This window comes from Enterobacter sp. WPR_3_1 (genome assembly GCF_003635055.1).
Classification (GTDB): domain Bacteria; phylum Pseudomonadota; class Gammaproteobacteria; order Enterobacterales; family Enterobacteriaceae; genus Enterobacter; species Enterobacter ludwigii.
Genome location: NZ_RBXU01000002.1, coordinates 1 through 57,671, shown reverse-complemented (window position 1 = coordinate 57,671; position 57,671 = coordinate 1). Strand labels below are relative to the sequence as shown.

The 57,671-nt window shown below is 55.9% G+C and carries 52 protein-coding genes and 1 riboswitch (1 of these 53 running past the window's edge); of the genes, 25 read left to right on the top strand and 27 right to left on the bottom strand.

The features are described from left to right. The 3 genes from rhaD to rhaB form a co-directional block, all read right to left on the bottom strand. Positions 1–25, bottom strand: partial view of a rhamnulose-1-phosphate aldolase gene (rhaD, locus tag BJ887_RS00750; RefSeq protein WP_059306261.1) — the beginning only. The gene continues 806 nt to the left of window position 1, outside the view; the window shows 25 of its 831 coding nt (coding positions 1–25); it begins with the start codon at positions 23–25; its stop codon lies beyond the left edge, outside the window. 109 nt (positions 26–134) lie between these two features. Then, complete coding sequence (rhaA, locus tag BJ887_RS00745; protein ID WP_121339054.1) at positions 135–1,394, bottom strand: L-rhamnose isomerase; 1,260 nt, start codon at positions 1,392–1,394, stop codon at positions 135–137. Next, the gene (rhaB, locus tag BJ887_RS00740) at positions 1,391–2,860 is read right to left on the bottom strand and encodes a rhamnulokinase (protein WP_121339052.1); all 1,470 of its coding nucleotides are present in this window, start codon (positions 2,858–2,860) and stop codon (positions 1,391–1,393) included. Before rhaB ends, rhaA begins: the two co-directional genes overlap by 4 nt. Before the next feature lie 301 nt (positions 2,861–3,161). Between rhaB and rhaS the strand changes: the two genes are divergently transcribed. Together rhaS and rhaR are read left to right on the top strand one after the other, a co-directional pair. Then, a complete protein-coding gene (gene rhaS / locus BJ887_RS00730) occupies positions 3,162–3,998 on the top strand; it encodes an HTH-type transcriptional activator RhaS (RefSeq protein ID WP_032680070.1) in 837 nt (278 codons plus the stop codon). A gap of 73 nt (positions 3,999–4,071) precedes the next feature. Then, positions 4,072–4,920, top strand: a complete 849-nt coding sequence (gene rhaR / locus BJ887_RS00725; RefSeq protein WP_014172216.1) for an HTH-type transcriptional activator RhaR — start codon at positions 4,072–4,074, stop codon at positions 4,918–4,920. Here the strand turns inward: rhaR and rhaT are convergent, their stop codons facing one another. Continuing rightward, the gene (gene rhaT, locus BJ887_RS00720) at positions 4,921–5,955 is read right to left on the bottom strand and encodes an L-rhamnose/proton symporter RhaT (protein WP_020883962.1); all 1,035 of its coding nucleotides are present in this window, start codon (positions 5,953–5,955) and stop codon (positions 4,921–4,923) included. It lies immediately after the preceding gene. Between the two features lie 289 nt (positions 5,956–6,244). On the opposite strand from rhaT, the gene sodA reads away from it, so the two are divergent. Further along, positions 6,245–6,865, top strand: coding sequence for a superoxide dismutase [Mn] (sodA, locus tag BJ887_RS00715; RefSeq protein WP_014833772.1), 621 nt, complete (start codon positions 6,245–6,247; stop codon positions 6,863–6,865). A 70-nt stretch (positions 6,866–6,935) separates the two neighbouring features. Next, on the top strand, positions 6,936–7,610 hold the full coding sequence (gene yiiM / locus BJ887_RS00710; RefSeq protein WP_025202749.1) for a 6-hydroxyaminopurine reductase: 675 nt from the start codon (positions 6,936–6,938) through the stop codon (positions 7,608–7,610). A 54-nt stretch (positions 7,611–7,664) separates the two neighbouring features. On the opposite strand, the gene cpxA is transcribed toward yiiM, so the two are convergent. Further along, positions 7,665–9,038 (bottom strand): envelope stress sensor histidine kinase CpxA, encoded by a 1,374-nt coding sequence (gene cpxA / locus BJ887_RS00705; protein ID WP_010436910.1) that lies wholly within the window; start codon positions 9,036–9,038, stop codon positions 7,665–7,667. Then, on the bottom strand, positions 9,035–9,733 hold the full coding sequence (cpxR, locus tag BJ887_RS00700) for an envelope stress response regulator transcription factor CpxR (RefSeq protein ID WP_014172213.1): 699 nt from the start codon (positions 9,731–9,733) through the stop codon (positions 9,035–9,037). The genes cpxA and cpxR overlap by 4 nt, the downstream gene beginning before the upstream one ends. 150 nt (positions 9,734–9,883) lie before the next feature. Between cpxR and cpxP the strand changes: the two genes are divergently transcribed. From cpxP to BJ887_RS00670, 6 genes are all read left to right on the top strand, one after another. Continuing rightward, on the top strand, positions 9,884–10,390 hold the full coding sequence (gene cpxP, locus BJ887_RS00695; protein WP_020883960.1) for a cell-envelope stress modulator CpxP: 507 nt from the start codon (positions 9,884–9,886) through the stop codon (positions 10,388–10,390). Positions 10,391–10,543: 153 nt separating this feature from the next. Continuing rightward, complete coding sequence (gene fieF, locus BJ887_RS00690; RefSeq protein ID WP_121339050.1) at positions 10,544–11,437, top strand: CDF family cation-efflux transporter FieF; 894 nt, start codon at positions 10,544–10,546, stop codon at positions 11,435–11,437. Between the two features lie 173 nt (positions 11,438–11,610). Continuing rightward, positions 11,611–12,573 (top strand): 6-phosphofructokinase, encoded by a 963-nt coding sequence (gene pfkA / locus BJ887_RS00685; protein WP_014172210.1) that lies wholly within the window; start codon positions 11,611–11,613, stop codon positions 12,571–12,573. Positions 12,574–12,782: 209 nt separating this feature from the next. Next, positions 12,783–13,772 (top strand): sulfate ABC transporter substrate-binding protein, encoded by a 990-nt coding sequence (locus tag BJ887_RS00680; RefSeq protein ID WP_032679243.1) that lies wholly within the window; start codon positions 12,783–12,785, stop codon positions 13,770–13,772. Between the two features lie 109 nt (positions 13,773–13,881). Next, positions 13,882–14,625, top strand: coding sequence for a CDP-diacylglycerol diphosphatase (locus BJ887_RS00675; protein ID WP_121339048.1), 744 nt, complete (start codon positions 13,882–13,884; stop codon positions 14,623–14,625). Positions 14,626–14,698: 73 nt separating this feature from the next. Next, positions 14,699–16,003, top strand: coding sequence for an SLC13 family permease (locus tag BJ887_RS00670; RefSeq protein WP_121339046.1), 1,305 nt, complete (start codon positions 14,699–14,701; stop codon positions 16,001–16,003). A 33-nt stretch (positions 16,004–16,036) separates the two neighbouring features. Here the strand turns inward: BJ887_RS00670 and tpiA are convergent, their stop codons facing one another. Then, a complete protein-coding gene (gene tpiA, locus BJ887_RS00665) occupies positions 16,037–16,804 on the bottom strand; it encodes a triose-phosphate isomerase (protein ID WP_121339044.1) in 768 nt (255 codons plus the stop codon). Between the two features lie 111 nt (positions 16,805–16,915). Then, a complete protein-coding gene (locus BJ887_RS00660; RefSeq protein ID WP_121339042.1) occupies positions 16,916–17,512 on the bottom strand; it encodes a DUF1454 family protein in 597 nt (198 codons plus the stop codon). A gap of 112 nt (positions 17,513–17,624) precedes the next feature. On the opposite strand from BJ887_RS00660, the gene BJ887_RS00655 reads away from it, so the two are divergent. Beyond that, complete coding sequence (locus BJ887_RS00655) at positions 17,625–18,044, top strand: DUF805 domain-containing protein (RefSeq protein ID WP_025202755.1); 420 nt, start codon at positions 17,625–17,627, stop codon at positions 18,042–18,044. Here BJ887_RS00655 and fpr read toward each other — a convergent pair whose 3' ends face one another. The 4 genes from fpr to BJ887_RS00635 form a co-directional block, all read right to left on the bottom strand. Then, a complete protein-coding gene (gene fpr / locus BJ887_RS00650; protein ID WP_014172203.1) occupies positions 18,045–18,791 on the bottom strand; it encodes a ferredoxin--NADP(+) reductase in 747 nt (248 codons plus the stop codon). A gap of 96 nt (positions 18,792–18,887) precedes the next feature. Continuing rightward, positions 18,888–19,898, bottom strand: a complete 1,011-nt coding sequence (gene glpX / locus BJ887_RS00645; RefSeq protein ID WP_040018287.1) for a class II fructose-bisphosphatase — start codon at positions 19,896–19,898, stop codon at positions 18,888–18,890. Between the two features lie 102 nt (positions 19,899–20,000). Continuing rightward, on the bottom strand, positions 20,001–21,509 hold the full coding sequence (gene glpK, locus BJ887_RS00640; protein WP_014172201.1) for a glycerol kinase GlpK: 1,509 nt from the start codon (positions 21,507–21,509) through the stop codon (positions 20,001–20,003). Between the two features lie 21 nt (positions 21,510–21,530). Further along, positions 21,531–22,376, bottom strand: coding sequence for an MIP/aquaporin family protein (locus BJ887_RS00635; RefSeq protein ID WP_014885705.1), 846 nt, complete (start codon positions 22,374–22,376; stop codon positions 21,531–21,533). Positions 22,377–22,774: 398 nt separating this feature from the next. Between BJ887_RS00635 and zapB the strand changes: the two genes are divergently transcribed. After that, positions 22,775–23,014 (top strand): septal ring assembly protein ZapB, encoded by a 240-nt coding sequence (gene zapB, locus BJ887_RS00630; protein ID WP_008501806.1) that lies wholly within the window; start codon positions 22,775–22,777, stop codon positions 23,012–23,014. Positions 23,015–23,074: 60 nt separating this feature from the next. Here zapB and rraA read toward each other — a convergent pair whose 3' ends face one another. The 7 genes from rraA to priA all read right to left on the bottom strand — a co-directional run bounded on the left by rraA (position 23,075) and on the right by priA (position 31,052). Continuing rightward, positions 23,075–23,560, bottom strand: coding sequence for a ribonuclease E activity regulator RraA (gene rraA / locus BJ887_RS00625; protein WP_014172197.1), 486 nt, complete (start codon positions 23,558–23,560; stop codon positions 23,075–23,077). 92 nt (positions 23,561–23,652) lie between these two features. Next, on the bottom strand, positions 23,653–24,573 hold the full coding sequence (gene menA / locus BJ887_RS00620; RefSeq protein WP_014172196.1) for a 1,4-dihydroxy-2-naphthoate polyprenyltransferase: 921 nt from the start codon (positions 24,571–24,573) through the stop codon (positions 23,653–23,655). A gap of 68 nt (positions 24,574–24,641) precedes the next feature. Beyond that, a complete protein-coding gene (gene hslU, locus BJ887_RS00615; RefSeq protein WP_014172195.1) occupies positions 24,642–25,973 on the bottom strand; it encodes an HslU--HslV peptidase ATPase subunit in 1,332 nt (443 codons plus the stop codon). Positions 25,974–25,982: 9 nt separating this feature from the next. Further along, positions 25,983–26,513, bottom strand: a complete 531-nt coding sequence (gene hslV, locus BJ887_RS00610; protein WP_014172194.1) for an ATP-dependent protease subunit HslV — start codon at positions 26,511–26,513, stop codon at positions 25,983–25,985. 94 nt (positions 26,514–26,607) lie between these two features. Beyond that, positions 26,608–27,618, bottom strand: a complete 1,011-nt coding sequence (ftsN, locus tag BJ887_RS00605) for a cell division protein FtsN (RefSeq protein ID WP_047356277.1) — start codon at positions 27,616–27,618, stop codon at positions 26,608–26,610. 93 nt (positions 27,619–27,711) lie between these two features. Continuing rightward, complete coding sequence (gene cytR, locus BJ887_RS00600) at positions 27,712–28,737, bottom strand: DNA-binding transcriptional regulator CytR (protein ID WP_020883949.1); 1,026 nt, start codon at positions 28,735–28,737, stop codon at positions 27,712–27,714. Positions 28,738–28,856: 119 nt separating this feature from the next. After that, positions 28,857–31,052 (bottom strand): primosomal protein N', encoded by a 2,196-nt coding sequence (priA, locus tag BJ887_RS00595; protein WP_047356278.1) that lies wholly within the window; start codon positions 31,050–31,052, stop codon positions 28,857–28,859. Between the two features lie 200 nt (positions 31,053–31,252). Between priA and rpmE the strand changes: the two genes are divergently transcribed. Then, positions 31,253–31,465 carry a 50S ribosomal protein L31 gene (rpmE, locus tag BJ887_RS00590; RefSeq protein WP_003862040.1) on the top strand — a complete coding sequence of 71 codons (213 nt, stop codon included), beginning with the start codon at positions 31,253–31,255 and terminating at the stop codon, positions 31,463–31,465. Between the two features lie 48 nt (positions 31,466–31,513). Here the strand turns inward: rpmE and metJ are convergent, their stop codons facing one another. Continuing rightward, positions 31,514–31,831 (bottom strand): met regulon transcriptional regulator MetJ, encoded by a 318-nt coding sequence (metJ, locus tag BJ887_RS00585; protein WP_007369220.1) that lies wholly within the window; start codon positions 31,829–31,831, stop codon positions 31,514–31,516. Between the two features lie 276 nt (positions 31,832–32,107). Here metJ and metB point away from each other — a divergent pair, with 276 nt between their 5' ends. From metB to katG, 4 genes are all read left to right on the top strand, one after another. Beyond that, the gene (metB, locus tag BJ887_RS00580; RefSeq protein ID WP_014172189.1) at positions 32,108–33,268 is read left to right on the top strand and encodes a cystathionine gamma-synthase; all 1,161 of its coding nucleotides are present in this window, start codon (positions 32,108–32,110) and stop codon (positions 33,266–33,268) included. Positions 33,269–33,270: 2 nt separating this feature from the next. After that, a complete protein-coding gene (locus tag BJ887_RS00575) occupies positions 33,271–35,703 on the top strand; it encodes a bifunctional aspartate kinase/homoserine dehydrogenase II (RefSeq protein ID WP_032680076.1) in 2,433 nt (810 codons plus the stop codon). A 226-nt stretch (positions 35,704–35,929) separates the two neighbouring features. Continuing rightward, entirely contained in the window at positions 35,930–36,820 is an 891-nt protein-coding gene (gene metF / locus BJ887_RS00570) for a methylenetetrahydrofolate reductase (RefSeq protein WP_014172187.1), read from the top strand. A gap of 209 nt (positions 36,821–37,029) precedes the next feature. Further along, on the top strand, positions 37,030–39,210 hold the full coding sequence (gene katG / locus BJ887_RS00565) for a catalase/peroxidase HPI (protein WP_025202761.1): 2,181 nt from the start codon (positions 37,030–37,032) through the stop codon (positions 39,208–39,210). A 49-nt stretch (positions 39,211–39,259) separates the two neighbouring features. On the opposite strand, the gene BJ887_RS00560 is transcribed toward katG, so the two are convergent. The 5 genes from BJ887_RS00560 to argE all read right to left on the bottom strand — a co-directional run bounded on the left by BJ887_RS00560 (position 39,260) and on the right by argE (position 46,068). Beyond that, positions 39,260–40,363 (bottom strand): glycerol dehydrogenase, encoded by a 1,104-nt coding sequence (locus BJ887_RS00560; RefSeq protein WP_121339041.1) that lies wholly within the window; start codon positions 40,361–40,363, stop codon positions 39,260–39,262. Positions 40,364–40,375: 12 nt separating this feature from the next. Then, positions 40,376–41,038, bottom strand: coding sequence for a fructose-6-phosphate aldolase (gene fsa, locus BJ887_RS00555; RefSeq protein WP_121339039.1), 663 nt, complete (start codon positions 41,036–41,038; stop codon positions 40,376–40,378). Positions 41,039–41,166: 128 nt separating this feature from the next. Next, on the bottom strand, positions 41,167–41,931 hold the full coding sequence (locus BJ887_RS00550; protein WP_040018280.1) for an AraC family transcriptional regulator: 765 nt from the start codon (positions 41,929–41,931) through the stop codon (positions 41,167–41,169). 63 nt (positions 41,932–41,994) lie between these two features. After that, the gene (gene ppc, locus BJ887_RS00545) at positions 41,995–44,646 is read right to left on the bottom strand and encodes a phosphoenolpyruvate carboxylase (RefSeq protein WP_047954821.1); all 2,652 of its coding nucleotides are present in this window, start codon (positions 44,644–44,646) and stop codon (positions 41,995–41,997) included. Between the two features lie 270 nt (positions 44,647–44,916). Then, on the bottom strand, positions 44,917–46,068 hold the full coding sequence (gene argE, locus BJ887_RS00540; RefSeq protein WP_020883942.1) for an acetylornithine deacetylase: 1,152 nt from the start codon (positions 46,066–46,068) through the stop codon (positions 44,917–44,919). An 88-nt stretch (positions 46,069–46,156) separates the two neighbouring features. On the opposite strand from argE, the gene argC reads away from it, so the two are divergent. The 4 genes from argC to oxyR all read left to right on the top strand — a co-directional run bounded on the left by argC (position 46,157) and on the right by oxyR (position 50,644). Continuing rightward, a complete protein-coding gene (argC, locus tag BJ887_RS00535) occupies positions 46,157–47,161 on the top strand; it encodes an N-acetyl-gamma-glutamyl-phosphate reductase (protein WP_121339037.1) in 1,005 nt (334 codons plus the stop codon). Positions 47,162–47,167: 6 nt separating this feature from the next. Further along, the gene (gene argB, locus BJ887_RS00530; protein ID WP_086462987.1) at positions 47,168–47,944 is read left to right on the top strand and encodes an acetylglutamate kinase; all 777 of its coding nucleotides are present in this window, start codon (positions 47,168–47,170) and stop codon (positions 47,942–47,944) included. Between the two features lie 78 nt (positions 47,945–48,022). Continuing rightward, the gene (gene argH / locus BJ887_RS00525) at positions 48,023–49,396 is read left to right on the top strand and encodes an argininosuccinate lyase (protein WP_014172177.1); all 1,374 of its coding nucleotides are present in this window, start codon (positions 48,023–48,025) and stop codon (positions 49,394–49,396) included. 330 nt (positions 49,397–49,726) lie between these two features. Further along, positions 49,727–50,644: a DNA-binding transcriptional regulator OxyR gene (gene oxyR, locus BJ887_RS00520; RefSeq protein WP_014172176.1), complete on the top strand. Its 918-nt coding sequence runs from the start codon at positions 49,727–49,729 to the stop codon at positions 50,642–50,644. On the opposite strand, the gene sthA is transcribed toward oxyR, so the two are convergent. Beyond that, positions 50,627–52,027, bottom strand: coding sequence for a Si-specific NAD(P)(+) transhydrogenase (gene sthA / locus BJ887_RS00515; RefSeq protein WP_014172175.1), 1,401 nt, complete (start codon positions 52,025–52,027; stop codon positions 50,627–50,629). The genes oxyR and sthA overlap by 18 nt on opposite strands. A gap of 196 nt (positions 52,028–52,223) precedes the next feature. On the opposite strand from sthA, the gene fabR reads away from it, so the two are divergent. Next, positions 52,224–52,862 (top strand): HTH-type transcriptional repressor FabR, encoded by a 639-nt coding sequence (gene fabR / locus BJ887_RS00510; RefSeq protein ID WP_008501784.1) that lies wholly within the window; start codon positions 52,224–52,226, stop codon positions 52,860–52,862. Positions 52,863–52,871: 9 nt separating this feature from the next. After that, positions 52,872–53,231 carry a YijD family membrane protein gene (locus BJ887_RS00505; RefSeq protein ID WP_025202767.1) on the top strand — a complete coding sequence of 120 codons (360 nt, stop codon included), beginning with the start codon at positions 52,872–52,874 and terminating at the stop codon, positions 53,229–53,231. A gap of 41 nt (positions 53,232–53,272) precedes the next feature. On the opposite strand, the gene trmA is transcribed toward BJ887_RS00505, so the two are convergent. After that, positions 53,273–54,373, bottom strand: a complete 1,101-nt coding sequence (gene trmA, locus BJ887_RS00500; protein WP_020883938.1) for a tRNA (uridine(54)-C5)-methyltransferase TrmA — start codon at positions 54,371–54,373, stop codon at positions 53,273–53,275. A 104-nt stretch (positions 54,374–54,477) separates the two neighbouring features. Beyond that, positions 54,478–54,654, top strand: a riboswitch (cobalamin riboswitch). Positions 54,655–54,719: 65 nt separating this feature from the next. Between trmA and btuB the strand changes: the two genes are divergently transcribed. After that, complete coding sequence (gene btuB, locus BJ887_RS00495; protein ID WP_044857170.1) at positions 54,720–56,567, top strand: TonB-dependent vitamin B12 receptor BtuB; 1,848 nt, start codon at positions 54,720–54,722, stop codon at positions 56,565–56,567. Beyond that, the gene (gene murI / locus BJ887_RS00490) at positions 56,512–57,363 is read left to right on the top strand and encodes a glutamate racemase (protein ID WP_121339035.1); all 852 of its coding nucleotides are present in this window, start codon (positions 56,512–56,514) and stop codon (positions 57,361–57,363) included. Before btuB ends, murI begins: the two co-directional genes overlap by 56 nt. Positions 57,364–57,671 lie beyond the last annotated feature (308 nt).

Below are 57,671 nucleotides of genomic sequence, written 5' to 3'. Positions count from 1 at the left end.
ACCAGGCGTTAGTGATGGTCTGCATAGTGTTTCATTTCCCGTGATCGCGGTGAGCGTTTCCCTCACCCCGGCCCTCTCCCACAGGGAGAGGGGGTAAAAGTGGCCTCTTCCACAGGAAGAGGGTGAGGGCATATTTATCCGCGCTGACTCAGCACGTCTTTCTCATACATCCGCACGTTATCCAGCCACTGACTGCCCGCTGGGGTGTCGTTACGCTGGCAGTACATCTCCCACACCGCCTGCCATGGCAGGGTTTTCTGCTCTTCCAGCAGCACCAGGCGCGCGGTGTAATCGCCGTTCTCTTCCAGCTGTTTCAGGGCGCTGGTGGGCTCCAGCAGCGCACGCAGCAGGGCTTTTTTCATGTTGCGGGTGCCAATCACCCAGGCCGCGATGCGGTTGATGGAGGCGTCAAAGAAGTCGAGGCCAATGTGCACGCGGTCAAACAGATCGTGGCGAATGATTTCGCTGGCGATGGCCTGGGTTTCGTCATCCAGCAGCACCACGTGATCGCTGTCCCAGCGTACGGGACGGCTCACGTGCAGCAGCAGGCGGGGTACGTAGAGCATGGCGGCGGAGATTTTGTCGGAGATCACCTCCGTCGGGTGGAAATGGCCGGCATCCAGGCACAGCGCGGTCTGGCGGCTGGTGGCGTACCCCATGTAAAACTCGTTCGACCCCACGGTGTAGCTTTCCGCACCAATACCGAACAGCTTGCTCTCTACGGCGTCGATGTGGTGCGCCGGGTTCAGTTTTTCGCTGATGGCTTCATCCAGCGCCGCCAGCAGGCGCTGACGCGGGGCCAGACGGTCAACGGTGATGTCTTTCATGCCGTCCGGGATCCAGATGTTCATCACCGACGGCGTGCCGAGCTGCTCGCCAAAGTACGCGGAGACGCGGCGGCTGGCTTTTACGTGTTCAATCCAGAACTGGCGGATGTCGTCGTTCGCGTGGGCAAGGGTAAAACCGTCGGCGCTCAGCGGGTGTGAGAAGCAGGATGGGTTGAAATCCAGGCCCAGCTGGTTGGCTTTCGCCCACGCCACCCAGTTTTTAAAGTGCGCAGGTTTGATCTCGTTACGCGCGACCGGCGTGTCAGATTCCAGATAGATAGCATGCAGGTTCAGCCGCTTAGGCCCCGGGATCAGGCTCAGCGCCAGCTCCAGGTCGGCGCGCAGCTCGGTGGCGTTACGCGCTTTGCCCGGATAGTTGCCGGTGGCCTGAATGCCCCCCGTCAGCGAGCCGCCCGGGTTCTCGAAACCGGCAACGTCGTCGCCCTGCCAGCAGTGCATGGAGACCGGCAGACGATCGAGCTGGCGCAGCGCCTCATCGACATCCACGCCGACGGCGGCGTAACGCTGTTTAGCCAGGTCCCAGGCTTGTTCAAGTTGAGTGGTCATGCGCAAAGCTCCTTAGTCAGTCGGTTTTGCTGAAACTGCGCCCGATAGCGGGCAATTTCATGGCAGGGATTGGGGATGAACGTGGTCAGCGTGGCGTTCGCCGAGACCACCGTGCGGAAATCGTCCACGCTGGCAAGTTCGTCCAGGGTCATGAGCTGAATGCCAATATTGCCGAGCGTCGACGCTTCAATCGGGCCCGCCACCACGGTGATCCCGCAGGCATCGGCGCAGAGCTGGTTCAGAAGCTGGTTCTGGCAGCCGCCGCCGACAATATGCAGCTGAGTGAACGGCCGGCCACGAAGGTCGGCCAGCTCGCTCAGGATCTCGGCATACAGCAGGGCGAGGCTGTCGAAAATACAGCGTGCCAGTTCTGCCGGTTTCGTTGGCACGGGCTGTCCGGCGTCGACGCAGGCGGCCTGGATTTCGGCGCTCATGTTCGCCGGGTTGATAAAGCGGTCATCATTGGGATTGATCAGGAAACTGCAGGCTTTCAGTCGTTCGGTATCGGCAATAAGCGCGGGCAGGTCGGTAATGTTTTGCTCTTTAAGCACGCGCTGGAGCAGCCACAGACCCATGATGTTCTTCAGCACGCGGTAGCGCCCCTCGGCACCGCCTTCGTTGGTGATGTTCGCGGCCAGCGCGGCATCGCTGGTGTAGGGAGTTTTGCTCTCAAAGCCCATCAGCGACCAGGTCCCGGAAGAGAGGTAGGCGGCGTCGTTACCGGCAAGCGGAGACGCAATGACGGCGCTGGCGGTATCGTGACTCGCAACCGCCACCACCGGGATCGCATTACCCTGCGGGCACATCCATTGCCCGATCACATTGCCAGGATGCGTCGGCGTACCGAACCAGGAGGGGGAAGCCCCGGTCCAGGCCAGCAGGTGTTCATCCCAGTTATCGGAGTTGATGTTCACCAGTTGCGTGGTGGTGGCGTTGGTGTATTCCCAGTTCATGTTGCCGGTCAGGCGGTAGCTGAAGTAGTCCGGGATCAGCAGTGCATGCGCCACGCGGGGAACCAGCGCCGGCTGCTGTTCGACCAGCGCGCGCAGTTGATAGAGCGTATTGAATGGCAGAAACTGAATGCCGCTGCGGCCATAAATATTCTCCTTGCCAAGCCCGGCAATCGCACGCGCCATCAGGCCGTCGGTGCGGCTGTCGCGATAGGCTATCGGCAAACCGACGCGTTCACCGTTGCTGTCCAGCAGTACGTAATCGACGCCCCAGGTATCGATGCCGATACTGTCGATACGGATCCCCGCATCGCAGACCTTCTGCAGTCCGGTGCGGATCGCTGCCTCAAGGCTGTCGATATCCCACACCTCACAGCCGTCCTGCTTTTGCAGGCAGTTAACAAAGCGGTGCATCTCGCGAAGCGAAAGCGTCTGCCGCTTGCCGTCATAAGTGGCCAGCATTACACGGCCGCTGGATGCGCCTAGATCGACAGCCACGCAATGGCGAAAAGTCATGGTTGTATCCTTCTTAAAGTCATTAGCGGTGAGTGTAAAAAAAGGAACCCATCACCACCTTCTCGCCAGTGACAGCGGTTTTCCGGGGCTGGCAAGAAAGCAAAGATGAACGTGAGGGAGTTCACAGTTTCCAGGCGTGACGGGGTTTGCAGGCAGTGTGACGCTTACCGCATTTCCTGATCTTTCAGCCTGTTTCTTGAAAAACGGACAGTTTTTGCGAGGTTTACGGTCGAAAATTTAAGGTGAGGGGACGGGGCCTTAATTACTATTTTGAGAACATTTCTCATTGGTGGGGGCCGTTATGACCGTACTGCACAGCGCGGATTTTTTTCCTTCGGGTGGGTCGTCTGTCGCGATTGAACCGCGACTCCCTCAGGTGGCGTTCCCTGAGCATCATCATGATTTTCACGAAATTGTGATTGTTGAACACGGAACGGGGATCCATGTGTTTAACGGCCAGCCGTATACCATCAGTGGTGGGACGGTCTGCTTTGTGCGCGATCATGACCGGCACTTATATGAACATACCGACAACCTGTGCCTGACTAACGTGCTCTACCGTTCGCCCGATGCGTTCCAGTTCCTGTCCGGGCTGAACCATCTCCTGCCGCAGGAGAAGGACGGCATCTATCCTTCGCACTGGCGGGTGAATCAGTCCACGCTGCAGCAGGTGCGTCAGCTGGTGAGCCAGATGGAACAGCGCGACGAGGGACAGGAGACCCACGTCATCGCCACGCGTGAGCTGCTGTTTATGCAGCTGCTGGTGCTGCTGCGTCGCAGTAGCATGGTGGCCGGGCTGGGGAATAACGATGCGCGTTTGACTCAACTGATGGCCTGGCTGGAGGACCATTTCGCCGAGGATGTCTGCTGGGAAACGCTGGCGGATGATTTTTCGCTGTCGCTCCGGACCTTGCATCGTCAGCTGAAGCAGCAAACCGGGCTGACGCCCCAGCGCTATCTGAACCGTCTGCGCCTGATTAAAGCGCGCCATCTGCTGCGTCATACCGATGAGAGCGTCACGGATATCGCCTATCGTTGCGGTTTCGGCGACAGTAACCACTTTTCGACCCTGTTTCGCCGGGAATTTAGCTGGTCACCGCGCGATATTCGCCAGGGAAAGGACGCGTCACTGCAGTAACGCGAGGGTTGTCACCGTTTCCCGTGGGCAAAAACGCTAATAATGTCAGGTTATTTGCTGTCGAGGTGGTGTCGTGGTTGCTCAGCTAATGCTTCGCAAAGTGGATTTTTTTGCCTCCGCCGGCCAGGCCGTCGCGGTGGCGGATCGCTATCCGCAAAACGTCTTTGCCGAGCACACCCATGAGTTCTGCGAGCTGGTGCTGGTGTGGCGGGGCAATGGCTTGCATATCCTCAACGACCGGCCCTACCGCATTACGCGTGGGGATCTGTTTTACATCCGTGCTGAAGACAAACACGCCTACGCTTCGGTAAACGACCTGGTCCTGCAGAACGTGATTTACTGCCCCGACAGGCTGAAACTCAACGTCGACTGGGCGGCTTACATTCCGGGTTTTAATGATACGAAGTGCGCGGCGCACTGGCGACTGAGCAGTAACGGCATGACGCAGGTGCGACAGGTGATTTCTCAGCTGGAGCAGGAGAGCCAGAAAAGCGATCCTGAGGCTCACCAGATGGCTGAACTGCTTTTCGCCCAGCTGGTCATGACGTTGACGCGCCATCGCTACGCCATTGATAACCCGTCGGCTACCGCGCAGGAAGCCCTGCTCGATAAGCTCATTACCACCCTGGCGGGCAGCCTTAACAAAAGCTTTGTGCTGGAGAAATTCTGCGAGCAGGCGCAGTGCAGCGAGCGCGCGTTGCGCCAGCAATTCCGCACCCAGACCGGGATGACGGTGAACCACTATCTGCGCCAGCTGCGCATCTGCCATGCCCAGTACCTGCTTCAGCATACGGAACTGATGGTCAGCGATGTGGCGATGCGCTGCGGCTTTGAGGACAGTAACTATTTTTCGGTGGTCTTTAACCGCGAGGTGGGGATGACGCCGGTTCAGTGGCGTCATCGCAGTCGTAACGCGGCGTAATCAGTTCGCCATGCCGAGGCCCACAATGTTGGCCGCAATAATGATCACCACGCAGCCCAGACTCAGCACGCCCACCGGGCGACGGCCGGCGTTGTTCCACTCTTTCAGAAGCAGACCCACCAGCCCACCGCACAGCACGTAGAAGCTCATGTGCAGCATCCAGCTCATATAGTCATACTGCGCCGGAATACTGGCGTGACCCCACGCGTAGAAGAAGAACTGGAGATACCACATCAGCCCGCCGAGCGCCGAGAGCAGCACGTTCCCGATAATCATCTGTTTAGCCAGCGAGAAGTCGGCTTTCAGTGACAAGGTCTTCACGTTTGCCAGACGGAAAAAACAGAAACCGAGGTTAACCACCGCTCCGCCACCCATGATCACCACATAGCTTGGCAGTGCCACGTACAGCGGGTCGACGCCCAGTGCGGCAGCGGCTTCATGCATCGGTTTGGCGGCGTTCATCGCGAATGACATGCCTGCGGAGAAGATCCCGCACATCACCGCCAGCAGCAGGCCTTTCTTCAGGTTGAACTCTTCGGCTCTGATGCCCATTTTGCGCTCTTTCAGCTGCCCTGCGCGGGTGACAATGCCCACGCCAATGACGGCCACCAGCACGCCCAGCAGCGTCATCTGGCCGCCTTTGGTGTTGATCAGCACGTCAACGTTGCCGTTGAGGATCGGCGTCATCAGAGTGCCAACAATCAGCGTAATACCAATCGCAATGCCAATGCCCATCGACATGCCGAGGTAGCGCATGGTGAGGCCATAGTTAATGTTACCGACGCCCCACATGGCGCCAAAGAGAAAGACCGGCAGCAGGGTGGAGGCGTTAAAGGAGGAGAAGTAGCCCCAGAAATCCGGGAGCAGCATGGCGCTGATGGTCCAGGGAAGAATTATCCACGAGACCACACCGCCGACGGACCACATGGTTTCCCATGACCACTGTTTGACCTGTTTAAACGGGGCATAGAAACAGGCTGCACTGGCCGCGCCTATCAGATGCCAGAAAATACCCATCGTAATCGCATGATTCATGTTTACATCCTCATCGTTTTTATATGCCGGTGGCTTCCCACCGACTCGATGAGTGTAAAAATTAAGCAGTCGGGTAACCTTCGGAAGGTTGCCGCACTTTGGTTTTGAATGGCAATCAACGCGTTAACCGGGTGAGCAGACTCACAATTTCAGCAATAACCGAAAACCGAATAACCTTATAAAAACTACGGCATTGATAATCATTTTCAATATCATTTAATTAACTATAATGAACCAACTGCTTACGCGGCATTAACAGCTGTGCCGCCCGACAATAATGGAGAGGATTATGAGTTATACACTGCCATCCCTGCCGTATGCCTACGACGCACTGGAACCGCATTTCGACAAGCAGACGATGGAAATCCATCACACTAAACACCACCAGACCTATGTGAACAACGCGAACGCCGCGCTGGAAAGCCTGCCAGAGTTCGCTAGCCTGCCTGTTGAAGAGCTGATCACCAAACTGGACCAGCTGCCAGCTGACAAGAAAACCGTTCTGCGTAACAACGCAGGTGGTCACGCTAACCACAGCCTGTTCTGGAAAGGCCTGAAAACCGGTACCACCCTGCAGGGCGACCTGAAAGCGGCTATCGAGCGCGATTTCGGTTCTGTAGACAACTTCAAAGCGGAATTCGAAAAAGCCGCTGCGACCCGTTTCGGCTCTGGCTGGGCGTGGCTGGTTCTGAAAGGTGACAAACTGGCGGTTGTTTCAACGGCTAACCAGGACTCCCCGCTGATGGGTGAAGCAATCTCTGGCGCATCCGGTTTCCCTATCCTGGGTCTGGACGTGTGGGAACACGCTTACTACCTGAAATTCCAGAACCGTCGCCCGGACTACATCAAAGCCTTCTGGGACGTGGTGAACTGGGACGAAGCAGCAGCGCGTTTCGCCGCGAAAAAATAAGGTTGCATTGACGCCTGTGAGAAGCGAGTCTGATGACTCGCTTTTTTTGTATCTGCAGAAAGGAGCAGCGATGCATTTTCCGGTGAATGTCTTTACAGGCAAGGTAAGGGAGTACGACGGCAGCCGCCCGAGCGCCATCGCGAAAGTTCAGGTCGACGGCGAGTTGACGTTAACCGACCTCGGGCTGGTGGGCGATGAGCAGGCCGAAAAGAAAATCCATGGCGGGCCTGACCGCGCGCTGTGCCACTATCCGCGGGAACACTATCAGCACTGGATAACCGAGTTTCCCGAACAGGCGGATATGTTTGTCGCGCCAGCGTTTGGTGAGAATCTCTCAACGGAAGGGCTGACCGAGAAAAACGTCTTTATCGGCGATATCTACCGCTGGGGCGATGCCCTGATTCAGGTGACGCAGCCGCGCTCGCCGTGCTTCAAACTAAACTATCATTTCGGCATCAGCGACATGTCTGCCCGGCTGCAGAGCGCGGGTAAAACGGGCTGGTTATATCGGGTGGTGCTGGCAGGTCAGGTATCGGCAGATGCGCCGCTGGTGCTGGCATCGCGCCTGAGTGATGTCTCGGTATATGACGCCTGCGCGATCGCCTGGCATATGCCGTTTGATGACGACCAGTACCATCGGCTTTTGTCCGCTGCAGGGCTGTCCACGAGCTGGACCCGAACGATGCAGAAACGCCGTTTAAGTAGCAAGATCGAAGATAATTCGCGGAGATTGTGGGGGAAATAGTTTCCCCGCAGGAGAGGCAAGCCGGGTCAGCGATACCGCCGCCCGGCTAAACGGCTACGAACGTTTATACAACGGCAGCCACAGCGTTAACCGCAACCCACCCAGCGGGCTGTCGTCGGCCTTCACCCAGCCGCGATGCTGCTGCATGGCGGTTTCAACAATCGCCAGACCCAACCCTGTGCCGCCAGATTCACGGTCACGCGCCTCGTCGGTACGGTAGAACGGACGGAAAATCTGTTCGCGGTCTTCCGGGCTTACCCCAGGACCATCGTCATCAACGATGATGGTGATCCCGTCTTTATCCACCGAGAAGGCTACCTCAATCTTCGTGTGCGAATAGCGCAGGGCGTTACGCACGATGTTCTCCAGCGCGCTTTCCAGCGTGTTGGGGTTACCGTACAGCGGCCATGGCCCCGGCGGGAAGTTGACGGTAAAGGATTTCCCCATCTGCTCCGCTTCGAACGCCGCGTTATCCAGCACTTCATGCCACAGGTGGTTGGCTTTCACAGTTTCGCTCACCAGCGCATTTTTCTGCTGATTGCGCGACATGACCAGCAGGTCGTTAATCATGCTGTCCAGACGATGCGCTTCCGTTTCAATACGTTCCAGCTCTTTGCTCTCACCGCTGCGGCGACGCAGCAGCGCGGTGCCGAGCTGTAAGCGCGTGAGCGGCGTGCGCAGCTCGTGCGAGATATCCGACAGCAGGCGTTGCTGTGCCGTCATCATGCGGTCGAGGGCGCTCACCATCTGGTTAAAACTGGTCCCGGCGGCAAGGAACTCCTGTGGACCGGCTTCCAGTTCAGGGTGTTGTCGCAGGTTACCCTGCGCCACTTCGTCCGCCGCGTTTTTCAGCTTACGCGCCGGTTTCGCCAGACTCCACGCCAGCCACAGCAGCAGCGGTGAGCTAACCAGCATGGTGACAATCAGCAGCAGAAGCGGACGGTCAAACAGCAGGTTGATGAAATCGGACTGGGAGTTGCTCGCCGGGCGGATCAGGTAAAGCTGGTAATTATCCTCGCCATCTCTGACGGAGAAGGGGCCCACCATCTCAACCCGACCGTATTTTTTCTTCTGAGGATGGTCGGCGTTATCCGCCTGACCAATGAAGTTACGGATGATCTGCATTTCATTGCGATCGGCGCCAATCACGCGCCCTTCGCTGGTCACCAGCAACAGGCGCTGTCCTGGCGGTGCCCATTTGTCGATAGCGCGAAACAGCCTGCGCCACCACATTAAATCGTTCGGCGGGTCGTTTGCCAGCTCGGCTTCCACGTGCTGCTCGATCATCACGCCCTGACGTTGCTCGCTGTCGAGAAGCTCCGTCATCTGGCGTGAGTCGAGTTTTGGCAACATCAAAACGAGCATTAAAACCAGTGCCAGCGTCAGCCAGAAAATGGCGAAGATGCGGGCTGTTAAGCTTCCTATCATGAAGCGGAAACCATCAGATAACCGCGACCACGCAGGGTTTTAAACCACGGGTGCCCGTCCTTGCGTTCCGGCAGCTTGCGGCGCAGGTTCGAGATATGCATATCGATGGCGCGATCAAACGGAGTGAGGCGTTTGCCAAGCACTTCCTGGCTCAAATGTTCACGCGATACCACCTGGCCGAGGTGCTGGGCCAGCAGGTACAGCAGGGTGAACTCGGTGCCAGTCAGTTCCAGCGTTTCACCGTCAAAACTCGCTTCCTGACGGCCCGGATTCAGGCTCAGGGAGTCGACTTCCAGCGTCGGTGAACTGTTGTCGCTGTTCTGCTGCTGTTCGCTCCAGTGAGAACGACGCAGGATAGCGCGAATACGGGCAACCAGTTCACGGTCGTTAAACGGCTTTGGTAAATAGTCATCCGCGCCCAGCTCAAGGCCAAGTACACGGTCAAGTTCGCTGCCGCGAGCGGTCAGCATAATTACGGGCGTCTGGTGTGTCTGGCGAAGCTCTTTCAACGTATCAATGCCGTTTTTCTTCGGCATCATAACGTCGAGCAAAAGTAAATCGATGCTGTCGTCAAGGAGACTCAGCGCCTGCTCGCCATCATGGGCAACCAGAACGTTGAAACCTTCCATGTCGAGCAACTCCTTTAAAAGGGATGTGAGCTCTCGGTCATCATCAACTAACAGGATTTTATTCATTGTTTAAATACCTCCGAGGCAGAAATTACGACATCAAGGCTATCTAATCCATGACTTTACGTTGTTTTACACCCCCTGACGCATGTTTGCAGCCTGAATCGTAGACTGTCTCTCGTTGAATCGCGACACGAAAGATTTTGGGAGCAAGTGATGCGCAAAGTTACCGCTGCCGTCATGGCCTCAACGCTGGCGTTCAGTACATTAAGCCAGGCCGCTGTAGCTATCCCCGGCGATAACGGGCCCTCAACGGAGGGGGCAACGCAGCACAGCAGCCAAAGCCATATGTTTGATGGCATAAGTTTAACCGAACATCAGCGTCAACAGATGCGAGATCTGATGCAGAGGGCACGACACGACCAGCCCCCTGTTAATGTTAGCGAAATGGAGACAATGCACCGCCTTGTCACCGCAGAAAAATTTGACGAAAGCGCTGTACGCGCTCAGGCCGAAAAAATGGCACAGGAGCAGGTTGCCCGCCAGGTAGAGATGGCGAAGGTCCGCAACCAGATGTTCCACCTGCTAACGCCCGAGCAGCAAGCGGTTTTGAACACAAGACATCAGCAGCGAATGGACCAGTTGCGTGAGGTTGCACGGATGCAGCGAAGCTCAGAAACAACGTTTTTCAGTAGCAATAGCAGTACCCGTAGTAACCAGTAAACCCTGTTTTCCTTGCCATAGACACCATCCCTGTCTTCCCCCACATGATGTGGGGGTTTTTTTTGCCCTTCATTCTGCTTTGTTAACCGTTTATTCATCCTTTGACTCCCCATGCTTCCGTTATACTAGCGGCATGACATGACAGGAGCGTTTATGAATCAATCCTATGGAAGACTGGTAAGTCGGGCAGCGATTGCAGCGACCATCGTGGCTTCAAGCCTGTTAGTGATTAAAATTTTTGCGTGGTGGTATACCGGCTCAGTCAGTATTCTCGCGGCGCTGGTGGACTCGTTGATGGATATTGCCGCCTCGCTGACTAACCTGCTGGTTGTGCGCTACTCGCTGCAACCGGCAGATGAAGAACACACGTTTGGGCACGGGAAAGCCGAGTCGCTGGCCGCGCTGGCGCAAAGCATGTTTATTTCCGGCTCCGCGCTGTTTCTGTTTTTAACCGGTATTCAGCATCTCGTCTCGCCGTCACCGATGAACGATCCCGGCGTGGGCGTGGTCGTGACGATTGTGGCACTTATATGCACACTTGTTCTGGTAACGTTCCAGCGCTGGGTTGTTCGCAAAACGCAAAGCCAGGCTGTACGGGCGGATATGCTTCATTATCAATCTGATGTTATGATGAATGGCGCTATTCTTATTGCGCTCGGTCTGGCCTGGTATGGCTGGCATCGGGCCGATGCGTTGTTTGCGTTAGGGATTGGCATCTATATTTTATATAGCGCCTTACGGATGGGGTATGAAGCGGTGCAATCGCTTCTGGACCGCGCCCTCCCGGACTCAGAACGTAATGAAATTTTTTCTATCGTGACCTCCTGGCCTGGTGTCAGAGGTGCACACGATCTTCGAACGCGGCAGTCAGGGCCGACCCGCTTTATTCAGATTCATATTGAAATGGAAGACAACCTGCCACTGGTTCAGGCTCACGTTATTGCTGAGCAGGTCGAGCAGGCGATTTTGCAGCGTTTTCCTGGTTCAGACGTCATTATTCACCAGGATCCCTGCTCGGTTGTACCCGGAGATGTTGAGCTTTCGTAATTGGTTGTAAAAAAGTGAGCCAGGCCAGCATTTTGTGTATAAATTACCGCCATTTGGTCTGACCTGAATCAATTCAGCTGGAAGTGATTGATATACTATTTGCAGTATTCGTTGGTCGATAAATTCTTCCGGCAACAGATTTCAATTTTGCATTCCTAAGTTCAGAGGTAGTCATGATTAAGAAAATCGGTGTGTTGACAAGCGGCGGTGATGCGCCGGGCATGAACGCGGCAATTCGTGGGGTTGTCCGTTCAGCGCTGACGGAAGGCCTGGAAGTTTTTGGTATCTATGATGGTTATCTGGGCCTGTATGAAGATCGCATGGTTCAGCTCGACCGTTACAGCGTGTCCGACATGATCAACCGTGGCGGTACCTTCCTCGGTTCTGCGCGCTTCCCGGAATTCCGTGATGAACACGTCCGTGAAGTGGCTATTGAGAACATGAAAAAACGTGGCCTCGACGCACTGGTTGTTATTGGTGGTGACGGCTCGTACATGGGTGCAAAACGTCTGACTGAAATGGGCTTCCCGTGCATCGGGCTGCCGGGTACGATCGACAACGACATCAAAGGCACTGACTACACCATCGGCTATTTCACCGCACTGGGCACCGTTGTTGAAGCGATTGACCGCCTGCGCGACACCTCTTCTTCCCACCAGCGTATCTCCATCGTGGAAGTGATGGGCCGTTACTGTGGTGACCTGACGCTGGCTGCGGCCATCGCCGGCGGTTGTGAGTTCGTGGTGGTTCCGGAAGTGGAATTCAGCCGTGAAGATCTGGTGGCTGAAATCAAAGCGGGTATCGCAAAAGGCAAGAAACACGCCATCGTAGCCATCACCGAGCATATCTGTGACGTTGACGAGCTGGCGAAGTACATCGAAACCGAAACCAAACGTGAAACGCGCGCTACCGTTCTGGGCCACATCCAGCGCGGGGGGTCCCCGGGTCCATACGACCGCATCCTGGCATCACGTATGGGTGCATACGCCATTGAACTGCTGCTGCAGGGTCATGGCGGTCGTTGCGTGGGTATTCAGAACGAAAAACTGGTTCACCATGACATCATCGACGCCATTGAAAACATGAAGCGTCCGTTCAAGGGTGACTGGCTGGACTGCGCAAAAAAACTGTACTGAGCGGTGACTTTCCCCCGGTCGCGCTGAGTTAACCGGGTCCGCAGTCCACGCGCATAAAGACCGGGTAAGGCGATATCGCCGCCCGGTTTTTTTATGCCTGCTCGTTTTTTATTCCTCTACGTTATAGCCAATCTTTTTTTATTCTTTAATCATTGGTTAGCTTTCTGGCACGCTGCAAGCATCAAAACACTACACAAGAGATCCGGGCGATGAATAAATGGGGCGTGGGGTTAACATTATTGCTGGCATCGACCAGCGTTCTGGCTAAGGACATCCAGTTACTGAACGTGTCATACGACCCGACGCGTGAGCTGTACGAGCAGTACAACAAAGCCTTCGCGGCACACTGGAAACAGGAAACCGGCGACAACGTGGTGGTGCGTCAGTCTCATGGTGGCTCCGGTAAGCAGGCGACTTCAGTCATCAACGGGATTGAAGCCGACGTGGTTACCCTAGCGCTGGCCTATGACGTCGACGCCATCGCCGAGCGTGGGCGTATCGATAAAAACTGGATCAAACGCCTGCCGGACAACTCTGCGCCTTACACCTCGACCATTGTTTTCCTGGTGCGTAAGGGCAACCCAAAACAAATTCATGACTGGAACGATTTGGTTAAGCCAGGCGTTTCCATTATCACCCCGAACCCGAAAAGCTCGGGTGGCGCACGCTGGAACTACCTGGCGGCCTGGGGCTACGCGCTGCATCACAACAACGGTGACCAGGCGAAAGCCCAGGCGTTCGTGAAAGCGCTGTATAAAAACGTTGAAGTGCTGGACTCGGGCGCACGTGGTGCCACGAACACCTTCGTTGAGCGTGGGATTGGCGACGTGCTGATCGCATGGGAAAACGAAGCCCTGCTCGCCACCCACGAACTGGGTAAAGACAAGTTCGAGATCGTTACGCCAGGCGAATCTATCCTCGCCGAACCTACCGTTTCTGTGGTTGATAAAGTGGTTGAGAAGAAAGAGACCAAAACGGTGGCGGAAGCGTACCTGAAGTATCTCTACTCGCCAGAAGGCCAGGAAATTGCGGCGAAAAACTACTATCGTCCACGCGATCCGGCAGTGGCGAAGAAATATGAAAGCGTCTTCCCGAAACTGAAGCTTTTCACCATTGATGAAGAGTTCGGCGGCTGGGCGAAAGCGCAGAAAGAGCACTTCTCTAACGGCGGAACTTTCGATCAGATCAGCAAGCGCTAAACGTTAGCAGGACAGACACGGTGACCCGGCGCGAGAAATCCGCCGGGTTTTTTATTTGGTCATCATTTTGCGTTACTCTTTCGCCACTATCGAAAACAGGGAACGCATTGTGAAAAAAATACTATTACTGATTCTGGTTGTCATCATTCTTGCCGCGGGTGGCTGGTACTGGATGAAAGCGGGTAATCCGAATGCGTTGCGTCATATCGTTCTCGACCAGTGTCTGCCGAATCAACTCCAGCACCGTAACCCGGCCCCGTGCGCGCAGGTGAAGCCTGATGCGGGTTATGTGGTGTTTAAAGACCGCAACGGGCCGCTGCAGTATCTCCTGATGCCGACTTACCGTATCAAAGGAACCGAAAGCCCGCTGTTGACCGAGCCGAATACGCCCAACTTCTTCTGGCTGGCCTGGCAGTCACGCAACTTTATGAGCATGAAGCGCGGGGCCGAGGTGCCGGACAGCGCAATTTCGCTCACCATTAACTCCCCGACAGGCCGTACGCAGAACCATTTTCATATCCATATCTCCTGCCTGCACCCGGACGTGCGCGAGAAGCTTAATGCCGCGCAGGGGCAAATCAGTACCCAGTGGTTACCGTTCCCGGGCGGGCTGGAAGGGCATGAGTACCTCGCCCGTCGCGTGACGGAAAATGAGCTGGTACAGCGCAGTCCGTTTATGATGCTGGCTGAAGAGCTGCCGGAAGCGCGTGACCATATGGGGCGCTTCGCGCTGGCCATGGCGCAGCAGTCGGATGGATCGTTTGTCTTACTGGCGACCGAACGTAACTTGCTGACCCTGAATCGCGCGTCGGCTGAGGAATTGCAGGATCATCAATGCGATATCCTGAAGTGATATCACCATAAATAGCGTTTACTCGTTCTGCCTGTCGCCGTAGACTTGCTGAAAAAAACGACAGGAGACAGGAATGTCGCTCTGGTTAACGCATCCTCTGTTTGTGCCCTCATTGATAGTCGGCGTCACCATCGTGCTGTGGGCGACGTCGCTATTGCCGGAATTTATCACCGCACTGCTGTTTTTCACGGCGGCGATGACCGCCAGAATCGCCCCGGCGGAGGTGATTTTTGGTGGTTTTGCCTCGTCTGCATTCTGGTTAGTGTTTAGCGGCTTCGTGCTGGGGGTGGCAATCCGTAAAACCGGTCTGGCGGACAGGGCCGCACGGGCACTGTCGGCAAAACTCACGGATTCGTGGGTATTGATGGTGGCAAGCGTGGTGGGGCTGAGCTACGCGCTGGCGTTTGTGATGCCGTCGAATATGGGCCGTATCGCGCTGCTGATGCCGATTGTCGCCGCCATGGCCAAAAGGGCCGCCATCCCCGACGGTTCCCGCGCGTGGTATGGCCTGGCGCTGGCCGTCGGGTTCGGAACCTTCCAGCTCTCGGCGACCATCCTGCCTGCCAACGTGCCGAATCTGGTGATGAGCGGCGCCGCGGAGGGCTCGTACGGGATCCATCTGAACTATGTCCCGTATCTGCTGCTGCATACACCCGTCCTCGGGATCCTGAAAGGGGGCATTCTGATCGGCCTGATCTGCTGGTTGTTCCCCGGCAGCCCGAAACCGGCAACCGATCTTACGCCGTCTGAACCGATGGGGCGGGATGAAAAACGTCTCGCCTGGCTGCTGGCGGTGGTGCTGGGGATGTGGGTGACAGAGAGCTGGCATGGCATTGGACCGGCGTGGACGGGCCTTGCGGCGTCGGTCATCGTCATGCTGCCACGCGTTGGGTTTATCACCGGTGAAGAGTTTTCTGCGGGAGTGAACATGCGCACCTGCATTTACGTGGCGGGGATTCTCGGGCTGGCGATTGTAGTGACCCAAACGGGTATCGGTTCCGCGGTGGGGGAGGCGTTATTGCGGATTATGCCGCTTGATGCCAGCAGACCGTTCACCAGCTTCCTGGCGCTTACCGGTATTACCACGGCGCTCAACTTCATTATGACCGCGAACGGTGTACCGGCGTTGTACACCACGCTGGCACAGAGTTTTTCGGACGCCACCGGTTTCCCGCTGTTGTCGGTGATCATGATTCAGGTACTGGGGTATTCCACGCCGCTGCTGCCGTATCAGGCGTCGCCGATTGTGGTGGCAATGGGTTTAGGGAAGGTGCCTGCAAAGGCGGGGATATTGCTCTGTCTGGCGCTGGCGATTGCAACGTATCTGGTGCTGCTGCCGCTGGATTATCTGTGGTTTAGCGTGCTGGGGAAAGTGTAATTTCCCTCCCCGGTGGGGGAGGGAAGTCGGTTTTTACGCCTGTTTAGCCGCTTCTGCTGCTTTAACGATCACCGCGAAAGCGTCAGCTTTCAGGGATGCACCGCCAACCAGCGCGCCATCGATGTCTGGCTGGGTGAACAGCTCAGCAGCGTTGGATGCGTTAACGGAACCGCCGTACTGAATAATTACCTGCTCAGCCACTTTCGCGTCCGCTTTAGCAATGTAGTCACGGATAAATTTGTGAACCGCCTGTGCCTGCGCAGGGGTCGCTGATTTGCCGGTACCGATCGCCCAGACGGGTTCGTACGCGATAACCGCGCCTTCGAATGCTGCAGCACCCTGCGTTTTCAGCACGGCGTCGATCTGACGAGCACACACTTCTTCCGTTTTGCCTGCTTCGTTTTCGGCTTCGGTTTCACCGATGCACAGAACCGGGATCAGACCCTGCTCTTTCAGCACCGCGAATTTCTTCGCGATAAATTCGTCGGATTCTTTGTGGTAAGTGCGACGCTCAGAGTGGCCGATGATGATGTATTTCGCGCCGATATCTTTCAGCATTTCAGCAGAGGTTTCACCGGTGAATGCGCCTGACAGGTTAACGTCAACGTTCTGTGCGCCCAGAATGATGTGGCTGCCGTCAGCGGCATGTTTAGCCAGATCCAGGTACATATCCGGCGGAGCGATAGCAACCGCGCAGCCCGTCACGCCCGCCAGCTCTTTACGCAGGTTCGCAACCAGTTCGTTTACCATGTGGCGGCTGCCGTTCAGTTTCCAGTTACCCATCACTAAAGGATGTCGCATTTCAATTCTCCACGCTAAATTAGCGAATTAAGGAATATGGCCGCCCTGTCGGGCAGCATGGTCTGTGAATCAGTATAGAGATTTTCCCTCGAAAGGCTTTGCTTTTTGTCATTAATTCGCCCCGCCGAGTGTGTCTGATAGTGCCAGCTTAATCGGTTCAACAGCGAAGGTCAGTCCTTTTTCGCCGTTATCTGCCACCACATAGCGTATGGCCCCTTCGGTATCGGCGTAGTAACGCTTATTTTTACCGGCAGTGAGGAGTTTTTGCAGCTTTTGCTGGCTTTGCTTTTTGGTCAGCGCGGGCGTAAAAGCCTGCAGTATCGCGCTCATGTACTCGAGCGCTTTTGCCTTAGCGGCTTTCTGCTCTGGCCCCTGAATCGGCAGCCAGGTTATCTGCATGCTTTTGATTTTTAGCGTGCCGCGCTCCAGCGCAGTGGAGGCATATAAATTCTCGTTAATCTTGCTCGCAGCCCGGGTCAGGGTTGGCGTATCCCGGGAGCTGTCAATGGCGCGGAATTCATCCAGCGGTAGCGTGGGGTTGGTTTTATTGAAGGTTTCACGAAACTGGCTGATTGACTGATCGAACGAGGGCGCACCTGCCAGCAGATAGGGGGCTGTCGTCGGGGCAGTGGTTTCGGCGGCGTGCAGGGGGACACCCGCGATGATCATCGCTAAACACAGGAAAAGAGAACGTGCCGAACTTTTCATCAACATTGCCCCTGGCCGTAAGTGTTCATGATTAAATCGATATCTGGTCGGCTTGTCAAAAGGTCACAACTCCAGGGTAAAATGCGCGCTATATGATAATAAGGAACCTTACATGACCATACAGCAGTGGTTGTTTTCATTCAAAGGGCGTATTGGACGCCGTGACTTCTGGATCTGGATGGCGACGTGGATCGTTGCCATGCTGCTTCTGTTTTTCGTGGCCTTCAACGCATGGCTCAGCACACAAACGGCGGCGTTTGCGCTGGTCTGTTTACTGTGGCCAACCGCGGCCGTGGTGGTGAAACGTCTGCACGATCGCGGCCGTTCCGGCGCGTGGGCTTTTCTGATTATTCTGGCGTGGATGCTGGTGGCCGGGAACTGGTCGATACTTCCGTCCATCCTTCCCTGGGTGGTGGGCAGACTGCTACCAACCATTATTTTTGTCATGATGGTGGTCGATCTGGGCGCGTTTATCGGCACCCAGAGCGAAAACAAATACGGCAAAGACACCCTTGAGGTGAAATACCGCTGATCACCAGTAGTGTTCGGCAGTCATATGGCCCGGCCGGCGGCGAAGATGTTTCGTCATCTGCCGGGTATCCTTCAGAAGCTGCTGCGTGTCGCGAACCATCTGCGGGTTGCCACACAGCATGACGTGGCTGGTTTCAGCGCTCATCGGCAAGCCAATTGCGTCTTCCAGTGCACCACTCTCAATCAATGCCGGCACGCGGCCCGTCAGTGAACCTGCTGCGGTTTCGCGGCTGACCACGGTCTGAATTTTCAGTTTCCCGCCGTACTGCTTTTCCAGCGCCTGCATCTGCGGAAGATAGCTCAAGTCTGCGGCATAGCGCGCGGCGTGAACCAGCACGATGTTTTTAAAGCGCTCAAGGTCTTTGCCGTACTGCAAAATAGAGAGATAGGGGCCAATGGCCGTGCCGGTTGCCAGCATCCAGAGGGTGTCGCAGTCCGGGATTTCGTCCAGTACGAAGAAACCGGCCGCTTCACTGACAATTTGCACATCGTCACCGGGCTTAAGCGCGGCAAGGCGTGGGCTGAGTTTGCCGTCCGGGACGGTGACCAGATAGAACTCGAGATCCGGGTTATCGGGGGCATTAACGTAGGAATAGGCGCGCTGCACGCGCTCGCCGTCAACATCCAGCCCCAGCTTCGCAAATTGCCCGGCCGTAAACGGATGGACGGGAGCATGCAGGGTGAGACTAAATAGCGCATCGGTCCAGAACTGTATCTTTGTGACTTTACCTGTTACCCAGTCCGCCATGATCTTCTCCTGTGCTTTTTCTCTGTTCTATCTTCCGGACTTGTGGTGAAGATTTCCAGCCCATTTGGGCCGGAAAGCTCTATCGATCAAACGGTTTTACAGAATGTGCGCCTGTACGTCAGGGTCTTTACGATCCAGATAGTGAACAGACTGAATGCGGCGAATGGTGCGCGATTTACCGCGGATCAGCAGGGTTTCGGTGGTGGCCATATTGCCCTTACGGGTGATGCCATCCAGCAGGTCACCTTTGGTGATGCCGGTTGCGGAGAAGACAACGTTGTCGCTGCGCGCCATGTCATCCAGCGCAAGCACCTTGTTGGCTTCAATACCCATCGCTTCGCAGCGTGCCAGCTCTTCTTCCCCAATACGGCGATTCTCTTCGCTGTCGCCTTTGACTTCATGACGGGGCAACAGACGGGCCTGCATGTCGCCATCCAGAGCGCGGATCACCGCGGCGGAGACCACACCTTCCGGCGCGCCGCCAATGCCGTAAAGCACATCCACTTCGCTGTCTGGCATGCAGGTCAGGATAGACGCTGCCACGTCGCCATCCGGGATGGCAAAGACGCGAACACCGAGCTGTTGCATCTGGGCAATGGTGGCATCGTGGCGCGGTTTCGCCAGAATGGTCACGGTGAGCGCGCTAAGCGGTTTTTCCAGCGCCCTGGCAACGTTACGCAGATTCTCTTCCAGCGGCAGGCTCAGGTCGATAGCCCCTTTGGCACCGGGGCCGACAATCAGCTTTTCCATGTACATATCCGGTGCGTTGAGGAAACAGCCTTTGTCCCCTACCGCCAGCACGGCCAGCGCGTTGGCCTGGCCCATTGCCGTCATGCGGGTACCCTCAATCGGGTCGACGGCGATATCCACGGCATCACCTTTGCCGGTGCCCACTTTCTCACCGATATAGAGCATTGGCGCTTCGTCGATCTCGCCTTCGCCAATGACGATGGTGCCATCGATATTGACCTGGTTAAGCACAATGCGCATGGCATGGACAGCCGCACCGTCTGCGGTATTTTTGTCGCCACGGCCGAGCCATTTATAGCCCGCCAGTGCGGCAGCTTCGGTAACGCGGGAAAACTCGATAGCCAGTTCACGTTTCATGAGGTACTCGTGCAATCAAAAGGAATTGCACGAAGTTTATCACAGAGTGGGGGCGGGTGCGGTCGGTCCCCTCTCCCCGGCGGGGAGAGGGGACGGGAGAAATTACTGCTCGTGCTCTTCCCACGCCAGGGCGCGTTTCACCGCTTTCTTCCAGCCGCTGTAGCGGTAGTTACGCTCAGTGGTTTCGATGCCAGGGCGGAATTCGCGTTCGATAACCGCTTTTTCCTGCAGTTCATCCAGATTCTGCCAGAAGCCGACAGCCAGACCTGCAAGATACGCCGCACCCAGCGCGGTGACTTCACGAACTTCCGGGCGCTCTACGCGGGTGCCCAGAATGTCGGACTGGAACTGCATCAGGAAGTTGTTGGCAACGGCGCCGCCGTCCACGCGCAGGGCGTGCAGACGGATGCCGGAGTCAGCCTGCATCGCTTCCAGTACGTCGCGCGTCTGATAAGCGATGGATTCCAGCGTAGCGCGGATAATGTGGTTCGAGTTTACCCCACGGGTCAGGCCGAAAATCGCGCCGCGTGCATACGGGTCCCAGTAGGGTGCGCCCAGACCGGTAAAGGCCGGAACCACATACACACCGTTGGTGTCCTTCACTTTGGTTGCGAAATACTCGGAGTCAAACGCATCGCTGATGAGTTTCATCTCGTCACGCAGCCACTGAATAGACGCACCTGCCATGAACACCGCACCTTCCAGCGCATAGTTCACTTCACCGCGTGGGCCGCAGGCGATGGTGGTCAGCAAGCCGTTTTCTGATTTCACCGCTTTCTCACCGGTGTTCATCAGCATAAAGCAGCCGGTACCGTAGGTGTTTTTCGCCATCCCTTCCTTAACGCACAGCTGGCCAAACAGCGCCGCCTGCTGGTCACCGGCAATACCGGCAATTGGAATACGCGTGCCGCCTTTGCCGCCGATATTGGTCTGACCGTAAACTTCAGAAGATTTACGGACTTCTGGCAACATCGCGCGCGGGATATCCAGCGCGTCCAGCATCTTGTCATCCCACTCCAGGGTATTGATGTTGAACAGCATGGTGCGCGAGGCGTTGGTGTAATCAGTGACGTGGACACGCCCCTGGGTCATCTTCCAGATAAGCCAGGTGTCGACGGTACCGAACAGCAGCTCACCGCGTTTTGCACGTTCACGTGAACCCTCAACGTGGTCGAGGATCCATTTCACTTTGGTACCGGAGAAATACGGGTCAACGACCAGACCGGTTGCGCTACGCACATAGTCTTCCATACCGTCGCGCTTCAGCTGTTCGCAGATTTCTGACGTACGGCGGCACTGCCAGACGATGGCATTGTAAATGGGCTTACCGGTTTCGCGCTCCCAGACGATAGTGGTTTCACGCTGGTTGGTAATACCGATAGCGGCAATCTCGTCGGAACTGATATCGGCTTTCGCCAGCACTTCTACCAGCGTGGAGCTTTGTGAAGCCCAGATCTCCATAGGATCGTGTTCAACCCAGCCTGGACGAGGATAGATTTGCTCAAATTCGCGCTGTGACACGCTGACGATATTCGCGTCATGATCCATTACGACAGCGCGGGAGCTGGTAGTGCCCTGGTCGAGCGCAACGATATATTTTTTTTCGGTCATGGTATGTGTCCCGTAGTCAGATTACAGCGAAGCTTTTTGTTGTGCGGTAGAAGTCGTTTCCTTCTCCTCTTCCACACAGGTGTCGCACGGTAAATGGCGACCAATTAATTTGCGGTAGCTAAATGCACCCAGCGCAGCCCCGACAACCGGTGCAAACAGCGGTACCAGGAAGTAAGGGATATCTTTACCGCCGGTGAAGGCCACGTCGCCCCATCCTGCGATAAAGGCAAAAGCTTTAGGTCCGATATCACGCGCCGGGTTCATCGCAAACCCAGTCAGCGGGCCCATGGATGCGCCGATCACCGCAATCAGCAGGCCAATCAGCAGCGGTGCCAGCGGGCCGCGCGGAATGCCGTTTCCGTCGTCGGTCAGCGCCAGGATAACGCCCATCAGAATAGCGGTAATCACCATTTCAACTGCGAACGCCTGCACAAAATTGATATGCGGGTTGGGATAGGTTGAGAAAATGCCTGCCAGATCCAGACTTTCGACACTGCCACGCACCATATGATGTGTCTGTTCGAAGTCGATGAAAAGATTGTAATAAAGCCCGTAAACTAACGCCGCTGCGCAAAACGCGCCGGCAAACTGAGAAAGGATGAAGGGAACAACTTTGCGTCCGTCGAAGCACGCGAACAGCCACAGCGCGATGGTCACCGCCGGGTTAAGATGTGCGCCGGAAACCCCTGCGGTCAGGTAGATGGCCATCGCCACGCCCAGACCCCAGATAATACTGATTTCCCACTGACCGAAACTGGCACCCGCCACTTTCAGTGCAGCAACACAGCCCACTCCGAAGAATATCAACAACCCGGTACCAAGGAACTCGGCAATGCACTGGCCTTTTAAGGTTGATGTCTGACTCATAATCGGAATCCTGAAGAAATTGATGTTTATTGTTAGCATGACCGCCCGTGACAGCCACGATGCCCTGTAGACATAGTGTTAATTTATCGTTAACGAGCAAAAACGAGAAATATCGAAATCAAAATGTGTGGTCTGCGTCAATAAAATGAGCGTTTTCGCGCCATAAAGCGCATTTTTACACCAATAGCAAAATGTGAGCTGAATCATTTCATTAACGAATCAGTTAACAATTTAGGGGTATATGCCGCGAACGCACCAGGACGAGGCCGAAAAGTGTTGCAAACCACGATCTGCGCGGTCTGCCGCTGGACAGGGGCGACGGGGCTTCATACAATCGGCATATCTGTTGTGCGCGTTTACGTTAAAGCGTCGCCTTGCAATTCAGGAGAGGTAGGATCATGTCTTTAGAAGTGTTTGAGAAACTGGAATCGAAAGTACAGCAGGCGATTGACACCATCACGCTGCTGCAGATGGAAATTGAAGAGCTGAAAGAGAAGAACAACAGCCTGGCGCAGGAAGTTCAGAACGCCCAGCACAGCCGTGAAGAACTGGAGCGCGAAAACAACCAGCTGCGTGAACAGCAGAATGGCTGGCAGGATCGTCTGCAGGCGCTGCTGGGGCGTATGGAAGAAGTGTAATTTCTTTCGGGAAATGCAGAACAGGCCGGGTAAGGCGTCGCCGCCACCCGGCTTTTTTTATTACTCGATATCCAGCGGATCTTCGGAAAGGATAATCCCGGTGTTATCGGCATAGAGATGGTCACCGGAGAAGAAGGTCACGCCGCCGAAATTGACGCGCACGTCGCTTTCGCCGATACCTTCACCCGCAGCACCCACCGGAATGGCCGCGATAGCCTGAATGCCAATGTCCAGGTCTTCGAGATCGTCCACCTGGCGCACTGAGCCATACACCACGATGCCTTCCCACTCGTTCTGTACGGCAAGACGGGCGAGCTCAGCATCAATGAGGGCACGACGTACGGAGCCCCCGCCATCAACCAGCAAAACGCGGCCACGGCCGTTCTGTTCGAGCAGATCATAGAGCAACCCGTTATCCTCGAAACATTTCACCGTGACGATTTGTCCGCCAAACGACGACCGCCCACCAAAGTTGGAGAACAGCGGTTCAACGACGTTGACATCTTCCTGGTAGATGTCACAAAGCTCGGAGGTATCGTATTTCATAGGTTTAACGCTCAGTTGCTGCGAATGTGTTCAGTATATCGTGCTAAATGCGTTGTTGGCAAAATCATCAATTGTTAATTGATATTTGTCAGTTAACCCAGCGTCTGACTTAAGACAATCCCGATGACGAACAACAGGTTAGTCAGCAGTGCCCCTTTTACCGTACGCTCCAGCATTGGCGGCATGGCCGCAGGACTGAGTTCACGCATGACGAATCGCGCCTGCTTAATCAGCAGCGGTGCGGCGAGTACAAACAGCCAGCCCCATATGCTGTGCAGCGAGATAACGTTAAACAGCGCCAGGCACAGCAGAGCGCCCAGCAGCAGACACGCATGATAACGGCGTGCATTAACGGGCCCCAGACGCACGGCCAGCGTGTTTTTGCCGTTCTCACGGTCGCTGTCGATATCGCGCAGGTTGTTGATGTTAAGCACCGCCGTCGCCAGCATGCCGCAGGCGGTTGCCGGCAGGAACAGGGCCGGGATCAGGGTATGTGCCTGTAAGTATCCGCTCCCCATCACGCTCAGCCAGCCGAAGAACACCAGCACGGAGATATCACCCAGCCCAATATACCCGTAAGGGCGGGTACCGACGGTATAGGTAATGGCGGCAATAATGGCGAGCAGACCCAGTACCAGGAAACCAATGAAATCGCTGGGGGTTTTAGACGCGACCGTTACCAGCGCCAGGCCGGAAAGACAAATCAGCGCCACGGTGATGATCAGCGCGCGCTTCATCTGCGCCTGGGTAATGACCCCTTTCTGCATACCGCGCAGTGGCCCGATACGGTCGGGTTTGTCGCTGCCTTTAACCGCATCGCCATAGTCGTTGGCGAGATTGGAGAGAATTTGCAGCAGACCGGCGGTAATCAGTGCCAGTCCGGCAACCAGCGGATCGAAATAGCCTTGCCACCAGGCAAGCGCCGTACCGACGATAATGGCGGCAAAGGCCAGAGGAAGAGTTTTAGGGCGCAGACTTTCGAGCCACGCCTGAGTACGGCTGATGTCAGTCATAGTAATTTAGCCAATAAAAATGGGGGCATTAGCCCCCATTAAACGTGATGAGAATGCAGTAACCGCGATTATAGGATAAAACGGCTCAGATCTTCATCTGCCACTAACGCATCCAGGTGTTTACCCACATATTCTGCGTCAATGGTAATGCTTTGACCGTTCAGGTCGCTCGCATCATAAGAGATATCTTCCATCAGGCGCTCCAGCACGGTGTGCAGACGACGAGCACCGATGTTCTCGGTGGTTTCGTTGACCTGCCAGGCGGCCTGGGCGATGCGTTTGATACCGTCTTCAGTGAACTCGATGTTCACACCTTCGGTTGCCATCAGCGCTTTGTACTGTACGGTCACAGAGGCATTTGGCTCGGTCAGGATGCGTTCGAAATCTTCAGTGGTCAGCGCCTGCAGCTCCACGCGAATCGGCAGACGACCCTGCAGCTCTGGGATCAGGTCAGACGGTTTCGCCACCTGGAATGCGCCAGAGGCGATAAACAGGATGTGGTCCGTTTTGACCATACCGTGTTTGGTGGAGACGGTGCAGCCTTCAACCAGCGGCAGCAGGTCGCGCTGAACGCCTTCACGGGAGACATCCGGGCCTGAGGATTCGCCACGCTTACAGATTTTGTCGATTTCGTCGATAAACACGATACCGTGCTGCTCAACCGCGTCGATAGCATCCTGCTTCAGCTCTTCCGGGTTCACCAGTTTCGCCGCTTCTTCTTCGATCAGCAGCTTCATCGCGTCTTTGATTTTCAGCTTACGCGCTTTCTGCTTCTGGCCGCCCAGGTTCTGGAACATGGACTGCAGCTGGCTGGTCATCTCTTCCATGCCAGGCGGTGCCATGATTTCCACACCCATAGGGGCAGCAGCAAGATCGATCTCAATCTCTTTGTCGTCCAGCTCGCCTTCACGCAGTTTTTTGCGGAACGCCTGACGCGCCGCTGACGGCTCAGCCTGCTGTTCAGCCTGGCCCCAGTTGTTTTTCGCCGGTGGGATCAGGACGTCAAGAATGCGCTCTTCCGCCATCTCTTCGGCACGGTAGCGGTTTTTCTCAATCGCCTGGACGCGCACCATTTTGATCGCCGAGTCGGTCAGATCGCGAATGATGGAGTCCACTTCTTTACCCACATAGCCCACTTCGGTGAACTTGGTGGCTTCGACTTTGATGAACGGGGCGTTAGCCAGTTTCGCCAGACGACGGGCGATTTCGGTTTTACCGACACCGGTCGGGCCGATCATCAGAATGTTTTTTGGCGTCACTTCATGGCGCAGCTCTTCTTCGAGCTGCATGCGGCGCCAGCGGTTACGCAGGGCAATAGCCACGGAACGCTTGGCGTTGTCCTGGCCGATAATATGTTTGTCCAGTTCGCTGACAATTTCGCGTGGGGTCATTTCAGACATGGGAGATCCTTACGCTTTAGACGGTAATTCTTCGATGGTGTGGTTGTGGTTGGTATAGATGCAGATATCACCTGCAATATCCAACGCCTTCACCGCGATATCGCGCGCGTTCATGTCGGTATTTTCCAACAGCGCACGGGCTGCAGCCTGGGCGTACGGGCCACCAGAGCCAATAGCAATCAGATCGTTTTCAGGCTGAATGACGTCACCGTTACCGGTGATGATAAGCGAAGCGGTTTCATCGGCCACCGCCAGCAGCGCTTCAAGTTTGCGCAGCATGCGATCGGTACGCCAGTCTTTCGCCAGCTCAACGGCGGCTTTCACCAGGTGACCCTGGTGCATTTCCAGTTTGCGTTCAAACAGTTCGAACAGCGTGAAGGCGTCAGCCGTGCCGCCTGCAAAACCGGCGATCACTTTGTCGTTGTATAAACGACGAACTTTCTTCACGTTGCCTTTCATTACGGTATTACCCAGCGTGGCCTGGCCATCACCGGCGATTACCACGTGGCCGTTACGGCGTACACTTACTATTGTTGTCACGAGCAGACCCCCTGGTTACAGAATCGGGAAACAGAAGCCCTGAGCCTGTGCTCAGGGCTGAATAGAATGATAGATGGGGGGGAATTTGGGGGTTTCAACCCCCGGTAGCGAGTCGAATGCAGTTTGTGTGTCCCGCCACTTTCAAACGGGAAATGGTTCCGTCAGCATTTTCTTTGCCTTTGACCGGGCCAATCACCACGCGATTCCAGCCGTTATTGGTGGTAATGCGTGAATCAAATCCTTCAAAAGCCAGCTGTGCGCGCACCGTTTCCGCCTGCTCAGCACCTTTGAATGAACCACATTGGACCATCCAGCGGCGTTCGTCTTTTTTCTCAGCAGTCTGCTTCGGCGCATCGGTCTCTTTAGTTACCGGTGCGGCCTGCTGCGTTTTCGGCTGCTGCGCAGTGGTATGCGCCGGCGTCTGCAGCAGATCCTGGTACGGCTGAGCCGCCTGTTTCTGCGGCTGGGCCTTCGGCGGTTGCTGCACTGGCTGGGACTGCGCCGTTCGCGTTTGCTGCTGATACGGCTGTTCCGTCACCCGCGGCTGCGTTTTAGGCTGCTGCACTGGCTGGGTTTGCGCCCACTGCTGTTGTTGCTGTTGTTGCTGCTGTTGCTGTTGGAGCTGCTGCTGCGCCTGACGACGCTGCAGCGTTTGCTGGCGCTGTTCCGGCGTCTGCTCGTTCCACGGCACTTCGTTCAGCTGCGTAGGCTGCTGGCGCATATCGGCCTGCATTTGTGCCAGCAACTGACGCTGTTCATCCGTCAACTGGCTGGCATTTTGCACTTCACCACCCGCTGAAGGTTCGGTCGGCGCACGTACGCCAGGCTGACGGCTTTCCAGCTCTTTGATATAGCGCCAGCGCTCTTCAGGCTTCGGCGGGAGGCCGTTTCCGGCAACCTTGCTGGCCTGAAGCGCCTCGGACTCTTCTTTTTTATGGTGCGTGATAAAGTACAGACCACCAATAAAGGCCACGACTACAGCCGCAGCAATAGCGACCATCGCTGGCGAGACAGCAGGCAGGTTACGTTGCTTTTTCCTTGAGCTACTCTTTTTGCGTCGCGAAGGTGCCGGCTGGCCGCGACGTACATAATCTCGTTGTGCCACTATCGTTTCGCTGTATTTATTCGTTCGTCAGCCCGCCATGTTACTTAAGCGGCGGGGCTTTGACCAGATAAGGGTGTCTGAAAGACATTTACTTTAAGTCAATGCCTGGGTAGAACCGCGCACAATCAATTCACAGTCCAGCAACCGCGAGCCGCTGTTAACTGTTTGACCATGCAGCTGATCCAGCAGAAGAAGCATCGCTTCACGCCCAATATCATAGCGCGGCTGCGCCACGGTCGAGAGTGGAGGATCGCAAAATTCTGACAGCGAAATATTATCGAATCCGATGATCGACAAATCTTTCGGTATGCGCAGGCCGCGGCGCTTCGCATACGATAATGCCCCCAGTGCCATCACATCGCTGTGACAGAACACCGCGGTCGGCGGCTCGGGCAGATCCAGCAGCTTCTCCAGCGCCTGTCCACCGGCTTCAAAGGTGAAATCCCCGCGAGCAATGTAGTGCGGGTCGACGGTGACGCCGGTACGGCGCAGCGCCTGAACGTAGCCCTGCAGGCGGTAGTGGCACAATGGCATCTCTTCCGGCCCGGCAATGCAGCCAATACGCTTGTGCCCCAGCTCCTGAAGATAGTTGACGGCGTTGAACGCGGCGGTCAGGTTATCAATATGTACCGTCGGCAGCTCCAGCTCGGGTGCAAACTCGTTGGCCATCACCATCGGCGGTAAATTGCGCTGCTCTTCAATGCTGGCATCAAACGGCAGGCGAGACCCAAGCAGCAACATGCCGTCGATCTGCTTGGTGATAATGAGGTCGATAAAGGTTTTTTCCTGCTGGTTCTGGTGAGCACAGTCGCCAATCAGCACCAGATAACCTTGCTCTGCCGCCGTCACTTCGATACCGCGAATAATCTCGCTGAAGAAGGGATCGCAGATGTCCGGCACAATCACCAGGATGGTGCGCGACTCATTGCGTTTAACGTTTCGTCCCATCGCCTGCGGGAAATAGCCCACTTCCAGCGCAGCCTGCTCTACCCGGTTACGGGTCGCCTGGGAGACTTTATCCGGGTTCATTAATGCGCGGGACACGGTTGCCGTAGAGACTTGTGCTTTCTGGGCAACGTCTTTCATGGTCGCCGTGGCAACCTCTTTCCTGGACTTCAACGTCTTCTCCTCGCCTGAACACCGAACTTCTGACGCCACCATTTTTACAGATAGTTAATGGAATCGGTTACAGAATTTTCATAAAAAGTGTGAGGAGCGTTAAATTTTTCGATCCGTCTTCAGCCTTCGATAGGATCAACGTCCAGTACCCACTTCACTTTGCGCGCTTCCGGTAGGGTATTGATCAGCACCAGCGCGCCGCTGACGATATGTTGCAGGCGGATGCGCGAAGGGTGCTGGAGCAAAATCTGCCAGCGGAAACGTCCACCACGCTTTGGTGCCAGCGCCGGCACCGGCCCCAGTATCCACAGCGGGTTATCCACCAGCGGACTGGCCTGCAGGAGGTTTCTCAGCTGCTGCAGGAAAAGCGGTGCCTGCTGGTTGTTGTGATCTTCTGCGCGAATGATGACGTGGCTGGTCCACGGCGGAAGCTGCATCGTCTGGCGTTCTGCCAGCGCCTGCTCCGCAAACGCGTCATAGCCTTTATGCAGCAGGGTTTGCAGTAACGGATGTTCAGGATGGTGGGTCTGTAAAACCACCTCACCCTGTTTGCCTGCGCGACCGGCACGTCCGGCAACCTGGGTATAAAGCTGGGCAAAACGTTCTGCTGAGCGAAAATCGGCCGAAAACAGCGCGCCGTCTACGTCCAGCAGGGCGACCAGCGTTACGTCCGGGAAGTGGTGCCCTTTGGCCAGCATCTGCGTGCCAATCAGAATGCGTGCGCCACCGCGATGCACTTCCGCCAGCTGCTGTTCCAGCGCCCCTTTGCGGCTGGTAGTGTCACGGTCGATGCGGGAAAGAGGAACGTCAGGGAAGAAAGGCTTAAGGGCCTCTTCTAGTTGCTCCGTCCCCAGGCCGACCGGCACGATATGCGTTGAGCCACATGACGGACACTGGCGTGGTACCGGCCGCTGGCTGTCGCAGTGGTGGCAGCGCAAATGGCGCTGGGCCTGATGGAACGTGTAGTAGTGGTCGCAGCGCGGGCATTCGGCAATCCAGCCGCAGTCGTGACACAGCAGCGCCGGGGCAAACCCGCGGCGGTTAAGGAACAAAATGACCTGATTACCGGCCTGCAAATGCTGGCGCATCCGGGTGATAAGCGCAGGCGCTAACCCCGCCTGCACCTGCTGGCCTTTTAGATCCAGCACATGCTGAATAGCAGGGCGCGCGTTCCCTGCGCGCCGCGTCAGGCGCAGCATGTGGTATTTACGCTGGCGAACGTTATGCAGCGTTTCGAGGGCGGGCGTCGCGGAGCCAAGAATAATCGGGATTTGCTCGCTGTGGGCGCGATAAACGGCCAGATCGCGGGCGTGATAGCGCCAGCCTTCCTGTTGCTTATAGGAGCTGTCATGCTCTTCATCGATGACGATAACGCCGAGGTTTTTAAACGGCGTAAACAGTGAGGAACGGGTGCCAATCACAATCGCCGCTTCGCCGTTTTTGGCTTTCAGCCAGGCGCTGAGGCGCTCGCTGTCGTTCAGGCCCGAGTGTAACACTTCAACCGGCGCATTAAACCGCTCGCGAAAACGGGCGATGGTTTGTGGTGTAAGGCCGATTTCCGGAACCATCACCAGCGCCTGTTTACCCTGCGCAAGCACGTTTTCCAGTACGCTGAGATACACTTCTGTTTTGCCGGAGCCGGTGACCCCTGCCAGTAGCCAGGCGGAGAAATGATCGGAGGCGCTGTGAATGGCTCCTACGGCGGTGGCCTGCTCGGTGTTGAGTCGCAGACGATCCCCTGAAACGGAGAAACTGTCCCGCCAGTCATAAAGGGCAGGCGCCTCGCTTGCCAGTTCGCTCAGCCCTTTTTTGCGCAGGGCCTGTAGCGCCGTTTCACTCACCTCAAGCTCGTCAACCTGATGTCGCCAGATTTTCCCCTGACGCAAAGCCGCCAGCGCCTGCTGCTGTTTCTGCGAGCGTTTCAGGCTATTGATATCGACCGCCTGACCCTCTTCAGTGGCAAACCAGTACCACAGGGGAGCGTGGCTGGCACTTTTACCCTGACGAAGCATAACAGGCAGGGCGTGGAACAGGACATCGCCGATGGGGTGATGGTAGTAATCTGCCGCCCACAGCAGGAGCCGCCAGATGCTGGTGGAGAACACGGGCTCGCTGTCCAGTACCTCCGCGACGGCTTTCAGCTCATTGAGCGGCAATTCGCTCTTATCGCTCACCGACACCACAATCCCAATACGCTGCTGTTTGCCAAATGGCACGGTCACGCGACAGCCCGCTTTGGCGCTCATGCTGTCAGGCAGCAGATAGTCAAAGGTGCGGGGAAGCGGAACGGGCAGGGCAACGTGAGCGACGGGCATCGAATCTTCCTGACTTGAAAAGTGGCGCGTTAGTATACACATTAGTGAAAGCGGCGTGCGGATCAGTTTGCATACGTTGGTCAAATTCTGTATGATTCGCCGCCTTTGGTGTACTTTACGCCAAAGAACTTACATTCAACATCGCGTGGTGTCTGGCGTTAGGGCTGGAAGAGCGACGCGGCCTTAACTGAGGTTCTCCCATGAAAAAAGATATTCACCCGAAATACGAAATGATTACTGCAAACTGTTCTTGCGGTAACTCTATCCAGATCCGCTCTACCGTGGGTCACGATCTGAACCTGGACGTGTGCGGCAAATGCCACCCGTTCTACACTGGTAAGCAGCGTGATGTTGCAACCGGTGGCCGTGTTGACCGCTTCAACAAGCGTTTCAGCATCCCGGGCGCTAAGTAAGTTTCCCGAAAAAAAGGCACCGCAAGGTGCCTTTTTTGTATCCGCTTCTCAGTATTCCCACGTATCCGGGTCGATACCCAGTTCACGCATGATCACCTTCGCCTCTTCAGGAATTTCATCACTACGCTCTTTGCGCAGATCTTCATCGTTTGGCAACGGTTGACCGGTAAACGCATGCAGAAACGCTTCGCACAGCAGTTCGCTGTTGGTCGCGTGGCGCAGGTTGTTCACCTGACGACGCGTACGTTCATCGGTGAGGATCTTCAACACCTTCAGAGGAATGGAAACCGTAATTTTCTTTACTTGCTCACTCTTCTTACCGTGCTCAGCGTATGGGCTGATATATTCGCCGCTCCATTCAGCCATGAGATACCTTTAATCCTCTCAGTCATTAATCTAAAGGTGCAAAACCCGTCATCGCCAGTTTTGACCGTAATCCAGCGTAGTTTACCGTATAGACGATACCGTGGCACGGATATTGCCGCTGCAGCGTGCACTAAAGCATATAATTTTAACGGCTATTTGCGCATTGCTCAATCTATACGCAAAGAAGTTTAGATGTCCAGATGTATTGACGTCCATACTTTCAGTGTTTACTCTGGTGCCTGACTTTTCACCTCTTTTAGCCAGGAAGCCTTCACCATGACGCGTAAACAGGCCACCATCGCAGTGCGTAGCGGATTAAATGATGACGAGCAGTACGGCTGTGTTGTCCCGCCAATTCATCTTTCCAGTACTTACAATTTTACCGGTTTTAATGAACCCCGTGCGCATGACTACTCCCGTCGCGGCAACCCGACGCGTGACGTGACCCAGCGCACGCTGGCGGAGCTGGAAGGCGGTGCAGGCGCCGTGTTAACCAACACCGGGATGTCTGCGATTCACCTGGTGACGACGGTATTTCTGAAGCCGGGTGACCTGCTGGTGGCACCGCACGACTGTTACGGTGGTAGCTATCGTCTGTTTGACAGCCTCGCAAAACGTGGGTGCTACCGCGTGCTGTTTGTCGATCAAAACGACGAACAGGCGCTGAAACAGGCGCTGGCAGAGAAACCGAAGCTGGTGCTGGTGGAAAGTCCAAGCAATCCATTGTTGCGCGTCGTCGATATTGCGAAAATTTGTCAGCGCGCAAGGGATGCGGGAGCGATAAGTGTAGTGGATAATACCTTCCTCAGTCCGGCCCTTCAGAACCCGCTTGCGCTGGGTGCCGATCTGGTATTGCATTCATGCACAAAATATCTGAACGGTCATTCTGATGTGGTAGCGGGCGTGGTGATTGCAAAAGATCCCGACGTTGTCACCGAACTGGCATGGTGGGCCAATAACATTGGCGTCACTGCGAGCGCTTTCGACAGCTACCTGTTGTTGCGCGGTATCCGCACGCTGTCGCCGCGCATGGAAGTGGCGCAGCGCAATGCTCAGGCGATTGTCGATTTCCTGAAGACCCAGCCGCTGGTGAAAAAGCTCTATCACCCGTCGCTGCCGGAAAACCAGGGGCACGAGATTGCCGCGCGTCAACAAAAGGGATTTGGCGCGATGTTAAGTTTTGAACTGGACGGTGACGAGCAAACGCTGCGTCGCTTCCTGAGCGGGCTGTCATTGTTTACGCTGGCGGAATCATTAGGTGGGGTTGAAAGCTTGATCTCCCACGCCGCGACCATGACGCACGCAGGTATGGCACCAGAAGCACGTGCCGCCGCCGGTATTTCTGAGACGCTGCTGCGTATCTCGACCGGTATTGAAGATTCTGAAGATTTAATTGCCGATCTGGAAAATGGCTTCCGGGTCGCAGCCAAGGGGTAATCATGAGTGTGATAGCGCAGGCAGGGGCGAAGGGTCGTCAACTGCACAAGTTTGGTGGTAGTAGTCTTGCTGATGTGAAGTGTTACCTGCGTGTCGCAGGGATCATGACAGAGTATTCGCAGCCGGGGGACATGATGGTTGTCTCCGCGGCTGGCAGCACCACCAACCAGTTGATTAGCTGGCTCAAACTGAGTCAGACCGATCGCCTCTCTGCGCATCAGGTGCAACAGTCCTTACGTCGTTACCAGAGTGAGCTGATTGCCGGCTTACTGCCTGCGGACGTCGCGGACGGATTGATTAGCGCCTTTACGCATGACCTTGAGCGTCTGGCTGCCCTGCTGGACAGCGGTATTACCGACGCGGTGTATGCCGAGGTGGTCGGCCACGGTGAAGTGTGGTCTGCGCGCCTGATGGCGGCCGTGCTGCAACACCTGGGCGTGGATGCAGCCTGGCTTGACGCGCGTGACTTCCTGCGCGCCGAACGCGCCGCTCAGCCGCAGGTGGATGAAGGCTTGTCATATCCGCTGCTGCAACAGCTGCTGGTTCAGCATCCGGGCAAACGTATTGTGGTGACCGGCTTTATCAGCCGCAGCAGTGCCGGTGAAACCGTGCTGCTGGGACGTAACGGCTCTGACTACTCAGCGACGCAAATTGGTGCGCTGGCAGGCGTTTCCCGCGTCACCATCTGGAGCGACGTGGCCGGTGTCTACAGTGCTGACCCGCGTAAAGTGAAAGATGCCTGCCTGCTGCCGCTGCTGCGTCTGGACGAGGCCAGCGAGCTGGCCCGCCTGGCGGCACCGGTTCTGCATGCGCGTACGCTACAGCCGGTTTCGGGGAGCGACATCGACCTGCAGCTGCGCTGTAGTTACACCCCGGATCAAGGCTCTACCCGTATCGAACGCGTCCTGGCGTCCGGTACGGGGGCGCGAATTGTGACCAGCCATGACGACATCTGCCTGATTGAGTTCCAGGTCCCGGCGGGCCAGGATTTCAAACTGGCACACAAAGACATCGACCTGATCCTTAAACGCGCCCAGGTGCGTCCGCTCGCCGTTGGCGTGCATAACGACCGCCAGCTGCTGCAGTTCTGCTACACCGCCGAAGTGGCGGACAGCGCCCTGAAAATTCTTGATGAAGCGGGCCTGCCGGGCGAGCTTCGCCTGCGTCAGGGTCTGGCGCTGGTGGCGATGGTGGGGGCGGGCGTTACCCGCAACCCGCTGCACTGCCACCGTTTCTGGCAGCAGCTGAAAGGCCAGCCGGTTGAATTCACCTGGCAGTCGGAAGAGGGCATCAGCCTGGTGGCCGTACTGCGTAAAGGACCCACCGAGAGTCTGATTCAGGGGCTGCATACCTCTCTGTTCCGTGCGGAGAAACGCATTGGACTGGTGCTGTTTGGCAAAGGAAACATCGGCTCACGCTGGCTGGAGCTGTTCGCGCGCGAGCAGGTGACTCTCTCAGCGCGTACCGGGTTTGAATTTATTCTCGCGGGCGTGGTGGACAGCCGCCGCAGCCTGTTGAACTACGAAGGGCTGGACGCCAGCCGGGCGCTGGCCTTCTTTAACGATGAAGCGGTTGAACAGGACGAAGAGTCGCTGTTCCTCTGGATGCGCGCGCACCCGTATGACGATCTGGTGGTGCTGGACGTGACCGCCAGTGAACAGCTTGCCGATCAGTATCTTGATTTCGCCAGCCACGGTTTCCATGTTATTAGCGCCAATAAGCTGGCGGGGGCGAGCAGCACGGACAAGTACCGTCAAATCCACGACGCGTTTGAAAAGACAGGCCGTCACTGGCTGTATAACGCCACGGTGGGCGCTGGCTTGCCGGTTAACCATACCGTGCGTGATTTGATTGAAAGCGGCGACAGCATTCTGGCGCTGAGTGGCATCTTCTCCGGCACGCTCTCCTGGCTGTTCCTGCAGTTTGATGGCACCGTGCCGTTCACTGACCTGGTGGATCAGGCATGGCAGCAGGGCTTAACGGAACCTGACCCACGCGTTGACCTCTCCGGTAAAGACGTTATGCGTAAGCTGGTGATCCTGGCGCGCGAAGCCGGTTATGACATCGAACCTGATGCCGTGCGCGTTGAGTCGCTGGTGCCTGCTGGCTGTGAGAACGACTCTGTCGACCACTTCTTCGAGAACGGCGAAGAGCTGAACGAGCAGATGGTGCAACGTCTGGAAGCGGCAAACGAGATGGGCCTGGTGCTGCGCTACGTGGCGCGTTTCGAAGCGAACGGAAAAGCACGTGTGGGTGTCGAGGCGGTTCGTCCTGAACATCCGCTGGCGGCACTGCTGCCGTGCGATAATGTTTTCGCCATTGAAAGCCGCTGGTACCGTGATAACCCACTGGTGATCCGTGGCCCGGGTGCGGGGCGCGATGTGACCGCCGGGGCCATCCAGTCCGACATCAACCGTCTGGCTAAACTGCTGTAATCTTTCTTGTTCCCTCTCCCGGTGGGAGAGGGACAGAGTGAGGGCATCAGACCGCACTCACCCGCCATCATGAACTCCCTTCATCTTCCCTGAGCATTCCTCACCATTCCTGGCGATTATTTCTGTTGACGTCCCTCCGCTTTTCCGTCATTTTTACATCTGGACGTCTAAACGTATAGAAGTTCGAAACACAACACACAATGACACGCGATTGATGAGGTAAGGTATGAGCTTTTTTCACGCCAACCAGCGGGAAGCCCTGAATCAGAGCCTGGCCGAAGTAAATGGTCAGATTAACGTCTCTTTTGAATTTTTCCCGCCGCGCACCAGTGAAATGGAGCAAACCCTCTGGAGCTCTATCGATCGCCTGAGCAGCCTGAAACCGAAGTTTGTCTCCGTCACCTACGGTGCCAACTCCGGTGAGCGTGACCGTACGCACAGCATCATTAAAGGCATTAAGGACCGTACGGGTCTGGAAGCGGCTCCGCACCTGACCTGTATCGACGCGACGCGCGATGAGCTGCGTGCCATTGCCCAGGACTACTGGAACAACGGTATTCGCCATATCGTCGCCCTGCGCGGTGACCTGCCGCCGGGGAGCGGTAAACCGGACATGTACGCCACCGATCTGGTCGCGCTGCTGAAAGAGGTCGCAGACTTCGACATTTCCGTTGCTGCTTATCCTGAAGTTCACCCGGAAGCGAAAAGCGCCCAGGCGGATCTGCTTAACCTGAAGCGTAAAGTGGACGCCGGTGCGAATCGCGCCATTACCCAGTTCTTCTTTGATGTGGAAAGCTACCTGCGCTTTCGTGACCGCTGTGTGTCCGCGGGCATCGACGTCGAAATTATCCCGGGAATTTTGCCGGTCTCTAACTTCAAACAGGCGAAGAAATTTGCCGATATGACCAATGTGCGCATTCCGCACTGGATGTCTAAAATGTACGAAGGGCTGGACGATGACCCGGAAACACGCAAGCTGGTGGGCGCAAACATCGCGATGGACATGGTGAAGATCTTGAGTCGTGAAGGAGTGAAGGATTTCCACTTCTATACGCTCAACCGCGCGGAAATGAGTTACGCCATTTGCCATACGCTGGGTGTACGGCCTGGCGCATAACAAATAGAAGCCCTCTTCGGAGGGTTTTTTGATTTATAAGGGTTTTATTTCCCCGCCATATCAGCAATGCTGCCTTTGACGTACAGAACGCACATACTTTCAATGGGAAATTAAACGGAATTAACTATCGAATCTGTGGGTTATCTCAACTATACCTTATCAACAAGGGCGTATATCGTAACGGTAACACTGTAAAAGGGAGCATAGCGATGAGCACGTCAGACGACAGCAATAATGCGGCATCAATCGGCAAGTGCCCGTTCCATCAGGGCAGCGTCGATCACAGCGCGGGGGCAGGCACAGGCAGCCGCGACTGGTGGCCAAAACAACTCCGCGTCGATCTTCTTAATCAACATTCCAACCGTTCTAACCCTCTGGGTGAAGACTTTGACTACCGCAAAGAATTCAGCAAACTTGATTACTCAGCGCTCAAGGGCGATCTCAAAGCACTTCTGACCGACTCTCAGCCGTGGTGGCCAGCCGACTGGGGCAGCTATGCGGGCCTGTTTATCCGTATGGCCTGGCACGGCGCAGGTACCTATCGCTCCGTTGACGGTCGCGGTGGCGCAGGGCGCGGTCAACAGCGCTTTGCCCCCCTGAACTCCTGGCCAGATAACGTTAGTCTGGATAAAGCGCGCCGTCTCCTGTGGCCTATCAAGCAAAAATACGGTCAAAAAATTTCCTGGGCTGACCTCTTCATCCTTGCCGGTAACGTGGCGCTGGAGAACTCTGGCTTCCGTACCTTCGGTTTTGGGGCCGGGCGTGAAGATGTCTGGGAACCGGATATGGACGTAAACTGGGGTGATGAAAAAGCCTGGCTCACCCACCGTGACCCGGAAGCACTGGCGAAGCGCCCACTGGCAGCCACCGAAATGGGGCTGATTTACGTTAACCCGGAAGGGCCAAACGCCAGCGGTGAACCATTGTCAGCGGCCGCGGCGATCCGTGCCACCTTTGGCAACATGGGGATGAACGACGAAGAGACCGTTGCGTTGATTGCAGGCGGTCATACCCTCGGTAAAACCCACGGTGCAGGTGAAGCGACCCATGTCGGTGCCGACCCGGAAGCCGCGCCAATTGAAGCGCAGGGTCTGGGCTGGACCAGTACGCACGGTACCGGCGTTGGCGCAGATGCGATCACCTCCGGGCTGGAAGTCATCTGGTCACAAACGCCGACCCAGTGGAGTAACTACTTCTTCGAGAACCTGTTCAAATACGAGTGGGTGCAGACCCGCAGCCCGGCGGGTGCGATTCAGTTCGAAGCGGTGGATGCACCAGACATTATGCCTGATCCGTTCGACCCGTCGAAAAAGCGCAAACCGACGATGCTGGTCACCGATCTGACGCTGCGTTTTGACCCCGAGTTCGAGAAAATCTCCCGCCGCTTCCTGAACGATCCGCAGGCCTTTAACGAAGCCTTTGCGCGCGCGTGGTTCAAGCTGACCCACCGTGATATGGGGCCAAAAGCGCGTTACATTGGTCCGGAAGTGCCGAAAGAAGATCTCATCTGGCAGGATCCATTGCCGCAGGCGGTGTTCAATCCGACCAAAGAGGACATCGAGAGTCTGAAGGCGGAAATCATTGCCTCGGGTCTGTCCGTGAGCGACCTGGTTTCCGTTGCCTGGGCGTCTGCATCGACCTTCCGCGGTGGCGATAAGCGTGGCGGCGCCAACGGTGCGCGTCTGGCACTGGCACCCCAGCGCGACTGGGAAGTTAACGCCGCAGCGGTTCGCGCGTTACCCGCCCTGGAAGCTATTCAGCGTACCACCAACAAAGCGTCACTGGCCGATATCATCGTGCTGGCAGGTGTGGTGGGTGTTGAACAGGCGGCGAAAGAGGCCGGCGTTTACGTCAATGTACCGTTCACGCCGGGCCGCGTTGATGCGCGCCAGGATCAGACGGATATCGAGATGTTTAACCTGCTCGAACCGATTGCCGATGGCTTCCGTAACTACCGTGCACAGGTTGATGCCTCCACTACCGAGTCTCTGTTGATTGATAAGGCCCAGCAACTGACGCTCACTGCACCAGAACTGACGGTGCTGATTGGCGGTCTGCGCGTACTGGGGGCGAACTTCGATGGCAGTCAGAACGGCGTGTTCACCCATCGTGAAGGCGTGCTGAGTAACGATTTCTTCGTGAACCTGCTGGACATGAATACCCAGTGGAAAGCGACCGATGAATCAAACGAGCTGTTTGCCGGCAGCGATCGCGCCAGCGGTGAAGTGAAATACACCGCCACGCGTGCCGATCTGGTATTCGGTTCGAACGCCGTGCTGCGCGCGCTGGCCGAGGTTTACGCCAGCAGCGATGCCCATGAGAAATTCGTCCGCGACTTTGTTGCCGCTTGGGCGAAGGTGATGGATTTGGATCGGTTTGATCTGCAGTAAATACAATCCCCGCTTCGGCGGGGGTTTTTTTACCATCCGGCAATACCAGTTACGCCCACTCCCGCAGGAACCGTTGCCCGTACTGATCGGCCACCAGCAGCGCCGCGTAAACCTGATCCGGTGACACCCCGCCTGGCATGTTGTGAATGGTTTCACCCTCTGCGCAGGCTGCCTCGGCAATCAGCCGCATTTTAAGCGGAATATCCTCTTTAATGTTCAGTTGTGCCAGCGTGATGGGCAAACCTACGCTGTGACATAGCGCCGCGACGGTTTCAATTTCCTCTACCGGGGCATTTTCCAGCACCAGTTGCGTCAGCGTCCCAAACGCCACTTTTTCACCGTGATAGAACGAATGTGCCTCCGGCACGGCGGTCATTCCGTTGTGAATGGCGTGCGCGGCCGCCAGTCCACCGCTTTCAAATCCAACGCCGCTCAGATAGGTATTGGCTTCAATGATGCGCTCCAGCGCCGGTGTGACCACGTGCTGCCCGGCCGCGAGCATCGCTTTCTCACCCTCTTCAATTAACGTGTTGTAGCACAGCTCGGCGAGGGCTAGCGCAGCCTGGGTACATTTTCCGCCCGCCATGGTGATCGCGCCACTACGGGAACAGGCGCGCGCTTCAAACCAGGTGGCAAGGGCATCGCCTATCCCGGCGGCCAGCAGACGCGGCGGAGCGCCAGCCACCACCCGGGTGTCGACAATCACCATGTTCGGGTTATGCGGCAGCATCAGGTAGCGATCGAATTCACCGCTGTCGGTATAAATGACGGAAAGGGCGCTGCACGGGGCGTCGGTGGAGGCGATAGTCGGGGCGATGGCAACGGGCACGTCCATAAAATGCGCCAGCGCTTTGGCGGTATCCAGCGTTTTCCCGCCGCCGATACCGAGCACCGCCATACAGTCGGCGCCGTCGGCCCGTTTTTTCAGGCGATCGATTTCGTTTTGCGAACATTCGCCCCCGAAGGGCGCGATTTCAGCATGAATTTCCGCTTTTTTAAAACTCTCAAGTAAGGTCTCTTGTGCAAAACCCAGCACAAACTTATCGCCCACAACCAGCCAGCGTGTTGCCAGTGGTTTCAGATAGTCGCCGAGACGGGTGAGAACTTCAGCGCCCTGAATATATTTCCCCGGCGATTGAATGATACGGTCCATAACAGATCTCCCTTAGAGGTTGAGGTTACCAAACGCGTTTTTCCAGTCGTGCTCAAACTTCTCTATGGCTGACTCTACCGCCGGGGTGCCGAGCATTTGTTGCGCTACATCTAAAGGAAGCGTGATTGCTTCACATCCGGCGAGCAGGCAGTCCAGCGCCTGACGTGGTGTTTTGAAGCTGGCGGCCAGCACGCTGCTTTCTGGGGCGTGGCGTTCGAGCAGGGATTGCAGCTCCTGTACCATACGAATGCCGTCCCCGCCCTGAGCGTCGACGCGGTTAACATACGGTGCGACATATTTCGCTCCCGCCAGCGCGGCCAGTAAACCCTGGGCGGCGCTGTAAACGGCCGTGCCCAACGTGGTTATGCCCTCTTTTTTCAGCATTTTTATCGCTGTAAGGCCCTGCGCGGTCACCGGGATTTTCACCACGATGTCAGGAATGGCGTTACTCAGGCGTTTGGCTTCTGCCACCATCCCTTCGGCTTCACGGCTCATAGTCTGGGCAAACAGCGTACCCTGTGGCCCGATGGCGTTTTGCAGACGCGGCAGTACGTTCCAGAGGGTTTCGCCGCTGGCGGCTACAATGCTCGGGTTGGTGGTGACGCCGGCAATCGGAAAAATGCGCGCCAGGCGCTCAACCTCTGCCACGTTGGCGGTATCCAGATACAGTTCCATTATTTTTCCTTAAGTCAGAAAGGTTAACCTAAGGATAAGGTGGGGCTGCTGGCCGGGGATACAGGTCAATTTTGCCAAATACTGGACAAATGTAATGTGCTTAGTGAAGTGAGAGGGCGATCACAATGCTAGTTTTTGGCAGTCAGCTGGCTGTGATACTGGCGGCGGTACTCGGAAGGGGAGCGTTCGGTATGTTTACGAAAGAGGCGGCAGAAGTAGTTGCTGTCTGTAAAGCCGCAGCGGGCGGCAATGTCTTTGATTTTTAGATCATAACCCTTGAGCAACTGGCGCGCGTGTTCCAGACGCGTTTGGGTCAGGTATTCATTGAACCCCACGTTCCCGGTCTTCTGAAACAGATGTGAAAGGTAGTTGGGTGAAATATAAAACGCCCGCGCCACGGAATCGCGGGTCAGCGGTGAGGCGTGATGTTCATCGAGATAGCGCCGGATGGCTTCAAACAAAGCACGACTGCGGCTGTCAGTATGAATGTCGCTGCCAAGAAGATCGCGACAGTGGCTGAGCATACTCAGTACCACCAGTCTGGCCGTTTCCTGTTCATCAGGCTGCATCTGCAGCTCGGCCAGCGTTTGCAGGAGAAACGCTCCGGTTCGGGGGCCGCGCCGGGCAACCTGCTGGTGCTGTATAAGCACGTTATCCCGATAAAGACGAAGCGACAGCTGCTGTTTACCGAAGCTGATGCTGAGCGCGTGACCGGTATGAAGTAACCCCTCCGCAGAGGAAGAAAACCACGCTTCGCAGGCATTATCGAGGTTAATGACCAGGCAAGGCGTTGTGCGGGAGTGTGGGTCGGGCGGGGCGACAAACCGTACGTCACGTAGCGCGACGGTGCCATTAATGAGGTCGGTCAGAAGGGTGCTGATGTCGTGGTGCATGGCGTGAATACCGGATATCGCCCGGCAGCGTTAGCGCTGCCGGGCCTGTATGAAGCCAATGGATTAGCCTGTGTTACGCATACCTGCCGCAACGCCTGCAATCGTCACCATCAACGCCTGTTCGACGCGTGGATCCGGCTCTTTACCTTCTTCTTCCGCCAGACGTGAACGGTGCAGCAGCTCCGCCTGCAGGACGTTCAGGGGGTCGGTGTAGATATTACGCAGCTGGATGGACTCGGCAATCCACGGCAGATCCGCCATCAGATGCGAGTCGTTAGCAATGTCCAGCACCACTTTGATGTCGCCTTCCAGCAGTTCGCGCAGCTCTTTACCCAGCGTCCACAGCTCAGGCTTCACCAGACGCTGATCGTAGTATTCCGCCAGCCACAGGTCTGCTTTCGAGAAGACCATCTCCAGCATACCCAGGCGGGTGGAGAAGAATGGCCAGTCGCGGCACATGGTTTCCAGTTCGTTCTGTTTGCCATCTTCCACCACTTTCTGCAGCGCCGCGCCTGCGCCCAGCCAGGCGGGCAGCATCAGACGGTTCTGGGTCCAGGCGAAGATCCACGGGATGGCACGCAGAGACTCTACACCACCGGTCGGGCGGCGTTTAGCCGGACGTGAACCCAGCGGCAGTTTACCCAGCTCCTGCTCAGGGGTAGCTGAACGGAAGTAAGGCACAAAATCTTTGTTTTCACGCACGTAACCGCGGTACAGATCGCAGGAGATATCTGACAGCTCGTCCATGATATGGCACCAGGACTCTTTCGGCTCTGGCGGTGGCAGCAGGTTCGCTTCCAGAATCGCACTGGTGTAGAGCGACAGGCTGCTGATGGTCACTTCCGGCAGGCCATACTTAAAGCGGATCATCTCGCCCTGTTCGGTCACGCGCAGGCCGCCTTTCAGGCTTCCCGGCGGTTGTGACAGCAGTGCCGCATGCGCTGGCGCACCACCACGGCCAATCGAGCCACCGCGTCCGTGGAACAGCGTCAGTTCGATGCCCGCTTTTTCACAGGTTTTGATCAACGCGTCCTGTGCCTGATATTGCGCCCAGGATGCCGCCATGACGCCCGCGTCTTTTGCGGAGTCGGAATAGCCAATCATCACCATCTGTTTGCCCTGAATAAAGCCGCGGTACCAGTCGATGTTCAGCAGCTGCGTCATGACGTCGTTGGCGTTGTTCAGGTCATCAAGGGTTTCAAACAGCGGTGCAACCGGAAGGGCATAGTCGATACCGGCTTCTTTGAGCAGAAGGTGAACGCCCAGCACGTCAGACGGCGTTTTCGCCATGGAGATCACATAGGCAGCCACCGATCCTTTTGGCGCATCAACGATCGCTTTACAGGTGTTGAGCACCTCGCGGGTTTCATTGCTTGGCTCCCAGTTACGTGGCAGCAGGGGACGCTTGGAGTTCAGTTCGCGGATCAGGAAGGCTTGTTTGTCCGCTTCGGACCAGCTTTCATAGTCGCCGATGCCGAGATAGCGGGTCAGTTCGCCCAGCGCTTCGGTATGACGGGTGCTTTCCTGACGGACGTCAATACGCACCAGCGGCACGCCGAAACACTTCACGCGACGCAGGGTGTCGAGCAATTCGCCATTCGCGATGATGCCCATTCCGCAGGCCTGCAGTGATTTATAGCAGGCATACAGCGGCTCCCAGAGCTGCTCGTTCTGGCTCAGCAGGCCTTCCGGCTTCGGCAGGCGCTGGCCTTTCAGACGCGCTTCCAGCCAGGCCTGCGTCGCCATCAGTTGGCCACGCAGTTTTTTCATCAGGAAACGATACGGCTCGCTGGCACCTTCTTCGCCGGCCAGCGCGCGCAGTTCCGGCGTGGCCTCTACCATCGACAGCTCGGAGATCAATACCTGAATATCTTTCAGGAACAGGTCGGTTGCTTTCCAGCGGCTCAACAGAAGCACGTGGCGGGTAATTTCCGCGGTGACGTTCGGGTTGCCGTCACGGTCGCCGCCCATCCAGGAGGTGAAGCGCACCGGCACAAAATCGACCGGCAGGCGGTAATCCAGATTCGCTTCCAGCTGCTCGTTCAGCTCACGCAGGTAGTTCGGCACCCCTTCCCACAGGCTATTTTCCACCACCGCAAAGCCCCATTTGGCTTCGTCGACCGGGCTTGGACGATGCTTACGAATTTCATCGGTGTGCCAGGACTGGGCAATCAGCTGGCGCAGACGGCGCATCAGCTGGTTGCGTTCGTAGTCAGCAATGTCTTTGTTATCCAGCTGCTTGAGGCAGTTGTTCACTTCCACCATTTTGTGGATCAGGGTGCGACGAGTGATTTCGGTTGGGTGAGCGGTCAGAACCAGCTCCAGCGAAAGGGACTCCACCGCTTTTTTGATGATGTCTTCGTTGAGGTCTGGCTGGTCTTTCAGTTTACGAAGCGTACGGGCAATGACTTCCGGGTTGCTGGCAGCTTCGCCATTCGGCGAAATGCTGTGGTATTGCTCAGCGGTGTTTGCCAGGTTCAGAAACTGGCTGAAGGCGCGGGCAACGGGCAGCAGCTCATCGTTAGAAAGGTTCTGCAAGGTGGTGAGCAGCTCCTGACGACTGGCCTCGTTACCTGCACGGGAAGATTTTGACAGCTTGCGGATGGTTTCAACGCGGTCGAGGATGTTTTCCCCCAACGCATCTTTGATGGTATCTCCAAGCACTTTGCCGAGCATACTGACATTACTACGCAACGCGGAATATTGTTCGTTCATAAAAACCCAGTCACCCCATCATTTTTGTTTATGCCCAATCGAAAATCTTTTGGACAATATTTTGTCATCTCCCTTTATAAAGCCACGTAAAACCCCCGTCGTCAATTGCTGCGAAAACGGTTCAGCAAACGAATAAATGTGGGTAATTTACGAAATTTAATTCGCTTTGCGTCAGATAAGAGATGCTTATGGGAATGTGACGAAGATCGCGGGATTTGTTGCCCTTACCCTGACCCTCTCCCACCGGGAGAGGGAACCCTCAGGGGCATTTTAATGCCAGCAGAAGTGATGCACGACCTGGGTAATCAGTTCACGGGTCGGTTTGATAAAGCGCGTTTCCAGATATTCATCCGGCTGGTGGGCCTGGTTGATGGAACCCGGGCCAAGCACCAGCGTAGGACACAGGGTCTGAATAAACGGTGCTTCGGTGCAATAGTTCACCACGTCGGTTTTCTCACCGAGCAGCTTTTCCACGACTTCAACCAGTTGATGATCCGGTGGACATTCGTAGCCAGGGATCGGCGGATGAAGCTCGGAGACCGTCAGGCGGCCCGGCCAGCGCTCGCTGACCGGCGCCAGCGCTTCGGTCAACAGGCCGTCGAGATCGCTCAGCGTCATGCCCGGCAGCGGACGGATATCCATATGCAGTTCGCAGCAGGCGCAGATACGGTTGGATGCATCACCACCGTGCAGGCTGCCGAGGTTCAGCGTCGGATAAGGCACGGTGAATGCGTCGTAGTGATAACGCTCTTTCAGCGAGTCGCGCAACTGCATGATGCGGCCGATGGCGTCGTGCATCAGTTCGATGGCGTTGACGCCGCGCGCCGGATCGCTGGAGTGGCCTGACTGGCCCAGCACGCGCACCGCCGTGGAGATATGGCCTTTGTGGGCACGGATTGGCTGCAGTGACGTTGGTTCACCAATAATGGCGCAATCCGGGCGAATTGAGGTGTTTTCAGAGAAGTAGCGCGCCCCGGCCATGCTGGTCTCTTCATCGGCAGTGGCCAGAATGTAGAGCGGTTTCTTCAGCGTTGTCACGTCCACGTCACGCAGCGCATCGAGGATAAAAGCAAAAAAGCCTTTCATGTCGGCGGTGCCCAGACCGTAAAGCTTGTTGTCATGCTCGGTCAGGGTGAACGGATCGCGCGTCCAGCGACCATCGTCAAAGGGAACGGTATCGGTATGACCGGCCAGCAGCAGGCCGCCGGCACCCTGTCCGGTACTGGCGAGCAGGTTAAATTTATGGCGTGTTCCGGGAACGGGCTGAACCTCAACGTTAAACCCAATATCGCTAAACCAACCTGCCAGCAGATTGATTAAAGACTCATTGCTCTGATCCAGCGCTTCTTCGGTCGCACTGATGGAGGGTGTGGCAATCAGGGCGCGGTAAATCTCGATAAATGGCGGTAAGTTCATTTTCATTGTTGACACACCTTAGGTCGTGATAGTATCAATATTCATGCAATAAATGTGAATAAAAATACATTAACGTTGAGCATAAAGGAACCCGATGTTGAATACGCTGATTGTAGGCGCTAGCGGTTATGCGGGCGCAGAGCTTGTAAGCTACGTGAATCGCCATCCTCATATGACCATAACCGCTTTGACCGTGTCAGCGCAAAGCAATGATGCAGGAAAGTTAATTTCCGATTTGCATCCGCAACTTAAAGGCATTGTTGATCTGCCGCTGCAGCCAATGTCTGACATCCGCGCGTTCACCGACGGCGTCGACGTGGTGTTTTTAGCTACCGCGCACGAAGTCAGCCACGACCTGGTTCCGCAATGTCTGGCGGCCGGCTGTGTGGTGTTCGACCTCTCCGGCACCTTCCGTGTGAATGACGGCGCGTTCTACGAAAAATATTACGGTTTCACCCATCAACACCCTGAGCTGCTGGAAAAAGCGGTATACGGCCTGGCGGAGTGGAGCACAGATAAACTGAAGGAAGCGGATCTGGTTGCCGTGCCGGGCTGTTATCCGACGGCGGCACAGCTTTCTCTGAAGCCGCTGATCGACGCAGACCTGCTGGATCTGAACCAGTGGCCGGTGATCAACGCCACCAGTGGTGTCAGCGGCGCGGGGCGTAAAGCCGCTATCGCTAACAGCTTCTGCGAAGTGAGCCTTCAGCCGTATGGCGTGTTCAATCACCGCCATCACCCTGAAATCACGACGCATCTGGGTGCGGATGTCATCTTCACGCCGCATCTGGGCAGCTTCCCGCGAGGGATCCTCGAAACCATCACCTGCCGCCTGAAACCCGGCGTGACCCACGAACAGGTGAGCAAAGCCTTTACGCAGGCCTATGCGGACAAACCGCTGGTGCGTCTGTACGACAAAGGCGTGCCGGCGCTGAAAAACGTGGTTGGCCTGCCATTCTGCGACATCGGCTTTGCCGTGCAGGGTGAGCACCTGATTGTGGTGGCTGCGGAAGATAACTTACTTAAAGGCGCTGCCGCACAGGCAATGCAGTGTGCAAATATTCGTTTCGGTTTCCCGGAAACCCAGGCTCTTATTTAAGGTGTGATGATGAACCCATTAATTATCAAACTCGGTGGTGTACTGCTGGACAGCGAAGAAGCGCTGGAGCGTCTTTTTACCGCGCTGGTGAACTATCGCGAATCACACCAACGTCCGCTGGTGATTGTGCACGGCGGCGGCTGCGTGGTTGATGAGCTGATGAAAGGGCTCAACCTGCCGGTGAAAAAGAAAAATGGCCTGCGCGTCACGCCTGCTGACCAGATTGACATTATTACCGGTGCCCTGGCGGGGACGGCGAACAAAACGCTACTGGCGTGGGCGAAGAAACACCATATCGCCTCTGTCGGCCTGTGTCTGGGCGATGGTGACAGCGTAAAAGTGACCCAGCTCGACGAAGAGCTCGGACACGTTGGACTGGCACAGCCTGGTTCGCCTAAGCTGATTAACATGCTGCTGGAAGGAGGATTCCTGCCGGTGGTGAGCTCTATCGGGGTGACCGAAGAGGGCGAACTGATGAACGTCAATGCAGACCAGGCGGCAACGGCTCTGGCGGCTACGCTGGGCGCGGACCTGATTCTGCTCTCTGACGTAAGCGGTATTCTCGACGGCAAAGGTCAGCGTATTGCGGAAATGACCGCAGCGAAAGCCGAACAGCTTATCGAGCAGGGCATTATTACCGACGGCATGATCGTCAAAGTCAATGCGGCGCTGGATGCCGCGCGTACGCTCGGACGTCCGGTGGACATCGCCTCCTGGCGCCATGCGGAGCAACTCCCGGCGTTGTTTAACGGCACGCCGATTGGCACGCGTATTCTGGCGTAAGCAATTTACCGATTCTGCAGGCCCGGTCAGCGCAGCGCAGCCGGGCAATGAAATTCAAAGATATTAAGGAAGCATGTTATGGCACTTTGGGGTGGGCGTTTTACACAGGCAGCGGATCAGCGGTTCAAACAGTTCAACGACTCTTTGCGCTTCGACTACCGCCTGGCCGAGCAGGATATCGTCGGCTCTGTGGCCTGGTCCAAAGCGCTGGTCACCGTGGGCGTCCTGACCGCAGACGAACAGCTGCAGCTGGAAGAGGCGCTGAATAACCTGCTGGAAGAGGTGCGTCTGGACCCGCAGCAGATCCTCGCCAGCGATGCGGAAGATATTCACAGCTGGGTGGAAGGGAAACTCATCGATAAAGTCGGCCAGCTGGGTAAAAAACTGCATACCGGGCGTAGCCGTAACGACCAGGTCGCGACTGATCTGAAATTGTGGTGTAAAGATACCGTTGGTGAACTGCTGGCAGCCAACCGTCAGCTGCAGGGCGCGCTGGTGGAAACCGCGCAGAACAACCAGGACGCGGTGATGCCGGGTTATACCCACCTGCAGCGTGCGCAGCCGGTAACCTTTGCGCACTGGTGTCTGGCCTACGTTGAGATGCTGGCGCGTGATGAAAGCCGTCTGCAGGATACCCTGAAGCGTCTGGACGTGAGTCCACTGGGCAGCGGTGCGCTGGCAGGGACGGCCTATGAAATCGACCGTGACCAGCTGGCAGGCTGGCTGGGCTTTGCTTCAGCCACCCGTAACAGCCTGGACAGCGTCTCTGACCGTGATCACGTGCTGGAGCTGCTTTCCAATGCGTCTATCGGCATGGTGCATCTGTCGCGCTTTGCCGAAGACCTGATTTTCTTTAACTCCGGTGAAGCCGGGTTTGTTGAGCTGTCTGACCGCGTAACGTCAGGCTCCTCCCTGATGCCACAGAAGAAAAACCCGGATGCGCTGGAGCTTATCCGCGGTAAGTGTGGCCGTGTGCAGGGCGCGCTGACCGGCATGATGATGACCCTGAAAGGGCTGCCGCTGGCGTATAACAAAGATATGCAGGAAGACAAAGAGGGGCTGTTCGACGCGCTCGATACCTGGCTGGACTGCCTGCATATGGGCGCGCTGGTGCTGGATGGCATTCAGGTGAAACGCCCGCGTTGTCAGGAAGCGGCGCAGCAGGGCTATGCAAACTCGACCGAGCTTGCCGATTACCTGGTGGCGAAAGGCGTACCGTTCCGTGAAGCGCACCATATTGTCGGTGAAGCGGTGGTTGAAGCCATTCGTCAGGGTAAGGCACTGGAAGCGTTGCCGCTGACCGACCTGCAGAAATTCAGTGCGGTTATCGGTGATGATGTGTATCCGATTCTGGCGTTGCAGTCTTGTCTGGATAAGCGTGCAGCGAAAGGCGGCGTGTCACCGAAGCAGGTCGCGCAGGCGATTGCGGATGCGAAAAACCGGCTGGTTTGATGAGTGCGGGCTGGTGCCCTCACCCCGGCCCTCTCCCACGGGGAGAGGGAGTAAACACTAAAAATGGCAACTTCGGTTGCCATTTTGCTTTTATCCCCGGCCTTTTTTACGCAAAAAAAATGCGGACCACGGGGTCCGCAAAAGTTCACGTTGGCTTTAGTTGTTCGAGTTTTGAGAGAAACTCGCTGACGGTGCGGGGACGACGTCAAGGGTCAAACACGTGCCGCCTCGTCTATGTGGTGTATTATTCAACAGAATGCTTGATAGGGATAATCGTTCGTTGCTATGCTATCTATCGCCATGAACTATCGTGGCGACGGAGGATGAATAATGAATATTCGTGATCTTGAATACCTGGTAGCGTTAGCCGAGCACCGCCATTTTCGCCGCGCGGCAGATTCCTGCCACGTCAGCCAGCCTACCCTGAGCGGCCAGATCCGCAAGCTGGAAGACGAGCTGGGCGTGATGCTGCTGGAGCGCACCAGTCGTAAGGTACTGTTCACTCAGGCAGGTCTGCTGCTGGTGGATCAGGCGCGCACCGTGCTGCGCGAGGTCAAAGTGCTCAAGGAAATGGCAAGCCAGCAAGGGGAGGCGATGTCCGGCCCGTTGCATATTGGCCTGATCCCAACCGTTGGCCCGTACCTGTTGCCGCACATCATTCCAATGCTGCATCAGACGTTCCCGAAACTCGAAATGTATCTGCATGAAGCGCAAACCCATCAGCTGCTGGCGCAGTTAGACAGCGGCAAGCTCGACTGTGCCATTCTGGCGCTGGTCAAAGAGAGCGAAGCTTTTATCGAAGTGCCGCTGTTTGATGAGCCCATGATGCTGGCGATCTATGAAGATCACCCGTGGGCGAACCGCGATCGCGTGCCGATGGCCGATCTGGCCGGTGAAAAACTGCTGATGCTGGAAGATGGTCACTGCCTGCGCGATCAGGCGATGGGATTCTGCTTCGAAGCGGGTGCTGACGAGGATACCCATTTCCGCGCAACCAGCCTTGAAACGCTGCGTAATATGGTGGCGGCGGGCAGTGGGATCACATTGCTGCCGGCACTGGCCGTACCGCGCGAACGTAAACGTGACGGCGTGGTTTATCTGCCATGCATTAAACCAGAGCCACGTCGTACCATTGGTCTGGTTTATCGTCCGGGTTCACCGCTGCGCAGCCGCTATGAGCAGCTGGCAGAGGCCATCCGTGGTTCGATGGATGGCCATTTTGACAATGCGTTAAAACAGGCGGTTTAAGCCGTTCAGTGCCGCGACCCGATAGGCTTCCGCCATGGTCGGGTAGTTGAAGGTGGTGTTAACGAAGTACTCGATGGTGTTACCACCACCTTTTTGCTCCATGATCGCCTGGCCGATATGAATAATCTCCGCCGCGCGTTCACCGAAGCAGTGAATACCGAGGATCTCTTTCGTCTCGCGATGGAACAGGATCTTCAGCGTACCCACGCTCATTCCCACGATTTGCGCCCTCGCCAGATGTTTAAACTGTGCGCGACCCACCTCGTAAGGCACCTTCATTGACGTCAGCTGCTGCTCGGTTTTCCCGACGGAGCTGATTTCCGGGATGGTATAAATACCTGTCGGAATATCTTCGATCAGATGTGCCGTCGCTTCGCCTTTCACCAGCGCCTGCGCCGCGATGCGTCCCTGATCGTATGCTGCAGAAGCCAGGCTTGGATAACCGATAACATCACCGACAGCATACACATGCGGCAGGGCTGTCTGGTACATGCTGTTCACTTTCAGCTGACCGCGGCTGTCGGTTTCGAGCCCGATATTTTCCAGAGCCAGAGAATCGGTGTTACCGGTACGGCCGTTGGCGTACAGCAGGCAGTCTGCTTTCAGCTTCTTGCCCGATTTCAGATGCATGATCACACCGTCGTCGCAGCCTTCAATTTTCTCGTACTCTTCGTTGTGGCGAATCACCACGCCGCTGTTCCAGAAGTGGTAAGAGAGCGAGTCTGACATTTCCTGATCGAGGAAGGCCAGCAGGCGGTCGCGGGTGTTGATCAGATCAACTTTCACGTCCATACCCCGGAAGATCGACGCATATTCGCAGCCAATCACCCCTGCGCCATAGATAATCACATGACGGGGTTCGTGGTGCAGGCTCAGGATGGAGTCGCTGTCGTAAATGCGCGGGTGGGAGAAGTCCACGTCTGCCGGATGGTACGGGCGTGAACCACAGGCGATGACAAATTTTTCCGCCGTGATGGTTTCGACCGACCCGTCGTGGCATTCGAGTGCCAGAGTGTGTTCATCAACAAAGTGCGCATTGCCCTGCAAAATTTCACAGTGGTTACGCTCATAAAACCCCTGGCGCATCCGTGTCTGCTGGTTAATAACGGTATCCGCATGATTCAGGATGTCAGCAAAGGAGGAACGAAGAAGTCGGGAGTGGTCGCTGTAAAGAGGGTTCTGGTTAAATTCAATAATGCGGCTAACGGCATGGCGGAGGGCTTTGGAAGGGATGGTGCCCCAATGGGTGCAACCGCCGCCAACGTTATGGTAGCGCTCTATCACCGCTACTCTGGCTCCCTGTTTCACCAGTCCCATAGCAGCGCCTTCGCCGCCGGGGCCGGAACCTATCACAATTGCGTCGTAATCGTAGGAATGTGGCATGGTAAGGCTTACCTGTTCTTATACATAAAAGCAACAGAATCATAACATCATTGCCCGAGTAACCCAATTATCGTTGTGCTTTTTTCCGGCAGTGGAGCACAAACCGTACGTAAACAATCATTCACAAAGCCAGGCAAACAGATTAATTTTATTCTCTGGTATAGTGCCATCAGGCCTTTGGAAGGATTCAACTATCGTGATGGGCGTAAGAGCACAACAAAAAGAGAAAACCCGGCGTTCGCTGGTGGAAGCCGCATTCAGTCAACTGAGTGCCGAGCGTAGTTTTGCCAGTTTAAGCCTGCGTGAAGTTGCGCGCGAGGCCGGGATTGCGCCAACGTCCTTCTATCGTCATTTCCGTGATGTGGATGAACTGGGTCTGACCATGGTCGACGAGAGCGGGCTGATGCTGCGTCAGCTTATGCGCCAGGCGCGGCAGCGTATCGCTAAAGGGGGGAGCGTGATCCGCACCTCTGTGTCGACCTTTATGGAATTTATTGGCAATAACCCCAACGCGTTTCGCCTGCTGTTGCGGGAACGTTCCGGAACATCAGCCGCGTTCCGTGCCGCTGTGGCGCGTGAAATTCAGCATTTTATCGCGGAACTTGCCGACTATCTTGAACTCGAAAACCATATGCCGCGTGCGTTCACTGAAGCACAGGCTGAGGCGATGGTGACGATTGTTTTCAGCGCGGGTGCCGAAGCGCTGGATGTCAGCATCGAACAACGCAAGCAGCTCGAAGAGCGACTGGTATTACAGCTCAGGATGATCTCCAAAGGCGCGTACTACTGGTATCGCCGTGAACAAGAGAAACTGGCACATCAAACCGAAGAGTGAAGGTGAGTAATGAAACAGTCAGGTCAGGATAAGGGTACGCTGTTGCTGGCATTGATCGCTGGCTTATCAATTAATGGCACGTTTGCGGCTGTGTTCAGCTCGATCGTTCCATTTTCTATTTTCCCGCTCATTGCGCTGGTGCTGACGGTGTATTGTCTGCATCAGCGTTACCTGAACCGCACCATGCCGGTCGGGTTGCCTGGGCTGGCCGCGGCCTGCTTTATTCTTGGCGTGTTGCTGTATAGCACCGTGGTGCGTGCAGAGTATCCGGATATCGGTTCTAACTTCCTGCCGGCGGTACTTTCCGTGGTACTGGTGTTCTGGATTGGCTCGCGCATGCGTAGCCGCAAGCACGAGCTGCCGGAGTAAGAGAGTGGGGTTGCAGGCAGGTTGACCTGCCTGCCATCACGTTACTTCGCGGTAAGAAGTACGCCGCACTCCATATGGTGCGTATACGGGAACTGATCGAAGAGAGCCAGACGTTCAATATTGTGCGTCTGGCTTAATGTTTCGAGATTCTTGCACAGCGTTTCCGGGTTACAGGAAATGTACAAAATACGCGGGTACGCCTGCACCATCTTCTCGGTTTCGCTGTCCAGGCCACTGCGCGGCGGATCGACAAAAATCGTCTCACACTGGTAACTCTTCAGATCGATCCCCTCCAGGCGATTAAACTGACGTACACCATTCATGGCCTGCGTGAACTCTTCTGCAGACATACGAATGATCTGCACATTGTCGATGTGATTGGCGGCAATGTTGTACTGTGCAGCGGCAACGGACGGCTTGGCAATCTCCGTCGCCAGGACGCGCTCAAAGTTACGCGCCAGCGCCAGGGAGAAGTTGCCGTTCCCGCAGTACAGCTCTAGCAGATCGCCCTTTGACCCTTCGGTCGCCTTCAGCGCCCAGTCCAGCATCTGTACGTTCATTGCTGCGTTTGGCTGGGTAAAGCTGTTCTCAACCTGGCGGTACACCATCTCTTTTCCCGCTACCGACAGACGTTCGTCGATGAAATCCTGATCCAGCATGATTTTGGTTTTTGTTGCACGACCAATCAGGTGAACATTGATGTTCTGCGCGCGCAGGGCATCGCGCAGCGCTTCTGCCTGCTCGCGCCATTCATCATTCAGCGCTTTGTGATACAGCAGAGAGACGATCGCCTGGTTGCTTTGTGTGGTCAGATAATCAATCTGGAACAGCTTGTGACGCAGCACAGGGTTGTTGCGTACGCCGTCGATCATCAGCGTCATGAGCTGGTTGATGAGTTCACTCGCCGCCGGGAAGCTGTCGACCCGAATGCGGGACTTCGTCTGCTGATCGAAAATGATGTGGTACAGGTCGTCACCGTCGTGCCAGATGCGGAACTCCGCACGCATGCGGTAGTGGCTAACGGGCGAGCGGAACACCTCAGGAACGGGCGCGTTGAAAGGCGTCATCATACTTTGCAGGCGGACAACTTTCTCTGCCAGCTGTGCGTCGTACTGTTCTGTTGGGAGGTGTTCGGGGGTCATGATGCGTCCTGAGTGATAAAGAATTACGCGGGGATTGTAGGGATTGTGCAGTGGATGTCCAGATTTAATGGCCAATAGCTATCTGGACATCTATACGTGTCTAATTGTAGCATTCTGTTTCCGGTCTCCTGAGAGTGAAAAGGGAATCCAGTGAAAATCTGGAGCTGACGCGCAGCGGTAAAGACTGGCGGGATGAGAATTGTAGACACTGTGAAAATGGGAAGTCTTCATCCGCAAAACGCCACCTAGCCCGAAGACCTGCCGGGATCACGTCGCATTTGGTTTCGTCATCGCGTGCTATAGATGAAGCCTGCGGCATCCTTCTTATATTGTGGATGCTTTAACAATGATTAAAAAAGTATCGCTGTTGACGGCGTTGTCCGTCACGGCATTTTCGGGCTGGGCGCAGGATAGCGCCGACTCGTTGGTGGTGACAGCAAACCGTTTTGAGCAACCTGTTAATACCGTTCTTGCACCAACGTCTGTGGTGACGCGCGAGGATATTGATCGCTGGCAGGCAAACACCGTCATTGACGTTATGCGTCGCTTGCCTGGCGTGGATACCGCCCAAAACGGCGGAATGGGGCAACTTTCCTCTCTTTTTATTCGGGGGACTAATTCCAGCCATGTTCTTATTCTTGTCGACGGGATCCGTCTTAACCAGGCTGGGGTAACGGGGTCGTCCGATCTCAGCCAGTTCCCGATCGCCCTGGTACAGCGCATTGAATATATTCGCGGGCCACGCTCTGCAGTCTATGGTTCTGATGCGATTGGTGGCGTAGTGAACATTATTACTACCCGCGCAAAGGACGGCACGACGTTGAATGCGGGCGTAGGCTCGCATGGCTACCAAAATTACGGCGGCAGCACCCAGCAAACCCTGGGTGACAGCACGCGCGTGACGCTGGCGGGTGATTATACCTATACCAAAGGCTTTGACGTGGTCGCGGATGGCAACAACGGTGGTCTGGCCCAGACCGATCGTGACGGCTTTATGAATAAAACCCTCTACGGTGCGCTGGAGCATGCTTTCTCTGATCAGTGGAGCGGGTTCGTTCGCGGCTATGGCTACAGCAACCGTACCGCCTATGACGGCTATTACAGTTCATTTACGCCTGATGTTTTGGTTGATACTCGCCAGCTCTATAGCCAGACCTGGGACGCTGGGCTGCGCTTTAATAATGACATTTTCCATTCACAACTTCTCACCAGCTACAGCCACAGCAAAGATTATAACTACGACCCGCATCTGGGACGTTATGATTCCAATGCCACGCTGGATGAGATCAAACAGTACAACGTGCAGTGGACTAACTCCGTTGAGGTGGGCCATGGCAATATTGGCGCAGGTGTCGACTGGCAGAAGCAGAGCACCGAACCAGGAACAAGCTATGTCACAAACGGCTATGACCTGCGTAACACCGGCGTCTACCTGACTGCGCTGCAGCAGTTTGGCGACTTTACCCTGGAAGGGGCAGCGCGTAGCGACAATAACTCTCAGTTTGGTCGACATGGCACCTGGCAGAGCAGTGCGGGCTGGGAGTTCATTGAAGGTTATCGATTCATTGCCTCGTATGGCACTGCCTATAAAGCACCCAACCTCGGGCAGTTGTATGGTTTCTATGGCAACGACCATCTTGATCCTGAGGAGAGTAAACAGTGGGAAGGCGCGTTCGAAGGCCTGACGGCTGGCGTAAACTGGCGCGTATCGGCCTATCGCAATGACGTTGATAACCTGATCGACTTTAATAACAACCTTCAGGAATACTACAACGTAGGCAAGGCGCGTATTAAAGGGGTTGAAGCCACAGCGTCCTTTGATACAGGTCCACTGACTCATACGGTCGGTTACGATTACGTGGATGCACGCAATGCGGCAACAAACCAGCTATTGGATCGCCGGGCTAAGCAGCAGGTGAAGTATCAGCTTGATACGCAGGTCTATGAATTCGACTGGAGCCTGACTTACCACTACCTGGGAACACGTTACGACACTGACTTTGGTACCTACCCGTCTGAAAAGGTGAAAATGGGCGGCGTAAGCCTGTGGGATGTCGCAGTTTCATATCCTGTCACCTCTCACCTTACAGTTCGTGGTAAAATAGCCAACCTGTTCGATAAAGATTACGAGACAGTTTATGGCTACCAAACTGCAGGACGGGAATACACCTTGTCTGGCAGCTACACCTTCTAATCCGTGTCCCACCGTGCTGGTATTTGATTCCGGCGTCGGTGGGCTTTCGGTCTATGATGAGATCCGACATCTTCTGCCGGATCTCCATTACATTTACGCCTTTGATAACGTCGCGTTCCCGTATGGGGAAAAGAGTGAAGACTTTATTGTTGAGCGTGTGGTTGAAATCGTCACCGCGGTACAAAAGCGTTATCCCCTCTCGCTGGCGGTCATCGCCTGTAACACGGCCAGTACAGTATCGCTTCCTGCATTGCGCGAAAAATTCCAGTTCCCGGTTGTGGGCGTTGTTCCTGCAATAAAGCCTGCCGCACGTCTGACGGCAAATGGCATTGTTGGTTTACTGGCAACGCGAGGCACGGTGAAGCGACCTTATACGCGCGAGTTAATCGACCGCTTTGCCAACGAATGCCAGATTGCGATGCTCGGTTCGGCGGAACTGGTCGAGATCGCCGAAGCGAAGCTGCACGGAAAGGCAGTGCCGCTCGAAGAGTTGCGCCGTATTCTCCGCCCGTGGCTGCGGATGCCGGAGCCACCGGACACCGTTGTGCTGGGGTGTACCCATTTCCCTCTATTACAGGAAGAGTTATTAGAAGTTCTGCCTGAGGGCACGCGGCTGGTGGATTCGGGGGCGGCTATAGCCCGACGTACGGCCTGGTTGCTGGAACATGAAGCCCCGGATGCAAAATCTGCCGATGCAAACATCGCTTTTTGTATGGCCATCACCAACGAGACCGAGCAACTTTTGCCCGTTTTACGCCGTTATGGCTTTGAAACGCTCGAAAAACTGGCGCTGTAGCACGATTTTGAGCAAAAAAGAGACGGTTGAACGTTTTTTTTAAAAGAGGGGTTGTCAACGTCTGAGAACTCCCTATAATGCGCCTCCACTGACACGGAACAACGGCTTACAAGCCGCCGGGTTAGCGGGGTTCAGAGATGAACACCAACAGAGAAAAGCAAAAATAAATGCTTGACTCTGAATGAGGAAAACGTAATATACGTGACCTCGCGGCGGTGAGCTGTAAGCCGCGTCGCAACTGCTCTTTAACAATTTATCAGACAATCTGTGTGGGCACTCAAAGTGACATGGATTCTTAATGTCTTCGG

Bases quoted from the DNA above. Each gene is read 5' to 3' on its own strand.
- zapB (WP_008501806.1), top strand. From the start codon at position 22,775: ATGTCTTTAGAAGTGTTTGAGAAACTGGAATCGAAAGTACAGCAGGCG.
- BJ887_RS00670 (WP_121339046.1), top strand. From the start codon at position 14,699: ATGTCGCTCTGGTTAACGCATCCTCTGTTTGTGCCCTCATTGATAGTC.
- rhaA (WP_121339054.1), bottom strand. From the start codon at position 1,394: ATGACCACTCAACTTGAACAAGCCTGGGACCTGGCTAAACAGCGTTAC.
- metJ (WP_007369220.1), bottom strand. From the start codon at position 31,831: ATGGCTGAATGGAGCGGCGAATATATCAGCCCATACGCTGAGCACGGT.
- rhaS (WP_032680070.1), top strand. From the start codon at position 3,162: ATGACCGTACTGCACAGCGCGGATTTTTTTCCTTCGGGTGGGTCGTCT.
- rhaT (WP_020883962.1), bottom strand. From the start codon at position 5,955: ATGAATCATGCGATTACGATGGGTATTTTCTGGCATCTGATAGGCGCG.
- fsa (WP_121339039.1), bottom strand. From the start codon at position 41,038: ATGGAACTGTATCTGGATACCGCCAACGTGGCAGAGGTTGAGCGCCTG.
- BJ887_RS00505 (WP_025202767.1), top strand. From the start codon at position 52,872: ATGAAACAGTCAGGTCAGGATAAGGGTACGCTGTTGCTGGCATTGATC.
- trmA (WP_020883938.1), bottom strand. From the start codon at position 54,373: ATGACCCCCGAACACCTCCCAACAGAACAGTACGACGCACAGCTGGCA.
- katG (WP_025202761.1), top strand. From the start codon at position 37,030: ATGAGCACGTCAGACGACAGCAATAATGCGGCATCAATCGGCAAGTGC.
- rraA (WP_014172197.1), bottom strand. From the start codon at position 23,560: ATGAAATACGATACCTCCGAGCTTTGTGACATCTACCAGGAAGATGTC.
- fpr (WP_014172203.1), bottom strand. From the start codon at position 18,791: ATGGCGGACTGGGTAACAGGTAAAGTCACAAAGATACAGTTCTGGACC.
- glpX (WP_040018287.1), bottom strand. From the start codon at position 19,898: ATGAAACGTGAACTGGCTATCGAGTTTTCCCGCGTTACCGAAGCTGCC.
- hslU (WP_014172195.1), bottom strand. From the start codon at position 25,973: ATGTCTGAAATGACCCCACGCGAAATTGTCAGCGAACTGGACAAACAT.
- argH (WP_014172177.1), top strand. From the start codon at position 48,023: ATGGCACTTTGGGGTGGGCGTTTTACACAGGCAGCGGATCAGCGGTTC.
- argB (WP_086462987.1), top strand. From the start codon at position 47,168: ATGATGAACCCATTAATTATCAAACTCGGTGGTGTACTGCTGGACAGC.
- rpmE (WP_003862040.1), top strand. From the start codon at position 31,253: ATGAAAAAAGATATTCACCCGAAATACGAAATGATTACTGCAAACTGT.
- ppc (WP_047954821.1), bottom strand. From the start codon at position 44,646: ATGAACGAACAATATTCCGCGTTGCGTAGTAATGTCAGTATGCTCGGC.
- metF (WP_014172187.1), top strand. From the start codon at position 35,930: ATGAGCTTTTTTCACGCCAACCAGCGGGAAGCCCTGAATCAGAGCCTG.
- fieF (WP_121339050.1), top strand. From the start codon at position 10,544: ATGAATCAATCCTATGGAAGACTGGTAAGTCGGGCAGCGATTGCAGCG.
- sodA (WP_014833772.1), top strand. From the start codon at position 6,245: ATGAGTTATACACTGCCATCCCTGCCGTATGCCTACGACGCACTGGAA.
- menA (WP_014172196.1), bottom strand. From the start codon at position 24,573: ATGACTGACATCAGCCGTACTCAGGCGTGGCTCGAAAGTCTGCGCCCT.
- pfkA (WP_014172210.1), top strand. From the start codon at position 11,611: ATGATTAAGAAAATCGGTGTGTTGACAAGCGGCGGTGATGCGCCGGGC.
- argE (WP_020883942.1), bottom strand. From the start codon at position 46,068: ATGAAAATGAACTTACCGCCATTTATCGAGATTTACCGCGCCCTGATT.
- btuB (WP_044857170.1), top strand. From the start codon at position 54,720: ATGATTAAAAAAGTATCGCTGTTGACGGCGTTGTCCGTCACGGCATTT.
- BJ887_RS00655 (WP_025202755.1), top strand. From the start codon at position 17,625: ATGACCATACAGCAGTGGTTGTTTTCATTCAAAGGGCGTATTGGACGC.
- BJ887_RS00560 (WP_121339041.1), bottom strand. From the start codon at position 40,363: ATGGACCGTATCATTCAATCGCCGGGGAAATATATTCAGGGCGCTGAA.
- metB (WP_014172189.1), top strand. From the start codon at position 32,108: ATGACGCGTAAACAGGCCACCATCGCAGTGCGTAGCGGATTAAATGAT.
- BJ887_RS00550 (WP_040018280.1), bottom strand. From the start codon at position 41,931: ATGCACCACGACATCAGCACCCTTCTGACCGACCTCATTAATGGCACC.
- oxyR (WP_014172176.1), top strand. From the start codon at position 49,727: ATGAATATTCGTGATCTTGAATACCTGGTAGCGTTAGCCGAGCACCGC.
- priA (WP_047356278.1), bottom strand. From the start codon at position 31,052: ATGCCCGTCGCTCACGTTGCCCTGCCCGTTCCGCTTCCCCGCACCTTT.
- cpxA (WP_010436910.1), bottom strand. From the start codon at position 9,038: ATGATAGGAAGCTTAACAGCCCGCATCTTCGCCATTTTCTGGCTGACG.
- cpxP (WP_020883960.1), top strand. From the start codon at position 9,884: ATGCGCAAAGTTACCGCTGCCGTCATGGCCTCAACGCTGGCGTTCAGT.
- tpiA (WP_121339044.1), bottom strand. From the start codon at position 16,804: ATGCGACATCCTTTAGTGATGGGTAACTGGAAACTGAACGGCAGCCGC.
- rhaB (WP_121339052.1), bottom strand. From the start codon at position 2,860: ATGACTTTTCGCCATTGCGTGGCTGTCGATCTAGGCGCATCCAGCGGC.
- BJ887_RS00635 (WP_014885705.1), bottom strand. From the start codon at position 22,376: ATGAGTCAGACATCAACCTTAAAAGGCCAGTGCATTGCCGAGTTCCTT.
- BJ887_RS00660 (WP_121339042.1), bottom strand. From the start codon at position 17,512: ATGAAAAGTTCGGCACGTTCTCTTTTCCTGTGTTTAGCGATGATCATC.
- murI (WP_121339035.1), top strand. From the start codon at position 56,512: ATGGCTACCAAACTGCAGGACGGGAATACACCTTGTCTGGCAGCTACA.
- BJ887_RS00680 (WP_032679243.1), top strand. From the start codon at position 12,783: ATGAATAAATGGGGCGTGGGGTTAACATTATTGCTGGCATCGACCAGC.
- sthA (WP_014172175.1), bottom strand. From the start codon at position 52,027: ATGCCACATTCCTACGATTACGACGCAATTGTGATAGGTTCCGGCCCC.
- glpK (WP_014172201.1), bottom strand. From the start codon at position 21,509: ATGACCGAAAAAAAATATATCGTTGCGCTCGACCAGGGCACTACCAGC.
- argC (WP_121339037.1), top strand. From the start codon at position 46,157: ATGTTGAATACGCTGATTGTAGGCGCTAGCGGTTATGCGGGCGCAGAG.
- cpxR (WP_014172213.1), bottom strand. From the start codon at position 9,733: ATGAATAAAATCCTGTTAGTTGATGATGACCGAGAGCTCACATCCCTT.
- BJ887_RS00575 (WP_032680076.1), top strand. From the start codon at position 33,271: ATGAGTGTGATAGCGCAGGCAGGGGCGAAGGGTCGTCAACTGCACAAG.
- yiiM (WP_025202749.1), top strand. From the start codon at position 6,936: ATGCATTTTCCGGTGAATGTCTTTACAGGCAAGGTAAGGGAGTACGAC.